Annotated in this window: 54 protein-coding genes and 1 pseudogene (2 of these 55 only partly in view); 28 read left to right on the top strand and 27 right to left on the bottom strand. The window is 70.6% G+C overall.

Annotated elements, in window-relative coordinates:
* From F784_RS22595 to F784_RS0107900, 6 genes are all read right to left on the bottom strand, one after another.
* A protein-coding gene (locus F784_RS22595; protein WP_019586189.1) for a glycoside hydrolase family 183 protein crosses the window boundary here: on the bottom strand, positions 1-21 show its start. It extends 1,119 nt beyond the left edge of the window; 21 of the gene's 1,140 nt are visible here — the first part of the coding sequence; its start codon is at positions 19-21; its stop codon lies off the left edge, out of view.
* Positions 18-899 carry a carbohydrate ABC transporter permease gene (locus tag F784_RS0107920; protein WP_019586188.1) on the bottom strand — a complete coding sequence of 294 codons (882 nt, stop codon included), beginning with the start codon at positions 897-899 and terminating at the stop codon, positions 18-20. Before F784_RS0107920 ends, F784_RS22595 begins: the two co-directional genes overlap by 4 nt.
* A complete protein-coding gene (locus tag F784_RS0107915; protein WP_019586187.1) occupies positions 896-1,798 on the bottom strand; it encodes a carbohydrate ABC transporter permease in 903 nt (300 codons plus the stop codon). Before F784_RS0107915 ends, F784_RS0107920 begins: the two co-directional genes overlap by 4 nt.
* Positions 1,799-1,813: 15 nt before the next feature.
* On the bottom strand, positions 1,814-3,052 hold the full coding sequence (locus F784_RS22590) for an ABC transporter substrate-binding protein (protein WP_019586186.1): 1,239 nt from the start codon (positions 3,050-3,052) through the stop codon (positions 1,814-1,816).
* 102 nt (positions 3,053-3,154) lie between these two features.
* Entirely contained in the window at positions 3,155-4,162 is a 1,008-nt protein-coding gene (locus F784_RS0107905; RefSeq protein ID WP_019586185.1) for a LacI family DNA-binding transcriptional regulator, read from the bottom strand.
* A gap of 340 nt (positions 4,163-4,502) precedes the next feature.
* On the bottom strand, positions 4,503-5,885 hold the full coding sequence (locus F784_RS0107900; protein WP_026332351.1) for an MATE family efflux transporter: 1,383 nt from the start codon (positions 5,883-5,885) through the stop codon (positions 4,503-4,505).
* Positions 5,886-6,085: 200 nt separating this feature from the next.
* Here F784_RS0107900 and F784_RS0107895 point away from each other — a divergent pair, with 200 nt between their 5' ends.
* Complete coding sequence (locus tag F784_RS0107895; RefSeq protein ID WP_019586183.1) at positions 6,086-7,069, top strand: NPCBM/NEW2 domain-containing protein; 984 nt, start codon at positions 6,086-6,088, stop codon at positions 7,067-7,069.
* 158 nt (positions 7,070-7,227) lie between these two features.
* Here the strand turns inward: F784_RS0107895 and F784_RS26055 are convergent, their stop codons facing one another.
* The 3 genes from F784_RS26055 to F784_RS0107880 all read right to left on the bottom strand — a co-directional run bounded on the left by F784_RS26055 (position 7,228) and on the right by F784_RS0107880 (position 9,091).
* A complete protein-coding gene (locus F784_RS26055) occupies positions 7,228-7,392 on the bottom strand; it encodes a hypothetical protein (protein ID WP_019586182.1) in 165 nt (54 codons plus the stop codon).
* 275 nt (positions 7,393-7,667) lie between these two features.
* On the bottom strand, positions 7,668-8,120 hold the full coding sequence (locus F784_RS0107885) for a MerR family transcriptional regulator (RefSeq protein WP_026332365.1): 453 nt from the start codon (positions 8,118-8,120) through the stop codon (positions 7,668-7,670).
* Positions 8,117-9,091: an NADPH:quinone oxidoreductase family protein gene (locus F784_RS0107880; RefSeq protein ID WP_019586180.1), complete on the bottom strand. Its 975-nt coding sequence runs from the start codon at positions 9,089-9,091 to the stop codon at positions 8,117-8,119. Before F784_RS0107880 ends, F784_RS0107885 begins: the two co-directional genes overlap by 4 nt.
* 159 nt (positions 9,092-9,250) lie before the next feature.
* Between F784_RS0107880 and F784_RS0107875 the strand changes: the two genes are divergently transcribed.
* The 9 genes from F784_RS0107875 to F784_RS0107835 all read left to right on the top strand — a co-directional run bounded on the left by F784_RS0107875 (position 9,251) and on the right by F784_RS0107835 (position 20,188).
* The gene (locus F784_RS0107875) at positions 9,251-10,201 is read left to right on the top strand and encodes an ABC transporter substrate-binding protein (protein WP_026332350.1); all 951 of its coding nucleotides are present in this window, start codon (positions 9,251-9,253) and stop codon (positions 10,199-10,201) included.
* Positions 10,202-10,226: 25 nt separating this feature from the next.
* A complete protein-coding gene (locus F784_RS0107870) occupies positions 10,227-11,168 on the top strand; it encodes a sucrase ferredoxin (protein ID WP_019586178.1) in 942 nt (313 codons plus the stop codon).
* Positions 11,165-12,142 carry a FecCD family ABC transporter permease gene (locus tag F784_RS0107865; RefSeq protein ID WP_019586177.1) on the top strand — a complete coding sequence of 326 codons (978 nt, stop codon included), beginning with the start codon at positions 11,165-11,167 and terminating at the stop codon, positions 12,140-12,142. Before F784_RS0107870 ends, F784_RS0107865 begins: the two co-directional genes overlap by 4 nt.
* A 202-nt stretch (positions 12,143-12,344) precedes the next feature.
* A complete protein-coding gene (locus F784_RS0107860; protein WP_019586176.1) occupies positions 12,345-13,268 on the top strand; it encodes an ABC transporter substrate-binding protein in 924 nt (307 codons plus the stop codon).
* A gap of 139 nt (positions 13,269-13,407) precedes the next feature.
* Positions 13,408-14,418 carry a FecCD family ABC transporter permease gene (locus tag F784_RS0107855; protein ID WP_019586175.1) on the top strand — a complete coding sequence of 337 codons (1,011 nt, stop codon included), beginning with the start codon at positions 13,408-13,410 and terminating at the stop codon, positions 14,416-14,418.
* Entirely contained in the window at positions 14,415-15,212 is a 798-nt protein-coding gene (locus F784_RS0107850) for an ABC transporter ATP-binding protein (RefSeq protein ID WP_019586174.1), read from the top strand. Before F784_RS0107855 ends, F784_RS0107850 begins: the two co-directional genes overlap by 4 nt.
* A 377-nt stretch (positions 15,213-15,589) precedes the next feature.
* Positions 15,590-17,386, top strand: coding sequence for an acyl-CoA dehydrogenase (locus F784_RS0107845; RefSeq protein ID WP_019586173.1), 1,797 nt, complete (start codon positions 15,590-15,592; stop codon positions 17,384-17,386).
* Positions 17,387-17,553: 167 nt separating this feature from the next.
* Positions 17,554-18,957, top strand: coding sequence for a DEAD/DEAH box helicase (locus tag F784_RS0107840; protein WP_019586172.1), 1,404 nt, complete (start codon positions 17,554-17,556; stop codon positions 18,955-18,957).
* Complete coding sequence (locus F784_RS0107835; RefSeq protein WP_019586171.1) at positions 18,944-20,188, top strand: DUF790 family protein; 1,245 nt, start codon at positions 18,944-18,946, stop codon at positions 20,186-20,188. The genes F784_RS0107840 and F784_RS0107835 overlap by 14 nt, the downstream gene beginning before the upstream one ends.
* A 232-nt stretch (positions 20,189-20,420) precedes the next feature.
* On the opposite strand, the gene F784_RS0107830 is transcribed toward F784_RS0107835, so the two are convergent.
* Positions 20,421-21,305 (bottom strand): C39 family peptidase, encoded by an 885-nt coding sequence (locus F784_RS0107830; protein ID WP_019586170.1) that lies wholly within the window; start codon positions 21,303-21,305, stop codon positions 20,421-20,423.
* A gap of 168 nt (positions 21,306-21,473) precedes the next feature.
* On the opposite strand from F784_RS0107830, the gene F784_RS0107825 reads away from it, so the two are divergent.
* The 12 genes from F784_RS0107825 to F784_RS0107770 all read left to right on the top strand — a co-directional run bounded on the left by F784_RS0107825 (position 21,474) and on the right by F784_RS0107770 (position 29,396).
* Positions 21,474-22,250: an SDR family oxidoreductase gene (locus F784_RS0107825; protein WP_019586169.1), complete on the top strand. Its 777-nt coding sequence runs from the start codon at positions 21,474-21,476 to the stop codon at positions 22,248-22,250.
* 76 nt (positions 22,251-22,326) lie between these two features.
* Positions 22,327-22,776, top strand: a complete 450-nt coding sequence (locus F784_RS0107820; protein ID WP_019586168.1) for a MaoC family dehydratase — start codon at positions 22,327-22,329, stop codon at positions 22,774-22,776.
* Positions 22,773-23,180 carry a nuclear transport factor 2 family protein gene (locus tag F784_RS0107815; protein ID WP_019586167.1) on the top strand — a complete coding sequence of 136 codons (408 nt, stop codon included), beginning with the start codon at positions 22,773-22,775 and terminating at the stop codon, positions 23,178-23,180. The genes F784_RS0107820 and F784_RS0107815 overlap by 4 nt, the downstream gene beginning before the upstream one ends.
* Entirely contained in the window at positions 23,177-23,626 is a 450-nt protein-coding gene (locus F784_RS0107810) for a PaaI family thioesterase (protein ID WP_019586166.1), read from the top strand. The genes F784_RS0107815 and F784_RS0107810 overlap by 4 nt, the downstream gene beginning before the upstream one ends.
* Entirely contained in the window at positions 23,623-24,711 is a 1,089-nt protein-coding gene (locus tag F784_RS0107805; protein WP_019586165.1) for an SMP-30/gluconolactonase/LRE family protein, read from the top strand. Before F784_RS0107810 ends, F784_RS0107805 begins: the two co-directional genes overlap by 4 nt.
* A complete protein-coding gene (locus F784_RS0107800; protein WP_245557780.1) occupies positions 24,708-25,154 on the top strand; it encodes a PaaI family thioesterase in 447 nt (148 codons plus the stop codon). Before F784_RS0107805 ends, F784_RS0107800 begins: the two co-directional genes overlap by 4 nt.
* Positions 25,151-25,495, top strand: a complete 345-nt coding sequence (locus tag F784_RS0107795; protein ID WP_020700646.1) for a hypothetical protein — start codon at positions 25,151-25,153, stop codon at positions 25,493-25,495. The genes F784_RS0107800 and F784_RS0107795 overlap by 4 nt, the downstream gene beginning before the upstream one ends.
* Entirely contained in the window at positions 25,492-26,730 is a 1,239-nt protein-coding gene (locus F784_RS0107790) for an acyl-CoA dehydrogenase family protein (protein WP_019586162.1), read from the top strand. Before F784_RS0107795 ends, F784_RS0107790 begins: the two co-directional genes overlap by 4 nt.
* A 29-nt stretch (positions 26,731-26,759) precedes the next feature.
* On the top strand, positions 26,760-27,104 hold the full coding sequence (locus tag F784_RS22585) for an AbrB/MazE/SpoVT family DNA-binding domain-containing protein (protein ID WP_019586161.1): 345 nt from the start codon (positions 26,760-26,762) through the stop codon (positions 27,102-27,104).
* Complete coding sequence (locus tag F784_RS0107780; RefSeq protein ID WP_019586160.1) at positions 27,101-27,511, top strand: type II toxin-antitoxin system VapC family toxin; 411 nt, start codon at positions 27,101-27,103, stop codon at positions 27,509-27,511. The genes F784_RS22585 and F784_RS0107780 overlap by 4 nt, the downstream gene beginning before the upstream one ends.
* Positions 27,512-27,522: 11 nt before the next feature.
* Positions 27,523-28,332 carry an SDR family NAD(P)-dependent oxidoreductase gene (locus tag F784_RS0107775; RefSeq protein ID WP_019586159.1) on the top strand — a complete coding sequence of 270 codons (810 nt, stop codon included), beginning with the start codon at positions 27,523-27,525 and terminating at the stop codon, positions 28,330-28,332.
* Positions 28,329-29,396, top strand: coding sequence for a phosphotransferase family protein (locus F784_RS0107770; protein WP_019586158.1), 1,068 nt, complete (start codon positions 28,329-28,331; stop codon positions 29,394-29,396). The genes F784_RS0107775 and F784_RS0107770 overlap by 4 nt, the downstream gene beginning before the upstream one ends.
* A gap of 55 nt (positions 29,397-29,451) precedes the next feature.
* On the opposite strand, the gene F784_RS0107765 is transcribed toward F784_RS0107770, so the two are convergent.
* Positions 29,452-31,293, bottom strand: a complete 1,842-nt coding sequence (locus F784_RS0107765) for a glycoside hydrolase family 2 protein (RefSeq protein ID WP_019586157.1) — start codon at positions 31,291-31,293, stop codon at positions 29,452-29,454.
* Between the two features lie 49 nt (positions 31,294-31,342).
* Positions 31,343-32,116 (bottom strand): alpha/beta hydrolase family protein, encoded by a 774-nt coding sequence (locus F784_RS0107760; protein WP_019586156.1) that lies wholly within the window; start codon positions 32,114-32,116, stop codon positions 31,343-31,345.
* A gap of 176 nt (positions 32,117-32,292) precedes the next feature.
* On the opposite strand from F784_RS0107760, the gene F784_RS0107755 reads away from it, so the two are divergent.
* From F784_RS0107755 to trxA, 3 genes are read left to right on the top strand one after another with little or no spacing between them, the layout of a single operon-like run.
* Positions 32,293-32,997, top strand: a complete 705-nt coding sequence (locus tag F784_RS0107755; protein WP_019586155.1) for a histidine phosphatase family protein — start codon at positions 32,293-32,295, stop codon at positions 32,995-32,997.
* A gap of 11 nt (positions 32,998-33,008) precedes the next feature.
* Positions 33,009-33,980, top strand: a complete 972-nt coding sequence (locus F784_RS0107750; protein WP_019586154.1) for an alpha/beta hydrolase — start codon at positions 33,009-33,011, stop codon at positions 33,978-33,980.
* Positions 33,973-34,398: a thioredoxin gene (gene trxA, locus F784_RS0107745; RefSeq protein WP_019586153.1), complete on the top strand. Its 426-nt coding sequence runs from the start codon at positions 33,973-33,975 to the stop codon at positions 34,396-34,398. The genes F784_RS0107750 and trxA overlap by 8 nt, the downstream gene beginning before the upstream one ends.
* A gap of 168 nt (positions 34,399-34,566) precedes the next feature.
* Here trxA and F784_RS0107740 read toward each other — a convergent pair whose 3' ends face one another.
* The 14 genes and pseudogenes from F784_RS0107740 to F784_RS27535 all read right to left on the bottom strand — a co-directional run bounded on the left by F784_RS0107740 (position 34,567) and on the right by F784_RS27535 (position 50,533).
* Complete coding sequence (locus F784_RS0107740) at positions 34,567-35,490, bottom strand: haloalkane dehalogenase (RefSeq protein ID WP_019586152.1); 924 nt, start codon at positions 35,488-35,490, stop codon at positions 34,567-34,569.
* A gap of 75 nt (positions 35,491-35,565) precedes the next feature.
* Positions 35,566-35,832, bottom strand: coding sequence for a UBP-type zinc finger domain-containing protein (locus tag F784_RS25215; RefSeq protein WP_083939171.1), 267 nt, complete (start codon positions 35,830-35,832; stop codon positions 35,566-35,568).
* Positions 35,833-36,061: 229 nt separating this feature from the next.
* Positions 36,062-37,039, bottom strand: a pseudogene (locus F784_RS27030) (low temperature requirement protein A); the annotation flags it as partial.
* A 22-nt stretch (positions 37,040-37,061) separates the two neighbouring features.
* Entirely contained in the window at positions 37,062-38,459 is a 1,398-nt protein-coding gene (locus tag F784_RS0107730; RefSeq protein WP_019586151.1) for a sensor histidine kinase, read from the bottom strand.
* The gene (locus tag F784_RS0107725) at positions 38,456-40,120 is read right to left on the bottom strand and encodes an NAD(P)/FAD-dependent oxidoreductase (protein WP_019586150.1); all 1,665 of its coding nucleotides are present in this window, start codon (positions 40,118-40,120) and stop codon (positions 38,456-38,458) included. The genes F784_RS0107730 and F784_RS0107725 overlap by 4 nt, the downstream gene beginning before the upstream one ends.
* 378 nt (positions 40,121-40,498) lie before the next feature.
* A complete protein-coding gene (locus F784_RS0107720) occupies positions 40,499-41,389 on the bottom strand; it encodes an MJ1477/TM1410 family putative glycoside hydrolase (protein WP_019586149.1) in 891 nt (296 codons plus the stop codon).
* A complete protein-coding gene (locus F784_RS0107715; RefSeq protein WP_245557779.1) occupies positions 41,389-42,153 on the bottom strand; it encodes a hypothetical protein in 765 nt (254 codons plus the stop codon). Before F784_RS0107715 ends, F784_RS0107720 begins: the two co-directional genes overlap by 1 nt.
* A gap of 69 nt (positions 42,154-42,222) precedes the next feature.
* Positions 42,223-44,430: an Agd3-related carbohydrate-binding protein gene (locus F784_RS0107710; RefSeq protein WP_019586147.1), complete on the bottom strand. Its 2,208-nt coding sequence runs from the start codon at positions 44,428-44,430 to the stop codon at positions 42,223-42,225.
* Positions 44,427-45,335 carry an NAD-dependent epimerase/dehydratase family protein gene (locus F784_RS22575; RefSeq protein ID WP_019586146.1) on the bottom strand — a complete coding sequence of 303 codons (909 nt, stop codon included), beginning with the start codon at positions 45,333-45,335 and terminating at the stop codon, positions 44,427-44,429. Before F784_RS22575 ends, F784_RS0107710 begins: the two co-directional genes overlap by 4 nt.
* 7 nt (positions 45,336-45,342) lie before the next feature.
* Entirely contained in the window at positions 45,343-46,089 is a 747-nt protein-coding gene (locus F784_RS0107700; RefSeq protein ID WP_019586145.1) for a nucleotidyltransferase family protein, read from the bottom strand.
* 59 nt (positions 46,090-46,148) lie between these two features.
* Positions 46,149-47,189 (bottom strand): NAD-dependent 4,6-dehydratase LegB, encoded by a 1,041-nt coding sequence (locus F784_RS0107695; protein ID WP_019586144.1) that lies wholly within the window; start codon positions 47,187-47,189, stop codon positions 46,149-46,151.
* Positions 47,186-48,490: a hypothetical protein gene (locus F784_RS0107690; RefSeq protein ID WP_169405660.1), complete on the bottom strand. Its 1,305-nt coding sequence runs from the start codon at positions 48,488-48,490 to the stop codon at positions 47,186-47,188. The genes F784_RS0107695 and F784_RS0107690 overlap by 4 nt, the downstream gene beginning before the upstream one ends.
* The gene (pelF, locus tag F784_RS0107685) at positions 48,487-49,974 is read right to left on the bottom strand and encodes a GT4 family glycosyltransferase PelF (protein WP_019586142.1); all 1,488 of its coding nucleotides are present in this window, start codon (positions 49,972-49,974) and stop codon (positions 48,487-48,489) included. The genes F784_RS0107690 and pelF overlap by 4 nt, the downstream gene beginning before the upstream one ends.
* Positions 49,975-50,206: 232 nt before the next feature.
* Positions 50,207-50,533: a response regulator transcription factor gene (locus tag F784_RS27535; protein ID WP_211211884.1), complete on the bottom strand. Its 327-nt coding sequence runs from the start codon at positions 50,531-50,533 to the stop codon at positions 50,207-50,209.
* 759 nt (positions 50,534-51,292) lie between these two features.
* Between F784_RS27535 and F784_RS0107680 the strand changes: the two genes are divergently transcribed.
* The 3 genes from F784_RS0107680 (at position 51,293) to F784_RS0107670 (ending at position 54,727) form a co-directional block, all read left to right on the top strand.
* Positions 51,293-51,670 carry an ArsR/SmtB family transcription factor gene (locus F784_RS0107680; protein ID WP_051086946.1) on the top strand — a complete coding sequence of 126 codons (378 nt, stop codon included), beginning with the start codon at positions 51,293-51,295 and terminating at the stop codon, positions 51,668-51,670.
* A 15-nt stretch (positions 51,671-51,685) separates the two neighbouring features.
* Positions 51,686-52,228 (top strand): SRPBCC domain-containing protein, encoded by a 543-nt coding sequence (locus F784_RS0107675; RefSeq protein WP_019586140.1) that lies wholly within the window; start codon positions 51,686-51,688, stop codon positions 52,226-52,228.
* A 312-nt stretch (positions 52,229-52,540) separates the two neighbouring features.
* Positions 52,541-54,727, top strand: coding sequence for a HelD family protein (locus F784_RS0107670; protein WP_019586139.1), 2,187 nt, complete (start codon positions 52,541-52,543; stop codon positions 54,725-54,727).
* Here F784_RS0107670 and F784_RS22570 read toward each other — a convergent pair.
* A protein-coding gene (locus F784_RS22570) for a low temperature requirement protein A (protein ID WP_019586138.1) crosses the window boundary here: on the bottom strand, positions 54,633-55,771 show its 3' portion. The gene runs 106 nt beyond the window's last position; 1,139 of the gene's 1,245 nt are visible here — the last part of the coding sequence; its start codon lies beyond the right edge, outside the window; it ends in the stop codon at positions 54,633-54,635. The two genes, F784_RS0107670 and F784_RS22570, sit on opposite strands and share 95 nt — an antisense overlap.

Raw genomic sequence — 55,771 nt, 5'->3', positions numbered from 1 at the left:
CCGCCCGCTGGCCCCCCTCACTTCAGCCCCGAGAGCTTGATGCCCTCGATGAGGTAGCGCTGCAGGAACAGGTACAGCAGCAGGCCTGGGATGGCGGCGACCGTCGCGCCCGCCATGATGAGCTGCCACTCGGTGGAATGTTCGCCCGAAAAGGCGGCGAGCGCGACCTGCGTGACCCGCATCTCGGGTTTTTGCGTGACGATCAGCGGCCACAGGTAGGCGTTCCAGTTCGCCAGGAAGAAGAAGGTGGCGAGCGTGGCGAGGATGGGGCGGCTCATCGGGAGCGCCACGTACCAGAAGATCTGGGCGGGCGTGGCCCCGTCGAGCCGCGCGGCCTCCTCCAGCTCGTCGGGCAGCGAGAGGTAGAACTGGCGCAGCAGGAAGATGCCAAAGGCGTTGGGAATGGCGGGGACGATCAGCGCCCAGTACGAGTCCAGCCAGCCCAGCGACCGTACGAGCAGGAAGGTGGGGATCAGGGTGATCGAGAAGGGGATCATCAACGTGGCGACGATGCCGAGAAAGAGCACCTCGCGCCCCCGGAAGCGCAGCCGGGCAAGGGCGTAGGCGCTCATCGCGTGGAAGAGGAGTGCCACCAGCGTCACGGTCGTCGCCACGAAGAAGGTGTTGAAGATGTACCGGGCGAAGGGCACCCGGGTGAACACCTCGACGTAGTTGTGCCAGACGAAGACGTGGGGCAGGAAGGTGGGCGGGTACTGCACCACCTCCTCGGGCCCCTTGAGCGACCCGAAGATCATCCACGCGAGCGGGATGAGGGTCAGGAGCGCGACGAGCAGGCACAGGGCGTAGACGAGGAGGTTGCCGAGCAGACGCCCGAGGTGACGCCCGGGACGGCGCCCGGATACGGCATGGGGGACTCGCACCGTTCGCACCGCGCTCACTCCCGCCTCCTCAGGAACCAGAACTGCGCGAGGCTGAACGCCAGGATGATCAGGAAGAGCGCGAAGGCGATGGCGCTCGCGTAGCCCAGGTTGAGGTACTGAAAGGCCTGCTTGTAGATGTAGATCACCGTGACCTGGGTGGCGTCCGCCGGGCCACCCTTGGTCATCACCCACACCTGGTCGAAGACCTGGAAGGCGCCGATCAGGCACACCACCACGACGAACAGGGAGGTGGGCCTCAGCAGCGGCAGGGTGATGCGCCAGAAGGTCTGCCAGCCGCTCGCCCCGTCGATGCGGGCCGCCTCGTAGTACTCGCGGGGGATGTCCTGAAGCCCCGCGAGGAAGATCGTCATGTAGTAGCCCATGTTGATCCAGACGCTCACGACGATGATCGCGGGCAGCGCGAGGTTCACGTCCCCCAGCCAGGCGCGCGGCTCCATTCCGACCAGGCTGAGCGCGTAGTTCAGCAGCCCCACCTGCTCGTCGAAGATGAAGCGCCACATCAGCCCCGTCACGACCAGGCTCAGCACGACGGGCACGAAGAAGATCGTGCGGAAGAGGCCGATCAGGGGCACGCGCTGGTTGGCGAGGACGGCCAGCCCCAGCGACACGGCGTACACCAGGGGCACGTACACGACCGTGTACACGGCGGTGACGCGCAGCGAGGACCAGAACTGGGGGTCGGCGAACAGCCGCTGGTAGTTCGCCAGGCCCACCCAGCTCGGCGCCCCCAGGGCGTTCCAGTTCGTGAAGCTGATCAGCAGCGCGGCGAGGATCGGCCCGACGACGAAGACGAGCAGGCCCAGCACGTCCGGCAGCAGGAAGCCGAAGGCGGTGAGCCGCTCACGCGCCTCGCGACGAGGGAGCCGGGAACGGGGAAGGGTCGCGAGGCGCGTCATGGAAAACCTCCGTTCTCAGCGAGCCAGGGTCTTGAGGTAGGGCTCAAGCTGGCGCTGGGCCTGGTCGGCGGCCTGCGCCCCGCCCGTGTTGCGGAACATGCTGGACTGGATGGCGTCCCCGACGATCTTCACCATCTCGGCGGGGTAGCGCGGCTCGGCCCTTGCCGTGGGGAGGATCAGGTCGCGGAAGTCGCGCAGGTAGGGCTGGTCGTAGTACGTCTTCCCGGCGGCGGTGACCGAGCGGCGCGGGCTGAACTTGCTGTTGGCCTTGGAGACCCACTCCAGCGGCCGCTCGGTGCCCTGCGCCCACATCCAAGCGGTGAAGCGCTTGGCGGCGTCCAGGTTCGGGCTCTTGGCGTTCACGACCTGCGTCCAGCCGCCGTACACGGTGACGGGATTCTTGCCCGTGGGCGTGGGCAGGTGGGTGATCCCGAAGCGCACATTCTTGGACCCGGTCTGAAGCTGTTGGATGGACCACATGCCGTCCACCGCGAAGGCAGCCTTGCCGCTGCCGAAGGCGGTCGCCACGATGTTGCAGGTGCAATCCGAGGCGGTGCGGGGGGCGTAGCCCTTCTGCACCAGGGTGCGCCACAGGTCCAGCGCCTGCCCGGTGCCCTTCGCATTGAAGGTGGCCTTGGTGAGGTTGGGGTCCGCCACGTTCGCCCCGGTCTGCCACAGGAAGGGGTACCACGTGAAGTTCTGGTAGGGGCCGGGGGCGGGCTCGATCACGATGGGGGTGATGCCCTGCTTTTTCAGCGTCTCGCTTGCTTTCAGGAGATCGGCCCAGCTCTTCGGGACGGCGACCTTCGCCTTGGCCAGCAGGTCCCTGTTGTAAAAGAGCGCGACGGGTTCCTGCTCGAAGGGCATCGCGTAGGGCTTGCCGTTCACGCTGACGGCCTGAAGCGCGGCGGGCAGCAGGTCCTTCCGCAGTTCCGGCGTGAAGATGCTGCTGAGGTCCGCGGCGATGCCGCTCGACACGTACTGGAGGAAGGTCCCGGGGGACGCCCAGAACACGTCCGGGCCACTGCCCGAGGCGAAGGCGGTGGTGAGGACCGGGCCCGTGTAGTCGTTGAAGGGAAAGAGCTTGAACTGCACCTGCGTGTCCGGGTTCTGCTTGTTCCAGTCGTTCACCCACTTCTGCAGCGTCTTGTTGGCCGTCTCCTCGGGCTGGCCGAACTTCCAGAATTGCAACGTGGCGGCCTGGGCGGGGGCGGCGAGGAACAGGGCGGTGAGGAGCAGCGCGCACTTTCGCATGGTGGTCTCCTGGGTCGGCGGGAGGGAAGGGACGACGGAACGTTCCTGACTGCGGGCACCTCCTTTCTGTAATCGTTTACATCGCCAGTGCGTTGGAAAGCCTCAGACCGAAAACGGCGGGGCCGTGGAGGAGCGGACGATCAGCTTGGGCTCCAGAACTTGCGGCGTGCTCGCAGAACCGCCCGCCAGCTGCTTGAAGAGCATTTCGGCGGCCAGGGCGGCCATCGCCTCGACCGGCTGGGCGACCACCGTGAGGGGGGGGTGGATGTACTGGGCCCAGCGGGCGTCGTCAAAGCCCACGAGGGAGAGTTGCCGGGGCACCTGCAGGCCGAGTTCGTGGATCACGGCGAGGGCCCCCGCCATCATCTCGTTGTTCGCCACGAACAGGGCGGTGGGGGGGGCGGGCAGCGCGAGGAGTCGGCGCATCGCCCGGGCCCCGGAGGCCTCCCGGAAGTCGCCGACCTCCAGGTACTCCCAGGGCAGGGTCTGCCCCGCGGCCTCCAAGGCCAGCCGGAATCCCTCCAGCCGGTCCCGACCTGTTGTGAGGTGCAGCGGCCCGGCGATGGTGGCGAGGCGGCGGTGTCCCAGGGCCAGGAGGTGTTCGGCGGCGAGCCTCGCCCCCAGGTTGTTGTCGACCAGAACGGCATAAGCCCCATCAATCCCGGAAGCGCGGTCAAGGTCAACGACCGGCACACCGCGGGCACGCAGTCGCTGCAAAGCTCCCCTGTCCTCCCCGATGGGGACGTGGATCAGACCGCTGACCTGATGCGCCGCCAGCAGGTGCAGGGCCTCGTCCGCCTTGGCCGCGTCCTCGTTGGCGTTGCAGACCAGGACGCTATAACCGTGCCCCCGGGCCACGTCCTCGACGGTCGCGGCGATGGCCGCGTAGAAGGGGTTGCGGATGTCGGACACCACCAGGCCGATGCTCCGGGAGCGGCCTTCGCGCAGGGAGCGCGCGATGGCATCGGGTTGATAGCCATGCAGGGCGACCGCATCCAGCACCCGGCGCCGGGTGCTGTCCGCCACCGTCTCGGGGCGGTTGATGGCCCGCGACACGGTGGCCGTGCTGAGCTGAAGTTCCTGCGCGAGTTCCTGTAACGTGATCGCCATCGCCCCTCCCCGGAGCCGACACCCGCACTTCGCCCCGCTGGGGAAGCAATGTAATCGTTTACGATAAGGTGATCTTACTTACAAGCAGAGGCTGAGTCAAGCCTGCCCGGCGAGGAGTTGGGAAGCAGGAGGTATTCCCGACGCTCGACCGTCTGGGGCAGAGAAACCGCCCCACACCGGGAAAGGCCGGGGAGCGCCGTGCCCGGAAGGGTCTGCTCCCCTGGGTTCTGGTTCAAGCGTCAGCGCCGTTCAGGGCAGCACTTGGTGCAGCCAGTCCCGGCCGCCGGTGGCAGGGGTGAGCTGTACCCGCTCGCCTGCGCCTACGAATTCGAGCCAAGTCTCATTCGGCCCCTGCCAGCTCCGTTCGCCCGGGTCCGGTCCGGTGCAGGAAGCGCGTCAGCAGGGCCGCCGCCGCCGTGACCAGCCCCGCCGTGAGGCCAAACCACAGCCCGCGCGGCCCCACGTTCAACACGAAGGCAAGGAGCAGGCCGGTGCCCAGCCCGACCACCCAGTACGCGCCGAGCGAGATCAGCAGCGGCCAGCGGGTATCGTGCAGCCCACGCAGGGCGGCATTGGCGGTGACCTGCACCCCGTCCACCGTCTGAAACAGGGCGGCGATGGCCAGCAGCGTGGTCGCCGTGGCGATCAGCGCCGCGTTCCCCGGGTCCCCCACGTTCACGAACACGCCCAGCACCGCACGCGGGGCGAGCAGTTCCAGGGCGGCGAAGGTCAGCATCACGCCCGCCGCGACCGCGATGCCGGTCAGGCCTGCCCGCCGTGCCCCAGCCCGGTTCCCGGCCCCCGCCGCGTGCGCCACCCGGATGCCGGTCGCGGTCGCCAGCCCCAGCGGGATCATGAACACCGCGGTGATGACCTGAAGCGCGACGTTATGGGCTGCCAGGGCCTCACTCCCGAAGCGGGCCATCAGCAGGGCCGTCACGCTGAACATGCCCCCCTCGGCCCCCAGCGTCAGACCGATGGGCCAGCCGAGGGAGAGCAGGGCCCGGACCTCGGCGCGCAGGGAGGTGGGGGCCAGGCCGGGGACCGGCGGGGCGCGGCGCAGGGCGACCGGCAGCAGCGTCAGCGCCGTCGCCCAGGCCGTCAGCGCGCTCGCCGAGGCCGCTCCTGCCAGCCCCAGCGCGGGCAGCGGCCCCCAGCCGAAGGCGAGCGCCGGGCTCAGGAGTGCCACCCCGCCCACCCCGCCCAGCGCCACGGCCGTGACCGTTCGGGGCCGCCCGGTGCCCTCCAGCGCGCCGCGCAGGGCCGTGAACGCCAGCACGGGCAGCATACCCAGCGCGTAGAGGCGCAGATAGGTCGCGGCCAGGTCCGCCCGGATACCCCGTGGGGCGAGGGCCGGAAGCGCGGCCGCCACGCCCCACATCAGCGGCAGGGCGAGGGCGGCCAGGCCCAGCGCGAGCCACAGCCCACCCCGCAGGGCGCGGGACACGCCCGCCGCGTCCCCGGCCCCGTGCGCCTGCGCGACGCGGGGCCCAACCGAGAGCATCACGCCCAGCAGCACCATGAAGACCAGGTAGTAGGTGGCGTTCGCGTACGCCGCCGCCGCGAGCTGCGCCTCGCCCAGCCGCCCGATCACCGCCGTGCTCACCAGGGTCAGCGCGTTCGACGCGAACTGCGACACGATGACCGGCACCGCCAGCCCCAGCAGGGCGGCCAGTTCCGCCCGGGGGGCCGGGCGCGAGAGGGGGGTGGGCTTGGTCGTCACACCCGCGAGTGTACGCGCCCAGGCCCGTGCCCGCCGGGGCAACCCTGCCTCAGAACGCCGCTCGCTCAGGCGCGTTAATGAAGAACCCCTAACTGAAGGAGAGAAAGATGAGCTTTCTGCGATGTTGAGATAGGGAAGGCACTCCCCGCAGCAATCCACGGGGGCATTGCGAGCGCGGGCTGGAGCGTCCAGGAGCTTGTATGCGAAGAGGTCAGCTCGGCTCATTTCTCGTCCCGGGCCTTTCGTTCCTGCTGTTCGCCTGCGGTCAGGGTCCCGATTCCGCAGCCACGGACCCTTACGCGGGGAACACGTCGTATCCCTGGAGCTACGCGGCCCCCGCGGGCAACCTCACCGCGCAGCGCCTCACCCCCGGCTGGAACAACCTCTATTACGAGCCCATCCTGGCCGCCCGCAACAGTTGGGGACCCGTCGAGTTGAACCGCAGCAACGGCGAGCAGGCGGCCGGGGACGGCCGGACACTCACCCTGAACGGCAGGACCTACGCCCGGGGCTACGGCACCCACGCGAGCAGCGAGCTGCGCTTCCGTCTGGGGGGAACGAACGCGGCCCAGTGCACGCGCTTCACGGCGGACATCGGGGTGGACGACGAGGTGGGGTCCAGAGGCAGCGTGGTCTTCCAGGTGTATCTGGACGGCCAGAAGGCCTACGACTCGGGCACGATGACCGGGGCGAGCGCGACGAAGCGGGTGGACCTGGACATTACGGGCAAGGGGGAGTTGCGCCTGGTCGTGACAGATGCCGGGAATGGCATCTCCTACGACCACGCCGACTGGGCCGGGCCCATGGTCTTTTGCGAGCGCCGCGAGTCCTTCTACCGATTCCACTTCGAGCCGCAGCGGGTCAGCGCCCGCGACGGCGAGACGGTGACGGCCACGCTGATCGTGACGGACGAGGACATCTCGGGGGAGGGGCGCCCGCCGAGCGGTCCCATCTCCTTCCGGCTGAGGATCTTCAACAAGAGTGGGGGCGGCACGGCACTCGTCGAGCCTGAACGTCTCTACACCGCCAGCACCTTCCCGGCCCGTTTCCCCGTCCGCCTCTACCTCAACGTGGACCATCCGGAATTCACCGACCAGAGGATCGCCTTCTACGCGCTCCTGGAGGGGTACGACTTCGGGCTGCTCGACCGCCGCTTCGACCTCTTCTGGACCATCCTGCCCTGAGGGGCCTTCGGGGGTGAAGGCCCCCGCAACCTGGCGGCCAGCCGAGCACCGGGTTGGGCGCGCCGCTGCTGATCCGGCCCGGTGCTCGGCTGGCCAGGTGCAGCCCTTGAAGATGCAGGACCTGCGCCCGCCCGGGTCCTTCCGTGGGGTGGGGGGCGTCACTCGCCACCGATCAGGATTTCGGCCTCAGGCCCCACCCGCACCGGCTCCCCCAGGGTGTAGGGGTCGTCGCCGCACCAGTCATACAGCCGGAATTCGACCAGCCGCCAGGCGTTCCCACCCGGCCAGGCCCGCGCCTCAGCGTCAGGACCCGCGACCGTCACCGCTTGCCGCAGATCGGCGGGGCTGACCGGCTCACGCGTCAGCTCCTCCAGCGTGCTGATGACGGCCCCAGAGTACCCGGGTCCACGCGGCTCGCCTCGCCCCGCGCGAGCGCTGAGACCGTGCGCTCGCTGATCCGTCCCCTGGCCGCCTGGGCAAGCCGTTAGGCGCCGAGGCCGTGAGCGTTCAGGTCCTTCCTCAGGGTGAGTTGAAGGGCTCGCATGGCGGCAACGTCCTACCAGGGTTGCCTCAGCCCACCGTTGTCCAGGGGCGGGATTCAGTCCTCCCCTACCTCCAGCGGCGCCACGTCCCCGCCGGTAAAGCGCTTCGTCAGCCAGCGGTCGAAGCGGGCGAGGCCCTCGGCCTGGCGGGCGTAGGCCTCCTGCAGCAGGCGCAGCCGGGCGTGGATGATTCGCAGCTGCTCGTCGCCCAGGGGAATGTCCTCGCGCGTCCAGTCGCGGCGATAGGTGCCGCCTACGGTGTGGGTCGCCCGGCGCAGGATCACCATGTCGCGCACCTCGTCGAGCGGGACGCCCAGGGCGCGCAGGTCCATCACGTCGCGCAGCAGCCGCAGCGCGTAGGGGCCGTAGAGCGCCCGGCCCGAGGCGGTGACCTGATCGGGTGTCAGCAGGCCGAGTTCGGCGTAGTGCATCACCGTGCGCCGGGTCACGCCCGCCTCCCGCGCGAGTTCGGCGGTCGTGTAGAAGGTGACGGGGGTCGGGGAGGTCAGGGCGTCACCACCACCTTTCCGGTCACGCGCCGCTCCAGCAGGGCGCGCAGGGCGTCCGGCGTGCGTTCCAGGAGGTAGCGCTCGCTGACGAGCGGACGGATCGTCCCGTCCGCCACCCAACCGAGCAGCCGGGCGAGGTTGCGGGCATTGGCACGCGAATCGCGCCGGGCGAACTCGCCCCAGAACACGCCGACGAGCGAGGCGCCCTTGAGCAGCGGGAGGTTCAGCGGGAGTTTCGGAATGCCGCCCCCCGCGAAGCCCACGACGAGGTAGCGCCCGCCCCAGCCCATGGAGCGAAAGGCGGGCTCGGCGAGGTCACCGCCCACCGGGTCGTAGATCACGTCCGGCCCCTTGCCGTCCGTCAGGGTCTTGATCTGCTCGCGCAAGTCCCCGGTGCTGTAATTCAGCGTCTCGTCCGCCCCGTGTTCGCGGCAGAGCGCCAGCTTCTCCTCGCTGCTCGCCGCCGCGATCACCCGCGCGCCCAGCGCCTTGCCGATCATGACCGCCGCGAGGCCCACCCCGCCCGCCGCGCCGAGGACGAGCAGCGTCTCACCTCCTTTCAACTGTGCCCGGTCCACCAGCGCATGCATGGAGGTGCCGAAGGCGAGCGGCAGTCCCGCCGCCACGTCCGAGGGGACCCCGTCCGGCAGCGGCATCACGCTCGTCGCGGGGGCCAGGAGCTGTTCGGCAAAGGCGCCCGTCCCCGTGAAGGCCGCCACCCGCTGGCCCACCCGCAGGTGCGTCACGCCCTCACCGACCGCCGAAATCACTCCCGCCGCCTCCGCGCCCGGCGTGAAGGGGAGGGGAGGTTTGACCTGATACTGCCCCATCACCATCAGCGCGTCGGGGTAGTTCACGCCCGCCGCCTCCACCCTCAGGACCACCTCGCCGGGGCCGGGGGTGGGGTCGGGGACGGTCTGGACGGTGAGGGCTTCGGGTTGGTCAAAAGCAGAGCAGATCAGGGCGCGCATGGCAGGACCTCCTGAAGGTCGGGTGACGAGGAATGCCCCATCTTACGGGCCTGCCCGCCCAGTGTGAACGCCCACGTTCAAAGTGGACGTGGACGGACACTTGGCGAAATCTAACTCTTTAACTTGACCAACCTACTCGGATTAGTGCAGTATCCCCTCGTGAAAGCCTCGTTGCTCGCCCTCGCCCTCCTTTCCCTCGCCCCCGCCTCGGCGCAGACCCTCACCGTCCGGCACGATGAGGGGACCACCCAGGTTCAGCGTGATCCCAAGCGGGTGGTCGTGCTGGATGAAGAAGCGCTGGGCTGGATGTACGCCCTGGGTCTCGGCGACCGCGTGGTCGGCCTGGGCAGCGCGACGATCACCCCCGCCCAGCTCACGGCGAGCGGGTCCATCAAGCCCGAGGTGCTGAAGGGCGGCTTCCTGGCGCGCGGCAAGCTCAACACCCCCCGTTTCGTGGGAAGCTGGACCGCACCCAACCTGGAGACGATCCTGGCGCTGAGGCCCGACCTGATCGTGCGCCTGACCTGGGAGGGGAACGGGAACTACGCCAACCTGGTCAAGATCGCCCCTACCGTCGGCTACCGCGAGGACGCCCCCGGTTTCTGGAAAAAGGGGCTGAGGGACCTCGCCCGCGTCTTCGGGCGGCAGGAGCAGGCCGAGCGGGTGATCAAGCAGGTGGCGGATACCAGCCGCGCCAACGCGCGCAAGCTGCTCGCGGCGGGCGTGTTCCGCAAGTACCCCAAGGCCGTCGTGATCTCGCCCTTCGCGGGGGGCAGCACCTGGATCTACACGAAGGTGCGCCTGATCGACGACCTGCGTGCCCTGGGCTTTAGGGACGGGCTGAAGGCGGGCACGACCACCCTGGGCATCGGCGCCCAGATCAGCGACGAGGCGCTGCTGAACCTCGACAAGCAGACGCTGGTGGTCATCATGCCGCCCGGCGGGCAGTACGACGGTGCCGACGCCTTCCTGAAGTCGCCGGTCGGCCAGCGCCTCAAGGGGCAGAGCGTGGTCTACAACCTGGAGGCGAACAGCCCCTGGTCCGGCCCCCTGGTATCCCTCCGCAACAGCAACGAGGTGACCCGGCTGATCCTGGAGGCGGTGAAGTGAGGGGGGTGTCGGGCCGTTGAGCCACATGCCTGCCCCCCCCGCCCGCCTTCCCCTGTGCGCGGACGCCTCCCGCGCGTCCGGGGAGGACCCCATCGCCACCGCCCCCCACTGGCAGGAGGTCACGGTGCTGGAGCTGGACGTGCCCGTGTGGGCGGCGCTCCGCGACGTGGACCGCTGGACCACTGAGCAGCGCGGCGTCTTCGAGGCGCTGCGGGGCCGGGTGGAGGCGAGCGGCGCGGGCTTCGGTCTGCTGATGTCGGCGCCCGAGCAGCCGGGCCCGCCGCTGCGGGTTCGCCACTACACGCGCGGGGCGGGCGGTTTCACGCGGCGCGACTACCAGTCCGCCCTGCCCCAGACCGAGTGGGCGCGCGGCCTGAGCGCCACCCTGCTGCGCTCCGGGGAGCTGGGCGACTGGGCGGAGGTCCCCGTGCCCACCGGCCCCGACTATCACGTCTGCACCCACGGGACGGTGGATGCCTCTTGCGGCAAGTACGGCATTCCGGCGTTCCACGGCCTGCGGGCAGCCGGGCACCGCGCCTGGCGTACGGGCCACTTCGGCGGCCACCGCTTCGCCGCGACCGCGGTGGAACTCCCCAGTGGGCTGCTGTGGGCGCACCTGACGCCGGAACTGGCGGCCCGCGTCGCCCGGCGGGCCGTCCACCCCTCCGAGGTGCGCGGCCACCTGCGCGGCTTCGCGGGCTTGCCCCCCCTCGCGCAGCTGCTGGACCGGGAACTGCTCGTGCGTTACGGCTGGGACTGGCTGGGCGCCGAGCGGACGGCTCAGGTGGAGGCGGAGAGCGACGGGCGCGCCCGGGTCACCCTGGACTTCCACTGGAACGGGCAGGCCGGCCGCGCAACCGCCCTCGTCCGGGACGGGGTGCCCCTGCACCTCCCCGGCTCCAGCCACAAGGCCGACCTCGGCCGGATGCGGCAGTACGTGGTCGAGGAGATGCGGGTCAGCCTTTGAAGCGTCCCTTCCTCCTCCTGCTCGCCGCCGGGCTGCTGCTGCTCGCCCTGCTCGCCTCGCTGGCGCTGGGGGCGAGCGACATCGCGCCCGGCCAGGTGACCCGGCTGCTGCTGTGGCCGGACGAGAGCACCGAAAGCCTGGTGATCCATACGCTGCGGCTGCCACGCACGGTGGTAGCGGCGCTGGCAGGGGCGGGGCTGGGTGTGTCGGGCCTGCTGCTCCAGGGGGTGACGCGCAATCCGCTCGCCGACCCTGGCATCTTGGGGGTAGAGGCGGGCGGGGCGCTGGCGATCCTGGTCATGGTCGTCTTCTTCCCGGCGGCCCCGGCAGCGCTGTTCGTGCCCGCCGCCTTCCTGGGGGGGGCGCTCGCGGCGGCGCTCGCCTACGGGGTGGCGCGGCGGGTGGGCGTGACGCCGCTGCGGCTGGCGCTGGCGGGCGTGGCGGTGGCGAGCCTGGTGGGGGCCGCGACCCGGACCGTCCAACTGCTGTTCGAGGAACGGGCCCAGGGCGCGCTGTTCGCCCTTTCCGGCTCGGTGGCGGGCCGCACCTGGGAGCAGGCCGCGCAGGTGGCCCCCTGGATGGGGCTGGGGCTCGCCCTCGCCCTGCTCCTCACCCCCCGCGTGAACGTGCTGGCCCTGGGCGAGGACGTGGCCCGGGGCCTGGGTGCCCGCACCGAACGGGACTCCTTCCTGGTCACCGCGCTGGGCGTGCTGCTTGCCGCCGCGTCCGTCAGCGTGGTCGGGCCGGTGGGCTTCGTGGGCCTGATCATCCCTCACGCCGCCCGCGCGCTGATGGGGCCGGACCACCGCTTCAGCCTCCCGCTCGCGGCCCTGCTGGGAGCGGCCTTCCTGACCGCGGCGGACATCCTGGCCCGGTTGATCGACAAACCCGCCGAAACGCCCGTGGGCATCCTGGTCGCCGCCGCCGGGGCACCGTTTTTCGTGGCGCTCGCGCGGCGGATCGGTCGGCGGTGATGTGGGAGCAAGCCCAGCGGCAATACGTTGTTCTCCCTCTCCCACCAGGGGAGAGGGCCGGGGTGAGGGGGCCACGGGCAAGTGCCTCCGCGAGCACGATGCCCTGCCTCCTCCCCTGCAAGCAGCTCCGTGAGTCCCAGCCTCCCCCCTCAAGGGGGAAGAGCAAAGAGCAACCCCCATCCAAATTAAGGAGAACCCTTCCATGCCAAAAAATCTGCTGACCCTGACCGCCCTCGCTCTCGTCACGACCGCTGCTGCCGTCACTGTGGCGCACGAGCGGGGCACACTGACCCTCGACAAACTGGCCCGGCGCGTCGTCGCGCTGGAATACTCCTTCGTGGATACCCTCGTCGCGCTGGGGGTTCCGCCCGTTGGCGCCACGCTGGGCACCCAAGGTGGGGACCGGGGCACGCCGCCCTACCTGCAACCGCGGGTGAAGGGGGTGGCCGTCACCGGCAGCCGCGCCCAGCCCAGCCTGGAGACGATGGCGGCGCTGCGGCCCGACCTCATCCTGGCGGACGCCTTCGTTCACGGGGACGTGTACCCGCAGCTCTCGCGGCTGGCGCCGACCGCTGCCCTCCAGAGCCGCCGGGGCAGCCTGGACGACCTGAACGCTCAGACCCTCGCCATCGGCAAGCTCGTGGGGCGCGAGACCGCCGCCCGGCAACTCCTCGCCGACCAGAAGGCGCTGCTGAACAAGGCGCGCGTGTTTGCGAAGAAGGGCGCCCCTCCCTTCGTCGCCGCCGTCGTCACGCCCAAAAGCCTCACCGTCCACACCAGCGGGAGCTTCGTGGGAAGCTTCCTGGAGGATGTGGGGCGCAAGAACCTGCTCCCGGTAAAAGGCGATCAGACCCAGTACGAGATTTCGCTGGAGGGCCTCCTCGCGCTGAACCCCTCCACCCTGGTGCTGTTCACCGCTCCCGACGAGACGCCGATCACCGCGGCGTGGAAGACGAACCCCCTGTGGCAGCGGCTGAGCGCGGTGCAGCGGGGCCGGGTGTACGAGTTCAACCGCGACAACTGGACGCGCGGGCGCGGCCCCCTCGCCCTGAAACTGATGGTGGCGCAGACCATCGCCAGCCGCTTCCTTCAGGACGCCGCGCCCCCGGCGGAGTTCCGGTACTAGTGGTCCGGGTCCCGCTCCATTTCGGACCTCCCGGGAGGGCGCCGGAAGGTCCTTCATTTCACGGAACCCGTCCTCTCTCCTGCTCCTTTCAGTCGGGAACTGGCCGTGAACAGATACGGCCAGTTCCGGAGAGCGGGTGATGGTCAGCCCCTACACCTCCCGCCGGGCCGTGCTGATCGGGCTGGGGCTGGCGGGCGTGACGCTGCTCGTCTCGGTGCTCGCGCTGGGCCTGGGGGCGGTGCGGACCCCCGCGCCGGACGTGCTGCGGGTCCTGACGGGCAGCGGCGACGACCTGACGCGCCAGCTCGTGCTGGAGTTGCGGGCGCCGCGCGTGCTCGTGTCGCTGCTGTGCGGGGCGATGTTCGCCGCGTCCGGCGCGGTGATGCAGGGGGTGATCCGCAACCCGCTCGCCTCGCCCGACCTCATCGGGGTGGGGGCGGGGGCGGGGCTGGCGGTCACGTTCTTCCTGCTGGCCTGGCCCGGGGCGCCGGTCGGCGGGCTCCCCTGGGCGGCGCTGGCGGGCGCGTGGGGGGGCTTCGGGCTGGTGCTGCTCCTCGCGCGGGAGTGGGGCGGCGTGAGTTTGAACAGCCTGCATCCCGTGCGCCTCGCCCTCGTCGGCGTGGCCGTGGCGGCGGCGCTGGGGGCCGTTCAGCAACTCGTGCTCGTGCGGGCGCCCGACGGGCTGGGCACGGCGCTGACTTTCCTGATAGGCACGGTGTACGGGGCGGACGCGACGAGGGTGGCGCGGGTGCTTCCCTGGGCGCTCGCCTTGCTGCCTGCCGCGCTGCTGCTCTCGCGCACGCTGGACGTGCTGAACCTGGGCGAAGACCTCGCCACCAACCTGGGCACCCGGGTGAACCCGGCGCGGCTGCTCGCCCTGGGGGTGGGGGTCGCGCTCGCCGCCGCCGCTGTGACGGGCGCGGGTATCCTGGGCTTCGTGGGGTTGCTCGCGCCGCACCTCGCGCGGCTGCTCGTGGGCGCGCGGCACGCCCGGCTGCTGCCCGTCTCCCTGCTCGTGGGGGCGCTGCTCGTCCTCGCCGCCGATACACTGGGACGCTCACTGCTGCCGCCCATTGAGGTCCCGGCAGGCATCTTCACCACCCTGGTGGGGGCCCCTTATTTCCTGTATCTGTTGAGGCGCACCGCATGACCCAGATTCCCTCCCCCCTCTCCACCGAGAAATTACGGCTCGCCTACGGGCAGACCGTCATCGTTCCCGGGCTGGACCTGCGCGTAGCAGGTGGTCAGGTCACCAGCATCATCGGGCCGAACGGCTGCGGCAAGAGCACCCTGCTGCGCGCCCTCGCCCGGCTGCTGCCCGCCGGGGGCGGCGAGATTCAGCTCTACGGCCAGGCGCTGCACGCCCTGCCCTCCCGCGAGGTGGCCCGCCGCCTGGCGATCCTGCCCCAGGGCCCCACTGCCCCCGAGGGCCTGAGTGTGGAGGAACTCGTGTGGTTCGGCCGCCACCCCCACCAGGGCCGCTTCCCCGTGCGCCGCGAGGAGGACCGCGAGGCCGTGGCGTGGGCACTCGCCCAGACGGGCATGACAGTTTTCGCGGGCCGCCCACTGGAGGCGCTCTCGGGTGGGCAGCGCCAGCGCGCCTGGATCGCCATGAGCCTCGCCCAGCAGACCGATATTTTGCTGCTCGACGAGCCGACGACCTACCTGGACCTCTCGCACCAGCTGGAGGTGCTGCACCTCGCCGGGCGCCTGAACCGCGAGGGGGGCAAGACGGTCGTGATGGTCCTGCACGACCTCAACCAGGCCGTGCGCTACAGCGACGAGCTGGTCGCCATGAAGGACGGGCAGGTCTACGCCCAGGGCCGCCCCGAGGACATCATGACGGCCGAGCTGCTGCGCGACGTGTTCGGCCTGAAGGCCCACATCCTCGCGGACCCCGACACCGGCAAGCCGCACGTGATCCCATACGCGCTGACAAGGTGAATCTTTTTTCACCCTCTCCCCTGGTGGGAGAGGGCCGGGGTGGGGGGGCGAGGGGGCAAGCGCCTCCGCGAGCACGATGCCCTGCCTCCTCCTCTGCAAGCAGCTCCGCGAGTCCCGGCCTCCCCCCTCAAGGGGGAGGGGTTTTCTGACCTCCCTCCGACTGTTTCTCTGCCGTGAGGCAGTTGCCCCCACCACTTGCGTGCGTCGGTCAAGTTTGCGTGGTCCAGTTCCAGAACCAGCACGCCTGCGCTGAGCCCCAACACCGGGTCGACCTGATGCTCCGATGTCCCCGCCTCATATGAACGCGAGCGTTCAAAATTGACGTTCACGGACACTCCGGCCTAAGCTGGCCGCAAGTCCACCCCCAAGGAGTCGCTATGGCCCCCTTCCTCTCCCGCCGTGACCTGCAATTCCAGCTTTACGAGGTGCTGGACACCGCCTCGCTGCCCGGGCGCCCCCGCTTCGCCGAACACTCGCGCGAAGTGTACGACGACGTGCTGGGCCTCGCCTACAACGTTGCCGACCGCTACTTCGCCAACCACGCCCGCGAGGCGGACCTGAACGAGCCGCATGTGGTGGAGGGTAGAGTTCAGCTCGTTCCCGCCGCCGCCCAGGCGATGAAGGCGTTTCGTGACGCAGGCTTTTTCAGCGCCCACGCCGACGAGGAACTGGGCGGCCTGCAACTGCCCAATGTGGTCGCGCAGGCCATGCACGCGCACTTCAAGGCCGCGAACATTGGCACGAGCAGCTATCCCTTCCTGACCATCGGGAACGCGAACCTGCAACGGGTGTTCGCCTCGCCCGAGCAGCAGCGCAGATACATGCTGCCCCTGCTCGAAGGCCGCTGGTTCGGCACGATGGCCCTCTCCGAGCCGCACGCGGGGTCGGGGCTGGCCGATATCACGACGAGCGCCACGCCGAGGAAGGACGGCACCTACGCCATCTCCGGCACCAAGATGTGGATCTCAGCGGGCGAGCATGAGCTGTCCGAGAACATCATTCACCTCGTCCTGGCGCGGATCAAAGGCGCTCCGGCGGGCGTGAAGGGCATCTCGCTCTTCATCGTGCCGAGATACCGGGTCAACGAGGACGGCAGCGTCGGGGAATCCAACAACGTCGTCCTGGCGGGCCTGAATCACAAGATGGGCTACCGGGGCACCACGAACACGCTGCTCAACTTTGGTGAGGGCGGCGAGACGGTCGGCGAACTCATCGGCGAGCCCGGCCAGGGCCTGCGCTACATGTTCCACATGATGAACGGCGCCCGCATCGGCGTCGGCATGGGCGCGGTCATGCTGGGCTACGCGGGCTACCTCGCCAGCCTGGAGTACGCACGGGACCGGCGGCAGGGACGGCACGCGAGCAACAAGGACGCGGCCAGTCAGCCCGTGCGGATCATCGAGCACGCCGATGTGCGCCGGTTGTTGCTGCGGCAGAAGAGCTTGGTCGAGGGCGGCCTTGCGCTGGGCCTCTACGCCGCCCACCTGGAGGACGAGATCGAGACCGGGCCGGAGGAAGGGCGGCGGGACAACGAACTCCTCCTCGATCTGCTGACGCCCATCGTGAAGAGCTGGCCGAGCAAGTACAGCCAGGAGGCGCTCAGCGACGCGATTCAGGTCATGGGCGGCGCCGGGTACACCCGCGACTATCCGGTCGAGATGTACTACCGCGACAACCGCCTCAACCCCATCCACGAGGGCACCGAGGGCATCCAGGGCAACGACCTGCTGGGCCGCAAGGTGACGCAGGCGGGGGGGCGCGGGCTGCAAGTCCTCCTCGAACGGATTCAGGCGGACCTGGGGGCGTCCGAGGGGCTGGAAGGACTGGACGAGATTCGCGTGGCCGTCGTCAAGGCGCTCAACCAGAGCGGCGCGGCCCTCCAGACCATCCTCGGCAAGTCGTCCGAACTCGGCCCCGACCTGTTTCTCGCCAACGCGAACAGCGCCCTGGAGATGATGGGACACACGGTCATCGGCTGGATGTGGCTGCGGCAGGCGGTCGCGGCGGCACAACGACTGCCGGGGGCACGCGGCGACGACGCCGACTTCTACCGGGGCAAACTCCAGGCCGCCCGCTTCTTCGCCACGCACGAGCTGCCGAGGGTGAAGGCGCACGCCGACCTGCTGGCGAGTGCCGACCGGACGACCTTCGATATGCAGGACACCTGGTTCTGAGCCCACCGGGAGCGGCTGGGGTGTAGAAGCTTTGTCGTTCAGGGGAACAGAGTGGCGACCAGGCGGGGAAAGCCTCCTCCACCCCCGTGCCTGATCCGACGGCCCCGTCAGCAAACGTCATATCGGGAAGGATGAGCCTGATCTTCTCCCGATAGCATAGCCTTGCAATGGCTTACGCCCTACGGCTCGACCGGGGCACCCTCGTGATGTACGAGGTTCCCGAGGCTGTGGCGGGTTTCTTCGTCTGGGACGCCCGCAGCCAGTCCTGGCGTGCGCCCGGCAAGGCGTACCGGGACGTGGTGGAGCGTCTGCGGGAGGCGGGTGTTCCCGTGCGCGACGAGGCCGCGACGTTTCAGAAGCTCGAACTCGGGTATGCCCGCGAGGTCACCCCCTACCCCCACCAGCAACTCGCCCTGAATGCCTGGAAGAAGGCGGGGCGGCGCGGCGTGGTCGTCCTCCCCACCGGGGCGGGCAAGACCCTCGTCGCCCAGCTCGCCATGCGCGACACCCCCCGCAGCACCCTGATCTGCGTGCCGACCCTCGACCTGCTGCACCAGTGGTATTCCGGCCTGCTCGCGGCCTTTCCCGACGCGGGGATTGGCCTCCTCGGCGGCGGGAGCCGGGACGAGACCCCCATCCTGATCAGCACCTACGACTCCGCCGCCATCCACGCCGAGCAGTTGGCGGGGAGGTACGCCCTCCAGATCTTCGACGAGGCCCACCACCTCCCCAGTGACTTCCACCGCTCGGTGGCCGAACTCGGCCTGGCCCCCTACCGGCTGGCCCTCACCGCGACGCCCAAGCGCGGCGACGGGCGGGAGGTCCACCTCGACGACCTCGTCGGCCCCGTGGTGTACCAGTGCGCGCCGGAGGACCTGGCCGGGGACACCTTGGCGGACTACCGCGAGGTGATTATCAAGGTGCGGCTGAGCCCCGCCGAGCAGCGCCACTACGACGATCTGATCCGGCAGCGCAACGACTTTCTGCGGCGCAACAACATCCGCCTGGGTAGCCTGGAGGGGTGGCAGCAGTTCATCCTGAGCACCGGCACGCCGCAGGGCAAGGCCGCCATGCGCGCCCACCGGGAGGCCCGCAGCATGGCCTACGGCACGGAGGGCAAGCTGCGCGTCCTGGAGGAACTGCTGGCGAACCACCCCTCCGAGCGGACGCTGATCTTCACCGACGACAACGCGACGGTCTACCGGATCAGCCACGACTTCCTGATTCCCGCCATCACCCACCAGACCCCGGTGCGCGAGCGCCACACCCTGCTGGAGCGGTTCAGGAGCGGGGCCTACCGGGTCCTGGTGACCAGCCGGGTGCTCAACGAGGGGGTGGACGTGCCGGAGGCGAGCGTGGCGGTGGTCCTCTCCGGTACCGCGACGGAGCGCGAGCACATCCAGCGTCTGGGCCGGATTCTGCGGAAGGCAGAGGGCAAGAACGCCGTGCTTTATGAGGTGATCACCGAGGGCACCAGCGAGGAGCGGGTCAGCCAGCAGCGCCGCGGCCAGTGGTCGTCCGGCCAGGCCGCCTTCACCCCAACCTGGGAGGACCTGAATGCTCCCCACTGACCTGCTCATGTTCCGCGTGAAAGCGGGTCTGGTGGAGCCCCGGCGGCTCAAGGCCACGACGAACAACCTCCGGCTGGCCGAGCAGGCAATCGCCGCTTTCGAGGCGAACGTCGGCAAGCGCCGCCTGGACCTGGACGAGGACCTCAAGGCGCTGGAGGCGGGGCGGCAGGACTTCAAGGTGCTGCGCGGGATGGCGCACCTGCTGACGACCGGCGCCGCCACCTTCGAGACCGGGGGAGACGTGGAACCGGGAGTGGTGCGGGCGAAGGTCTTCGAGCTGGCCCAGGCTCACCCGCCAAGCCGGCATCGCCGGACGTTGGTGTTGGAACAGGCGGCGGCCGCCCTCTCCGGGGAAACCCGGCTGCGCGCGAAGGACGTCTCGGAGCTGCTGTACGCCGACCTGCCGGACCAGCAGCGGCTCGTCTCCTTCGACCCGCCCGAGCCGCGGGAGTTGATGGAGCGCTTCAACCTCGCGCAGGCCCAGGGAGTGCTCTACCGGGCCTACAGCCTGGTGATCACCGCCCGGCGCAACGAGCCCGCCCGTTACAAGCAGATGCTGAAGTACACGAAATTCTTCGGACTGATGGTGACCGTGGAGGGGGACGCGAACTACGGCTTCACGCTGACGATGGACGGGCCGACCTCCCTCTTCGGGGGCACGACGCGCTACGGCCTGGCGCTGGCGAAATTCCTGCCGGCCCTGCTCCACGTCACGAAGTGGGACCTGACGGCGGCCCTCAAGCCCCGCAAGGACCTCGCCTGGGTGGACCCGGGGGACGAGGAGTGGTCCTTCCAACTGACCAGCGAGGACGGCTACGTGAGCCACTACAAGCCGCCCGAGGAGCACGACAGCGCCCTGGAGGCGGGGTTCAGCGACCGCTTCGCCAAACTGGACACCCCGTGGGAGCTGGAGCGCGAGGTGGACCTCGTTCCGGTGCCCGGCGGGGTCATTATCCCCGACTTCCGGCTGGTCCACCCGGATGGCCGCAGTGTGCTGGTGGAGATCGTGGGCTACTGGCGCCCAGAGTACCTGCGAAAGAAGTTCGAGCTGCTGAGAAAATCGGGGCGCCGGGACGTGATCGTGTGCGTCTCCGAACGCCTGAACCTGGAGCGGGCGGGAGTGGACCCCAGCGACTTCGACGAGCGCCTGATCTGGTTCAAGGGGGTCCTCCCACCCAAGGACGTGCTGTCGGTGGCCGAACGGCTCCTGGGTTCGGCGACGGCTGCGTGAAGGGGAGAACCGTCCGGGCTGGACTGGCGGTGGCGCTATGTCGCGTTTCAGAAGCCTCCTGCTCGTGCCGGGCGACAGGACAGGCTTCGATCAGGGCGAGGCTCCCAGAATCTGTCCCCCTGAACGGGGCGAAGGGTCCGAAAACTTGGGGATGCTTCGTTCGCGCTCAGCAACACGACACTTTTGAGCCCCGCCCCGACTGTTCCCCATCTGGCGGAGGTGGGCCACCCTGCTACCCACCCAGAGCATCCCGGGCCAGGTTGCGAAACCTCAGCAGTTCCTTGCTCTGCGGGTCGATTCTCAGCGCAAGCTGGGTGTATTTCAGCGTCTTGTCGTGGTCGCCCGAGCGAGTCCAGGCCTCGAAGGCTTCCTGGCGGTACAGGTAATAGATGGTGGGCACGCCCAACTGGGCGGCCCGCGCGAAGTTCTCGGCAGCCGCGCTGACCAGACCCAGGCGCAGGTTCGCCTTGCCCAGTCCCCACCAGTTGTAGGGGTCGCCCGGCCTGGCCTTGACGTTGCTCTCGCCAATCCGCTTGAGGGTGCGCCAGTTCGCCGCCGCGCTGAAGTCCTCGCCCAGCGCGGCCCGGACCTCACCCTCCTTGTTCGGCGGATAGGACACCATGTATTCGCCGTTGTAGTAGTGCCACAGGTCGGTCAACTCGGCCTCGCTCAGCCACAGCCGGGCGCCGCGCAGAGGGTCGGAGGTCAGGAAGCGGCCCCGCTCGTAGCCGTACACCGTGCGGAAGTGCGCCACGTTGCTCCCGGGCTGGAGGCGCTGCTGCACCACGACGGGCAGCCCCCGGGACACGAGGTCGCGCAGCAGCTCCGGCGTGCCCGCGTACCGGATCACGCTCCGCAGCCCGAAGCGGCCCAGGTAGTCGGCGAGTTCCAGACTCGTGACCTGCGGGTCGCGCGCCGAGTCCTTGAGGGCGTTCGCGGCCCGCGCCTGGGTAACTCGCGTGCCGTAGTAACCCGCGATGGTGAGCGCCGTGACGGGACCGCAGTTGTCCGGCCCCTGATGCTCATAGGGAAGGTTTTTCAGGGTCACGCTGGCAGGAAGGGCGGAGGCGATTCCCAGGGTGGCGCAGGCAAGGAGGAGGAGCAGACGGCGCGACATTCCTCAGCTTGGTGGGTGCCGTGTTCCCGGTCACGTGCTTTCCACACAGTTTTGCTGAGCGTGAACGGCTCCCAAATATCCCTGTACGTTTAAAATTGACGCGTACGTACATTTTTCCTATGGTGGGGTGACCGTTTCCACCCGGCACAACCTAGCGGAGGCATCCCCATGGCACTCAAAGAACTCTTCGACCTGACCGGCAAAGTCGCCCTCATCACCGGGGGCTCGCGCGGCCTCGGCCTGCAAATCGCGGAGGGGCTGGGCGAGTACGGCGCGACCGTCGTCCTGACCGCCCGCAAGCAGAACGAGCTGGACGAGGCCAAAGCCCACCTGGAGGGATTGGGCATCGCCGCGCACGTCTATCAGAACGACCTCTCGCAGTTCGAGACCATCGAGCCTCTGGTCGAGCGCATCGTGGCCGAGGTCGGGCCCATTCACATCCTGGTGAACAACGCCGGGGCCACCTGGGGCGCACCCGCCGAGGAGCACCCCTTCGAGGCGTGGCTGAAGGTCATCAACCTGAACGTGAACGGGCTGTTCCTGCTCACGCAGGCGGTGGGCAAGCGCTGCATGATTCCCGCCCAGGCGGGCCGCGTGGTGAACGTCGCCTCGGTCGCCGGGCTCAAGGGCAACAGCCCGCGCATGGCCGGAACCGTGGCCTACAACACCTCCAAGGGCGCGGTCGTGAACTTCACCCGCGCGCTCGCCTCCGAGTGGGCGAAGTACGGCATCACCGTCAACTCCATCTGCCCCGGCTATTTCCCCACCAAAATGACGAAGGGCACCATCGCCTACGGGGAGGAGACCATCCTGGGCGCCACGCCCCTGGGTCGTCTGGGCGGCCCGGAAGACCTCAAGGGCCTCGCCCTGCTGCTCTCCAGCGACGCCTCGGCGTACATGACCGGGCAGAACATCGCGGTGGACGGCGGCGTGACGGCGATTTAGGAGCGGTCGGGCGATCAGCCGTCAGCAGAAGCCCAGAAACGGATGGCTGGCGGCAGATCGTTCAAAAGGAGGACCCATGCACCTTGAAGACCTCCGCGCCCGCGTGGGCCAGGAAATCGCCCTCTCCGAGTGGGTCGACGTGACGCAGGAGATGGTGAACCAGTTTGCGGACGCGACCGGCGACCACCAGTTCATTCACGTCGACCCCGAGCGGGCCGCGCAGACGCCCTTCGGCCGCCCCATCGCGCACGGCTTCCTGACGCTCTCGCTGCTGGCGGGGCACTTCATGACGGCGGGCGGCGCTCCCCAGCTCTCGGGGGCCCGCATGGTGGTGAACTATGGCCTCAACCGCGTGCGTTTCATCGCCCCGGTCCCGGTCGGCAGCCGCCTGAGAAACCGCGCCGTGCTGCTGAACGTCGAGGACGGCGCCGGATACGCCCAACTGACCGTGGGCAACACCATCGAGATCGAGGGGGCGCCGAAACCCGCCGCGACTGCCGAGACGGTGATGCGGGTGTACGTATGACGACCGCCGAGGAACCGGAACGGCTGATCCTGGACTTCGCCGCCGCGGCCGTCGCCGGGCACGCTGCCGAGTTCTTCGACCGGGTGGCCCATCCCCTCTACGTGTTCGTCGGGGCTGACGGGCGCCGCGAGCGCAGGCAGCCCCACTTGGAGGCCTGGCGCGACCTGCAGGCGGTTCGGCGGTACAGCGCGGTCACCCCAACTGACCTGACCCTCAGTGTGGTGGGCGGGAGTGCCGTCGCCACCTTTTATGAGCGCGTTCAGGGAGAACACGCGGGAAGGCCGTTCGACCGGACGTTTCTGTGGTCGGCGCATTTCGTTCAGGATGAGGGCCGCTGGCAGCTTCTGGCCGAACACGCTGCCCTCGTCCCGGGCCGAACCGTCCGGCAGGGGGAGGACCCATGACCCAGCCCAGGAGTGAAGCCCAGGCCGTCGCCTTCGCCCAGAGCGTCCTCGACTCGCAGCCCTTCAGCGTGCTCGTCGGCGCCCGGGTGGAGGAGATGTCGCCCTCGGGCGTGGTCGTGCGGGTGCCCTTCCTCCGCGACCTCACCCAGCACCACGGTTTCGCGCACGGGGGCGTGCAGGCCACGCTGGCCGACATCGCCCTCACCTTCATGGGGGCGGCGGCGCTGGGGCCGAGCGTGCTCACCTCAGAGTTCAAGATCAACTTCGTTCGGCCCGCGGTGGGCGAGGCGCTCGTCGCTCGGGGCAGCGTTATTACTACCGGAAAACGGCAGGCGGTGACCCGCTGCGACATCTTCGCCGTGCAGGAGGGAGAGGAAAAGCTGGTCGCCACGGCGCTGGGCACCATCGTGACGGCGGACGTGCCCCCGGCGGGAGGGGCCCCATGAGGCTCCGCACCCTCCTCGGCCTGACCCTCGGCGCGGGCGTGAGCTGGCTGCTGCTCGCACCCACACGGGTTCGCCCGGTGGCGTGGGAGGGACCGGGTCTCGTTCCCTCACGCACGGGCGGTCCTTATGCCGACAACGGGCGGTTGAACACCGCCGAACTGTTCGCCCCCGTGCCGGGCAAAGCCGCGCCTGAATCCGTGGCCGTGGACACCCAGGGCCGCCTCTACAGCGGCTTCGAGGGCGGGACCATCGTGCGCTTCCACCCGGACGGCACTTCTCCGGAAGTCTTCGCCGACACGGGCGGGCGGCCCCTCGGCCTGCGTTTCCACCCCGATGGCTCTCTCCTGATCGCCGATGCCCTGCGCGGCCTGCTGCGGGTGGACCCGGAGGGGGGAGAGGTGCGGGTGCTTGCCACCGGGGCCGAGGGCGTGCCCTTCCGCTTCACCGACGATCTGGACGTGGACCGGGCGGGCCGCCACGTGTACTTCACCGACGCGTCGAGCCAGTACCCCTGGCCGCACGAACTCCTCGACCTGCTGGAACACCGCGGGCACGGGCGGGTGCTGCGGCACGACCTCCAGACGGGGGAGACGACCGTGCTGGCAAGAAACCTGAACTTCCCCAACGGCGTGACCCTCGGCCCCGGTGAGGCTTACCTCCTCGTGACCGAGACGGGCACGGCGCGGGTTCACCGCCTGTGGCTGGTCGGCGAGCGGGCCGGAACGCTGGAGGTCTTCGCGGACAACCTTCCTGGCTACCCCGACAACGTTCGCTACGACGGCGCGGGCACGTTCTGGGTGGCCCTCCCCAGCCGCCGCTCGCCGCTGCTGGATGCGACGGCGCGGAGGCCCTGGCTGCGGCTGGTCATTGCCCGCCTTGCCGAACGGGTCAAACTGCCCCTTCCCGAGGAGTCCATGCTCGTCGCGCTCGACCTGAATGGCCGCCCAACGGCCTTCGCCCAGGGCACGGGTCCAGCCAGCTACGGTTACCTTACCCAGGTCCTTCCGGTCGGGGATGATCTGATCCTCAGCTCACTGCACGCGCAGACGCTCGCCCGCGTGTCCGTCTCCCAGGTGCGCCCATGACGGCCCCGGACATGACCGCCGCCCGCGAACGGCTCCGGCTCGCGGCGGAGACGAGCGGCTTCACGCGCTTCATGGGCACGCGCCTCACCCGGCTGGAGGCGGGGCTCGCGGAGATCGAGCTCGACCTGCGGCCCGACCTGACCCAGCATCACGGCGTCGCACATGGGGCGGTGCTCGGTTACCTCGCTGACACGGTGAGCGCCTGGGCCGCCTCCACCCTCGCCGGGGACGTGGTGACTTCCGAGTACAAGCTCAACCTGCTGGCCCCCGCGAGGGGCGAGGTGCTGTGGGCACGCGGGGAAGTGCTGCGCGCCGGGCGCCGTCAGGTCGTCGTCCGCGCCGAGGTGTATGCCCGCAGCGGGGGAGAGGACACCCTCGTCGCGGCGTCGCTGGCGAGCATCGCGCCCGTGGGGGGGCGCCCCTCCAGGGAGACCGGGACATGAGGCCGGGCACCGTGTACACCCTGGAGCGGGGCGGGGAGACCCTGGGCCGCCTCACCGTCACGGACAGCGAGATGTTCGCCGTCCACTGCGATTTCGAGCCGACCCCCGCCTTCGAGCCCTACCGCGCCCTTTTCGAGGAGGACGCCGCCCTGGCCGGGCGCGTCGCCGACGACGATGACCCGGCGCTGCTGGAGGAGGCCGAGGCCGTGCTGGACCGGGTGCTGGCCCTCGGGCTGGTGCTGCGCCGCGAGGGGGGCGGCGTGTACCGGGACGCCCTGATCAGCATCGAAGGAGACCGCGCTGGCTTTCGCCCCCTGAATCCCGAGGAGGAACCCCTATGACCCTGTTCGACACGTCCCCCCGCACCGCCGACCTGCGCGCCCGCCTGGCCGCCTTCATGGACGAGTACATCTACCCCAACGAGGCCGAATTTCACCGCCAGGTGAACGAGGGCAACCGCTGGGAGCACGTCCAGCTCATTGAGGACCTGAAGCCGAGCGCGCGCGAGCAGGGGCTGTGGAACCTCTTCCTGCCGCCCGCCAGCGACCCGGATGGAAAGTTCGGCGCGGGTCTGACCAACCTCGAATACGCCCCGCTGTGCGAGATCATGGGCCGGGTCTGGTGGGCCCCCGAGGTCTTCAACTGCAACGCGCCCGACACCGGCAACATGGAGGTGCTGGCCCGCTACGGCACCCCCGAGCAGCAGGAGCAGTGGCTGGTGCCCCTCCTGAATGGCGAGATTCGCTCCGCCTTCTCCATGACCGAGCCGGAGGTGGCGAGCAGCGACGCCACGAATATCCAGGCGAGCATCGTGCAGGACGGCGACGAGTACGTCATCAACGCCCGCAAGTGGTGGACGAGCGGGGCGGGCGATCCCCGCTGCGCGGTCAGCATCTTCATGGGCAAGACGGACCCGCAGGCCGAGCGGCACCTCCAGCAGTCCATGATCCTGGTGCCCATGAACACGCCCGGGGTGACCATTGACCGGATGCTGACCGTGTTCGGCTACGACGACGCCCCGCACGGCCACGCCGAGATGACCTTCGAGAATGTGCGCGTGCCCGCCTCCAATATCCTGCTGGGCGAGGGCCGTGGCTTCGAGATCGCGCAGGGCCGCCTGGGGCCGGGCCGTATACATCACTGCATGCGCCTGATCGGGCAGGCCGAGCGGGCGCTGGAACTGATGGTGGAGCGGGCCGCCAACCGCGTCGCCTTCGGCAAGCCACTCGCGGCGCACCAGCATGTCCGCGAAGCCATCGCCCACAGCCGGATGGAGATCGACCAGGCCCGGCTGCTGACCCTCCAGGCCGCGCACATGATGGACACGGTGGGGAACAAGGCGGCGCGCGGGCAGATCGCGGCGATCAAGGTGGTCGCGCCAAACGTCGCCCTGCGCGTGATCGACCGCGCCATCCAGACCTTCGGGGGCGCGGGCGTCAGCCAGGACACGCCACTGGCGAACATGTACGCCCAGGCGCGCACCCTGCGCCTCGCCGACGGCCCCGACATCGTTCATACCGAGACGGTGGCGAAGGAGGAACTGCGGCGGCAGGGCGTGGATCTGCGGCGGCGGTGATACGCTGCTGGTAAGGAGACGGGTAAGGAATGACCACGAAGCCAGCGGAGGACGAGGTCTATTACGCGACGGTGACCAGTAAGGGCCAGATCACCCTGCCCAAGGATTTGCGTGAGGCCCTTCATCTGGAGGCGGGCAGCCGGGTGAAGTTCGTCAGGAGTGGCGAGACGGTGACGGTCGTTCCTGCCACCCGTCGTCGCCGTGATTTTCGAGAAGCGATAGGAACCCTGACCCTCCCGCAGGGCATGACGGTGGACGAGTACATCAGCGACATGCGGCATGATCCGGGTGACCGGGAAATCCTGCAAAGTGGGCCGGGCGTGGGAAAGATCACTTATGTCGAGGACCTCTTGCGGGAGCGCCAGAAAGAGTGAATTTTCCGCCGCAACTTTGCCTGGACACCAACGTCTTGCTGACCCTGCTGGTGCGGGAATCGAAGGCCGAGGCTGTCTCGGAGTTTTTGAACGAGGCTCAGGGACTGCTGGTGTGTGGTCCGGTCGTGGCGGAACTCAGGCCCTCCCAGCCCGACCCTGAGGATTGGCTGCGTGAGTACGGCATCGAGGTGGACTGGGTGATGGGGCGCGCTGTCTGGCAGCGTGTGGGGGAAGCTCACGCGGGGTACGTCGCCCACCGCCGCGCCTCCGGGGGTGGGCTCTCCAGGCGCATTTTGACCGACTACCTCATCGCTGCCCACGCAGAGGTCAGCGGTCTGCCCCTCTTCACATTAAATCCGGCGGACTACACCTCATTTCCCGGTTTGGAAGTATTAACGCTCAAGTAAGGAGCCCTGGAATGGACTTTCAAAACAAAATCATCGTCGTCACCGGCGCCGCCTCCGGCATCGGCCTCGCCCTCGCCACGCGCTTTGCTCAGGAGGGCGCGACCGTGATCGCCTCCGACCGCAATGAGGACATGGGCGCGCAGAAGGCCGCCGAGATCGGGGCGCGGTTCGTCCCGGCGGACGTCTCGCGCGAGGAGGGTGTTTCTGCCCTGATCGCGGACGTGCTGGGGCGGGAGGGCCGCATCGACCTCTTCTGCTCGAATGCGGGAATCGCCATCGGCGCGGGGCCGGAGACGCCCGACAAGGACTGGGACCTCATCCACCGGATCAACGTGATGAGCCACGTCTGGGCCGCCCGGCACCTCCTCCCGCACTACCTGGAGCGGGGCGAGGGGTATTTCCTGAACACGGCGTCGGCGGCGGGGCTGCTGACCGAGCTGCATTCCGCACCCTATGCGGTCACAAAGCACGGGGCGCTCGCCTTCGCCGAATGGCTGGCGATCACTTACGCTGACCGGGGGGTCAAGGTCAGTTGCCTCTGCCCCGAGGGCGTGTGGACGCCCATGATCCAGAACGCGCCCATCCTCCAGCAGACGGCGATCACGACCGACGAGCTGGTGGAGAAGACGCTGGAGGTGCTGCGGCGGGACGGTTTTCTCATCACCACGCACCCCACCACCCTCCAGTCCTTCCAGAACAAGGCGAACGATTACGACGGCTGGATCGGGAAGATGCGGCGCCTGCGCCAGAAGGCGATGGCGCTCCTGGCGGGTGGGCAGGCGTTCCAGGGGGACGCGCCCCGCACCGAGGGTCACCCGTGAATCGTCCCGACACCGCGCCTGTCCGTCCCGGCGAGGAACTGCCGCTGGACGCCTTGAGGGAGGCGCTGCGCGGGCGGGTGGAAGGCGACGCGGACCGACTCGCCGTCGAGCAGTTCCCCGGCGGTTTTTCCAACCTGACCTACCTCGTACGGCTGGGGGATCAGGAGTACGTCCTGCGCCGCGCGCCCCTCGGTCCGGTGGCGGCGAAGGCGCACGACATGCCCCGCGAGTACCGGCTGCTGGAACGGGTGCATCCGGTGCTGCCCGTCGCGCCCCGGCCCCTCCTGCTCGTCGAGGACGCGGACGTGATCGGCGCCCCCTTCTACCTGATGGAGCGGCGGCGCGGCACGGTGGTCCGCACCAAACTGCCGCCCGAGTACGCCGCGCTGCCCGACGCTCCCCGGCAGCTCTCGGAGGCGCTGGTGGATACCCTGGCCGACCTCCATGCCGTCGATATCGATGCGGCGGGGTTACGTGACCTCGGCAAGCCCGAGGGCTTCAACACCCGCCAGGTCGAGGGCTGGGCGTCCCGCTGGCGCCGCGCCCGCACGGATGACCTGCCCCCGCCCGAGGACCTGCACGACGAGGACGTGATCGCCTGGCTGCTGGCGCACACGCCCGCCGAATCGGTCCACACCCTCGTCCACAACGACTTCAAGCTCGACAACCTGATGCTCGACCCCGCCAACCCCTCGCGCGTGGTGGCCCTGCTCGACTGGGAGATGACCACCGTGGGCGACCCCCTGGTGGACCTGGGCCTCACCCTGACCTACTGGACGATGCCGGAGCAGCCCGGAGGCGCGTCCAACCGGGTGGGGGCGAACGCCCCGGGCTTCCTGAGCCGCGAGGAATTCCTGGCGCGGTATGCCGAGCGTAGCGGTCGTGACGTGAGGGGCGTGGCGTGGTACGAGGTGCTGGGGCACTTCAAACTCGCCGTGATCGTCGGGCAGATTTACGCCCGCTACCGCGCCGGGCAGACGAGGGACCCCCGCTTCGCGCCGCTGGGAGAGCAGGCGCAGTGGCTCATCGGGGAGGCGTGGCGGCGAATCGGCGAGGCGGGCTAGGCCTGCATCCCTGGACCCGTCCTCTTCCAAGAATGCGGGTCCAGGGGATGGGGCCCTACCGCGGCACCTCGTCGTCCCGGCTCTCGGCGGCGAGGTGCGTCTCGATCAGGAATTCGGCGGGCATGGAGCGGGGGTAGCCGCTGTTGATCGCGCGCAGCCGGGCGGGGTTCATCTTCGGGCGGCGGTCGGCGTGCAGCAGGCCGTTGCTCTCCTGCTCGGTGTCGGTGAGCTGGGTGTAGCAGAAGCCCGCGACGCCCTCGCAGTCCAGCACCGCGCCCACGAGTTCGGCGTACTTGGTCAGGAAGGCCTCCTCGTCCTGAACGGTGCCGTACCCCCACCAGCGTTCGCCCTGCGACGGCGCGAAGCTGATGCCGCCGAACTCGGTGAGCATGACGGGCTCCCCGGCCCGCACCCGCGCTGCGGGCAGCAGAGGGTAGTGGCCGGGCTGGACAGCGGTGAGGGTGCGCTCCACCGCCTCGCGGGTGCCGTAGCGCTCCAGCAGCGCCCTGCCCTCCGGCGTGTAGTCGTGGATGCCCAGGATGTCCCCCGCCACGAGCTGCCACCCGTCGTTGCCGATGGCGGGCCGGGAGGGGTCGAGGGCCTTGGTGAGGTGGTACATGGCCTTCACGTAGTCGCGTTGTGCCGGGTCGCGCTCCAAGTTGGGCACACCCCACGACTCGTTCAGCGGCACCCACGTCACGATGCAGGGGTGGTTGTGGTCGCGGCGCAGCACCTCCAGCCACTCGCGTGTGAGCCGTTCCTGCGCGTCCGGCGTGAAGGTGTAGGCGTTCGCCGCCTCGCCCCACACGAGGACCCCGAGAACATCGCACCAGTACAGGAAGCGCGGGTCCTCGACCTTCTGGTGAATCCGCACCCCGTTGAAGCCGAGTTCCTTGACGAGTTCGACCTCGCGGCGCAGGGCGTCGGCGCTGGGCGCGGCGAGGTGGCTTTCCGGCCAATAGTTCTGCGCCAGCACGAGCTTGGGGTAGAAGGGCGAGTGGTTGAGCAGGAAGTGCCCGTCGCGGATCAGGGCGCTGCGGAGCCCGGTGTACGAGCGCACGTCGTCCAGGACCTCCTCGCCGCGCAGGAGGGTGACTTCGACATCCACCAGGTTGGGGTGGCGCGGGGACCACAGAATCTCCCGGTGGTCGCGCACCAGCCGCCCCTGATCGAGGGCCACGGAGCGGCTCACCTCCGCCCCGTTCAGCTCGTAGAGGTCCGAGGCAAGCCGCTCGCCCCTCAGAAGGAGGCGCACCCGCACGGTCAGCTCCTCGCGTGGCGGTTCGTTGAGGGAAACCTGAACCTCCAGCGCCGAGCGGTCGAGGTCGGGGGTCAGCCGCAGCGACCGGATGTACGTCTCCGGCACCCGCTCCAGCCACACGGGCTGCCAGATGCCCGTGGTGCGGTGGTACCAGATCGCGTGCGGCCCGGGCTTCCAGCCCTGCTTGCCGCGCGGCTGCGCGAGGTCGCGGGGATCGTCCTCGGCGCGGACAGTGACGATCTGCTCCTCACCCTCGGCCAGGACGGAGGTGAGGTCGGCCGTAAAAGGAGTGTGCCCGCCCTCGTGCCGCGCGACGAGCTGGCCGTTCACCCAGACCTGCGCGCGGTAGTCCACCGCCCCGAAGTGGAGCAGGAGCCTCCCGGCCCGGTCCTCCGGTGTGACCGTGAAGGTGCGGCGATACCACACGGTGGGGTGGTAGGCAGGGTCGCCAATCCCGCTCGCGGCCGACTCGGGCGGAAAGGGCACGGTGATCTCGCGGTCAAAGGGCTCGGCGCGGGAGAACCAGCGTTCCTCCGCGCCGCGGTTCTCGTCGTCATAGGCGAACTGCCAGGTGCCGCACAGGTCGGTCCAGGACGTGCGGGTGAGTTGCGGGCGGGGGTGCAGGGGTTGGGTCATGGGCCTCCTCCGGGAGGCTCACTCTAGAGCGGTGGCCGGTGTCCCGCCCTCATCCCACCTGGCCGGACGCCCCCACACCCAGGTGGCGGGTCAGCCAGTCCGCCGCGTCCTCGATGGCGGCGGTGGGCAGGCTGTGCCCGGCGTTCCACCAGCGCAGCTCCTTGGGCTCGCGCGCGGCGGCGTAGAGCCGCTCGGCCTGGTCGGGCCGGATCACCGGGTCGTGGCGGCCATGCACCATCAGCAGCGGACGGCCGCCGAGTTGCCGCACCGCCCGGATGGGGTCCAGGGCGGTGCGGGCAAGGGTGGTCAGCGGCGTGCCGAGCGGCAGGTCACCCCCCGCGGCGAGCACGAGCGCGCCCACCTCACGGTGGCGCGCGGCGAGGGCCGTCGCCAGGAAGGACCCCAGCGAGTACCCCACCACGGCCACCCGCCCGGGGTCCACGGCGGGGTGGGTCCGCAGGAACTCCACCGCGACTCCCGCCTCCCGCAGCGCGAGGCGCCACAGCCGGGCGGCCTCCAGCGGATTTCGCAGCGAGTCCAGACCCAGCGGGTGGCCGCGCGAGCCGTGCAGGGGCAGGTCGGGGGCGAGGGACGCGACGCCCCGCCGCAGCAGCACCCGCCCCACCGAGTCCGTCATCACCTCCCCGCGCGAGGTCAGGCCGTGCAGGAGCAGCGCGGCGGGCACCCGCACGCCCGGCTCCACCTCCGGCAGCAGGAGGACAGCGGGCACGGGATCCCCCTCCACCCGCCACTCCAGGCGCACACGGGTGCCGCCAGGAATGGCCTGCTCGGCGTGGATGACGGGAGGGGAGACCGGCGGCATTCGGGCAGGGTAGGGCCGCCCGGCCTCCCCGTTCGTGACGGCATCGCCGAACGGTGCGTGAGGAGAGGCTACAGCCCATTTTTCTTCCGGGCGCCGTCCCGGTACGGTACCCTTGTCGGCGTGCCACACCGCCGAACCCAATTCCGGAGAGCCCGGCGCCGCTCTTTCCTGTCCCCATGAGCACCCTCATCCTCGTCCGTCATGGGCAGGCCACCCCCTTCGAGGCCGACACCGACCGCCTCTCGGCACTCGGTGAGGCGCAGGCGCGGGCGGTGGGGGCGTATCTGGCGGAGATTGGGCTGGAGCCGACGGACGTGATCTCGGGTTCCCTCGTCCGGCAACGCGAGAGCGCCCGTCTGGCCTGCGAGGCGGCGGGAGGCGGCTGGCCCGACCCCGTCACCGACCCCCGCCTCGCCGAGTACGACGGGGACGGCCTGACGCGGACCCTCGCGCCGCTGCTCGCCGCCCGCGACCCGAACTTCGACGCCCTCGTCCGTGCCTACGAGCGGGAGCGGCACGGCCCGGAGCGCAACCGGCACCTCCAGCGGATGCTCGAACCCCTGGCCGCCGCCTACCTGCGGGGCGAGGTGACGCACGCCGACGTGGAGGCGTGGGCCGATTTCCGTGCTCGCGTCCACGCCTTCCTGAAGGAACTGCTCGCCGAACCCTCGGGGCGCACCGTCCTGGCCTTTTCCTCGGGCGGCGTGATCGGCGTAACGGTCGCCGCCGTGCTGCGCGCCCCCGACGAGAGCGCCCTGACCCTCAACTGGCGTGTCCGCAACGGCAGCCTCACCCGGCTGACCTACGGCGGGGGCCGCTCAAGCCTCGACTCCTTCAACGAGACCGCCCACCTCACCGAAGAACTCTCGTCCTGGCGTTAAAGGAGACCCTCATGGCCCTCGATCCCCACCTGAAAGAAGTCCTGCTCCAGATGGCTGCCGCCCCCCAGCCGGGCAGCCTGGAGGAGATGCGCGCCGCCGTGATCGCCAATTCCGCCCGCAGCCCGAAGCGGTCGGTCAGCATCGCGGGAACGCGCGACCTGACGATCCCCGGCCCCGCCTCCGAGTTGCCCGCCCGGCTCTACACGGCGCAGGGTGAGGGGCCACACCCGCTGACCGTCTACTTTCACGGCGGCGGCTTCGTCGCTTACTCCATCGAGACGCACGACAGCGTGTGCCGCGAGCTGTGCGCGGGGGCGAACAGTGCCGTCCTGAGCGTGGAGTACCGCCTCGCGCCCGAGCACCGCTTTCCCGCGGGGGTGGAGGACGCTTACGCCGCCCTGCTCTGGGCCGCCGCGCACGGGGAGGAGCTGGGTGCCGACCCCTCCCGCCTCGCGGTCGCCGGGGACAGCGCCGGGGCGAGCCTCGCCATCGCCTGCACCCTGCGCGCCCGCGACGAGGGCGGCCCCCGCATCCGCGCCCAACTGCTGATCTACCCCGCCGCCGACTTCGTGAACACCGAGCGCTACCCCAGCCGCCGCGAGAACGGCGAGGGGTTCTTCCTGACCGAGGAGCGGATGCGCTTCTTCGCCCAGATGTACCTCGCCGACCCCGCGCACGGCGTTCACCCGCACGTCTCGCCGCTGCACGCCGCCCAGCTTCACGACCTGCCCCCCGCCCTGGTCATGACCGCCGAATTCGACCCCCTGCGCGACGAGGGGGCGGCCTACGCCGAAGCGTTGCAGGCAGCGGGTGTGCGCGCTGGCCACCTCCCCGGCCCCGGCATGATCCACGGCTTCGCCAACATGACGGCCTTCTCGCCCGCCGCCGCCGGGCTGCTCGACCGGGCGGCAACGTGGCTGGGGGCGGAGCTGAGCGGGGCGGGTGAGACGGGAAAGACGAGGCAGGAGAGCGCCCATGAGTGACGTGGCTGTCTGTGTGAACTGCGGGGCGAAGAACCGCCTGGGCGCCCCTCCCGCCGGGCAGGTGCCGGTCTGCGGGCGCTGCGGTCACGCCCTTCCGTGGCTGCTCAGCGCCTCGGACGCGACGTTTAACGCCGAGGTCACGGCCTCCGTCCCGGTGCTCGTGGACTTCTGGGCGGACTGGTGCGGCCCCTGCCGCGTGGTCGCGCCCGTGCTGGAAGACCTCGCGCGCGAGCACGCCGGGAAACTCAAGGTGGTCAAGCTGGACGTGGACCGCAACCCGGACGCGCCTGGGCGGTACGGGGTCCGCAGCATCCCCACCCTGATCCTCTTCGAGAAGGGCCGCCCGGCCGAGACGTGGGTGGGCGCGCTGCCCAGGGGGACGCTGGACGCCCAGCTGGCGCCGTACCTGCGGACGTAGCTGGGCGATGAGGCCGGGCGGGCGACCCCTCAGTGGGCTTCGCTGACGGCTCCCCTGAGAGGTGAGCCCGAGGTGGTGGCCCGCAGGGCCGGACTCGCAGAGCTGCGGAGCAGAGGGGTTTTGGTGGTGTCCACCTTGCAACCCGGCGGTGGCCCTGCCTCCAATCCGTCAGGCTGACCCACCCTTGCCCGAGTCGTAGAGCCCAAACGCCTGGAGGGCGCTCATGGCGATGGTGTCCCCCGCGTCCTCGGGCACGAAGTGGCCGCCGTGCGGGATGTCGAGGGGCGGCGGGCATCCCCGGATGACCGAGCGGAGGGAGCTCATCGCGGGCGGCCCCAGCACCGGGTCCTGCACGCCGACGGCCATGAAGCTCTGCCCGGCCCACGCCGAGCGCCACCACTCGCGCGCCCGGCGGGACAGCTCGGCCCCCGGGGCGTCCGGGCGATCAGGAACGAGGTTGGGAAAGGCGCGGCTCCCCGCCTTGTACCGCGTGTCCGGGAAGGGGGCGCCGTACGCCGCGGCCTCCCCGTCCGAGATCTGCGGGCACGACCGTTTGAACAGGGCGGGCACGTCGAGGTCGGGATGGGCGTTCGCATAGGCGCGCCACGCGAGGAAGCCCGGTCCCAGCGGAATGTCCCCGGTTGCCAGCGCCGTGTTCATGACGAGGAGGCGCGAGACTCGCCCCGACAGGTCGAGCGGCAGCGTGAGGCCCAGCAGCCCGCCCCAGTCCTGCACGACGAGGGTGATGTCCCGCAGGTTCAGGCGTTCGACGAGCCGCAGCAGCGAAGCGCGGTGAAAGTCGAAGGAGTACGCTCCCTCGTCGGCGGGCTTGTCGGACTTGCCGAAGCCGTAGAGGTCGGGGGCGACCGCGCGGAAACCTGCCTCCACGAACACCGGAATCATCTTGCGGTACAGGTAGCTCCACGACGGCTCACCGTGCAGGCACAGGAAGACGGGCGCGTCCCGGGAGCCCTCGTCGAGGAAGTGCAGTCGCAGGCCCTCGGAGCCGGGCAGGTCATCCAGGTAGTGCGGGGCGAAGGGGTAACCGGGGAGGTCGCGGAAGGCTTCGTCGGGGGTGCGGAGGATGGTCATGGGGTCCTTTCTGGCACGGTGGATGGAGGATTGGGCCGCTGGCGGGATTAGACTCCGCCTTCTTCACGTCCAGTCTCAAGCCGGGGCGCCCTCCACCTCGACCCCAGGATCGACGTAGCGCTGGTCAACGTAGCACCACGCCCAGCGCTCGCCCGGCTCAAAGGAGCGCATGACCGGGTGTCCCTCCGCATGGAAGTGTGCGGTCGCGTGGCGGTTCTTGCTGGAGTCGCAGCAGCCCACGTAGCCACAGGTCAGGCAGACGCGCAACTCGACCCAGGGGTCGCTCAGGCGGCGGCAGTCCTCGCAGCCCTCCGAGAGGGCGACGACCGGATCGCCCGTCATGACGTGGGCGCAGCGGCCGAACCGGGTCTCCTCCTCGGTGGGGAAGGCGGCGCCCGCCTCCTCCGGCCCGCCCAGCCGGTTCGCCGCCCGCGCCTCCAGGACGACGAGTCCGGCGAGCAGGGCCAGGGTTCCAGCGACCCAGGGAACCGGGGGCACGCCCAGCCCCAGCCAGACGAGGAGCGCGGCGATCACCCCACCACGCACCCACAGCAGGCGGTGCCCCCCCCGCCGAGAGCCGCAGCGCCGTCATGGCGAGCAGCGCGAGGGCCGAGCCGCCCGCAAGCAGGAGGCGGGCCTCGGGCGGCAGCGTCGCCTCCTCCGCCTCCAGGATCGCGTGTTCGGCGCCCACGCCCACGAGCACCAGGCCCAGCGCGAGCGGCAGGTGACTGTAGATGTACTCCTGGGTCCGCCACGACCAGCCGCCGCGGGCACCCCCCGTCTCCGTGAAGTCGAAGTACAGCCACCACAGCGAGGCGGCCAGGCCGAAGCACAGCGCGCCCACAAGCACCGCCCGCACGCCCCACTCCTCCCCGGCGATGCCGCCCGTGACGGCCAGCACCGCCTCGCCCAGCACCAGGATCACGAAGAGGCCGAAGCGTTCGGGGATGTGCTCGCTGTCGAAGGGCAGCGCGCGAAGCTGCCCGTTGCGGACCCACAGGGACGTCGCCTCGACCACAAATCCCACGGCCCACAGCCAGGGCCGCAGCGAATCCGGAACGAACAGGGAGGACAGCCAGAAAGTCGCTCCGGCCCCGGAGGCCAGCAGGAAGCGGTCGGCAAAGGCGCGGGCCACCGGCACCTGCACCCGCGCCCGCAGGTACAGCAGCAGCAGGAAGGCGCGCACCGCCAGGAAGGACCACACGAAGGGAACCGCCCCGCCGTCCAGGGCGTGCGGCGCGCTCACCGCCAGCGCCGCCATGCCGAACATGCCTGAGAACATGGTCAGGCGGTAGAACAGGTCGTCGGACTCGAAGAAGTCCGCGTAGAAGGTGTAACCCAGCCACGACCACCACACCAGCGTGAACAGCGCCGCGAACTGCGCCAGGGCCGCCGGGGTGAGGTCGCCGCCCAGCAGATGGGCGACCTGCGAGACGGCGACCACGAAGACCAGGTCGAAGAACAGTTCCAGCCAGCTCGCGTGCCGCCCCGTCTCGGGCTGCTGGAGGGGCCGCAGCCGGGCCGGTGGGCCGAACAGGCCCCGCCACACGCGCCCGAACACGTCGCTCCCCTCACCTTATCGGCAGGCGGACCTGAAAGCGGGTCTCGCCGGGCCGCGAGGTCACGCGGATCTCCCCCCGGTGCCCCCGGACGATCCGCCCCGAGATGTCCAGGCCCAGCCCGCTCCCCGCCCCGACCCCCTTGGTGGTGAAGAAGGGCTCGAAGATGTGCGGCTGGACGTCCGGCGGGATGCCGGGGCCGTCGTCCACGATCTCGACGAGGAGGTGGTCGCCCTCGCGCCCGGCCCGCACGAGCAGGTGGCCCCGCCCCTTCATCGCGTCGATGGCGTTGTCGATCAGGTTGGTCCAGACCTGGTTGAGTTCGCCCGCGTTCGCCTCGACTGTGGGCACGTCCGGGGCATAGTCGCGCTCGACCCGCACGCCCCCGCGCAGCTTGTGCCCCAGGATGGTGAGGGTGCTGTCCAGCCCCCGGCGCACGTCCACCGGCCCGCGCGGCGCCCGGTCGAGGTGGGTGTGCTCCTTGATCGCGCCGACCAGCTCCGAGATGCGCCCCGTGCTGTCCTCCACCTCGCGGGTGAGGGCCTCGACGGCCAGGGTGGCGGTCAGGTGCCGCACGGCGTCGCCCAGGGCGGCCTCGGGGATGAGCTTCGCCAGCCCCTCCAGCTCGCCGGGCTCGACGCCCGCCTCGACCAGCCCGGGGGCGAGGTCCCAGGCACCGGGCACCCCGCGGTCCTCCAGCCAGCCCGCCAGCTCGTCCTCGCGGTCGCCCCGGTCGAGGGGGGAGAGGGCGGGGCGCGGGCGGTCCCCGGCGGCGCGGCGCTCGAAGGCCCCGAGGGCCGCCCGGGCCTCCCGCTCCAGGCAGTGCCCCTCCAGCCGCTCCCCGGCCCCGGACAGTTCCGCCAGGGCGCCTCTCAAACTGGCCGCGGCCCGCTTTCCCGCCGCAGCCGGGTTGTTGAGTTCATGCGCCAGCCCGGCCGAGAGGCGGCCCAGGGCGAGGAGCTGCTCCCGCTGGGATTCCCCCTGGGTGGCGTCGCGGATGCGGTCGGCCATCACGGCGACCAGGCGCGGGCCAAGCGTGGGCATCCGGGCCAGCATCTCGGGAAAGGCACTCTCGGGAAGGCGCAGCAGCCAGGTCGGCGCGAGCGTGCGTGAGGTCGAGGGAAAGTTGGTCAGGCGTGAGTACGGCAGTTTGCCGCTCACCTCGTCGGGCTCACCCGCCCGGGCGATGTAGCGGCGCCCGACCAGCCCCTCCTCCTCGCGCCGGGCCTCCACACCGCCCTCCAGAAAGATCAGCATGTGGTCGGCGGGGGCGCCCTGCCGGTTCACCACCTCGCCCTCCGCGTAGCGCGCCTCGCGGCCCTGAGCGGCCAGCCACGCCAGATCCTCCTCGGGCAGATCTTGGAAGACCCGCACCCGGCGCAGGGCGGCGACGAGGTCGGTCCCGCTCATACGTTTGCCAGGTACTGGTGGACGAAGGAGATCGCCACCGAGCCCTCGCCCACCCCCGAGGCCACGCGCTTGACCGAGCCCTTGCGAACATCGCCCACCACGAACACGCCGGGCACGCTCGTCTCCAGCAATCCCGGGTCGCGGTCAAGCGGCCAGCCGGGGGGTCGCTGCCCATCCCGCATCAGGTCCGGCCCCGAGAGGACGAACCCGCGCCCGTCGCGCTCAACGCTGCCCGCGAGCCAGTCGGTGCCCGGCTCGGCCCCGATGAAGATGAAGAGGGAGGTGGCGGGCAGGCTCTGCGTCTCCCCGCTCTGGGAGCAGAACACGTCGATGGCGGTCAGACGCTCCCCGCCGTGGACGTCAACCACGCTCGAATTCAGCTCCACCCGGATATTGGGCGTCTCCTCGATCTGCTCGATGAGGTACTGCGACATCGTGGCGGTGAGACTCGGGCCGCGCACCAGCATCACCACCTCCTGGGCGAAGCGCGAGAAGTTCATCGCCGCCTGCCCCGCCGAATTCGCCCCGCCGATGATGTACACCGTCTCGTCCCGGCAGGCCAGGGCCTCCGTGGTCCCCGCCCCGTAGTACACGCCCGCGCCCTGAAGGCGGTCCATCCCCGGCATGTCCAGCTTGCGCCACTGCACCCCGGTGGCGATGACCACGGCGTGGCTGCTCACCTCCGAACCGTCCGCGAGTTCCAGCACCCGGTAGGGGCCGTCGGCGCGCAGGCCGGTGACGGTCTGGGCGACGATCTCCACCCCGAATCTCCTGGCCTGGGTGACCGCCTCCTGCGCCAGGCGGCTGCCCGAGATGCCGGTCGAGAAGCCCAGGTAGTTCTCGATCCGCGAACTCAGCCCCGCCTGCCCACCCGGCGCCTCGCGCTCGACGAGCAGGGTCCTCAGCCCCTCCGAGGCCCCGTACACCGCCGCCGCCAGCCCCGCCGGTCCGCCCCCCACGATGACCAGGTCGTAGAAGTCCCCCTCGGCCCGGGTCCGCAGGCCGACGTGCCCGCTCAATTCGGCGGGGGTGGGCGACTCCAGCCGCGTGCCGTCCGGCAGCACCACGAGCGGCAGGACGGGGGATTCGTCCAGCGTCCCCGCCAGTCGGCGCACCTCGGGGTCGCGCTCCTGGGCCTCGATGTCCAGCCAGCGGTAGGGCACGTGGTTGCGCGCCAGGAATTCCCGCAGCTCATAGGCGCGCGGGGACCAGCGGCTCCCCAGCACCCGCACCCCCTCGAAGGCGGGGCGGTAGGCCGCCTGCCACTCGGCGAGCAGATCGTCGAGCGCCGGGTACAGCCCCTCCTCGGGCGGGTCCCAGGGCTTGAGGAGGTAGCGGTCCACCCCCGCCTGGTTGATCGCCCGGATCGCGGCGTCGGTGTCGGCATAGGCGGTGAGCAGCACCCGCTTGGTCTCGGGAAAGAGCTTCCCTGACTCCCGCAGGAACTCCACCCCGTCCATCTCGGGCATCCGGTGGTCGGACACGATCAGGGCGACCGGGGCGCCGCGTTCCTCCAGTTCGCGCAGGGCCGCCAGGGCCTCGGCCCCCGAGGAGGCGCGCAGGATGCGGTAGCCCTCGCGGTAGCGGGCGCGCAGGTCCCGCTCCACCGCCCGCAACACCTGCGGGTCGTCGTCGACGGTGAGCAGCACGGGCCGGGCCATAGGGTTCCTCCTGGGGATGGGGGAGGGGTGGAGGCGGGGCAAGCTTCCGGTCAAGCTGCCAGGCGGTCTGGCCCGATTCTAGCCAGCCTCATCCGTGGTGCCATGAGCTTGGGTTGCCTTTTGAGCGGGAAGGGGAACGGCGCAGCCCGGATCCGTCCTCCCGGCCAGGCGGCCACCAGGAAGTCACTCATAGAAGAGAGAAGCTGTGTGGGCCGCCAAAAAAGTCCCTCCCCCTTGAGGGGGAGGCTGGGTGGGGGTGAACGGGCCGGGCGTCCGGGGCCAGTGGGAAGGCCCAGGCCCCCTTGTGGGGGGGGCAAGTGGCGCGGGTCACAGGCCTCCCTCCCCGGCCCTCTCCCGCAGGGGGAGAAAAAACTCAGGTCAGCGCCCGGGTGTCAGCCTGTCCAGCCCCACGCCCGTGACATAGGGCACCAGCCCCGAGGTCCGCGCCCGCTCGTACGTCGTCCGCACGAGGGCCGGGTCCGTGGCGTAATCCAGGGTCAGGACCGGCTTGCCCGCCGCCCTCCACAACCGGTAGAGCGCGAGTTGCCCCGCCTGACGTTCCGCGTCCGTGGGGTGATCCGTGGCGTAGACGAAGGTCTCCTCCTGCCCGGTCGCGTCCACGCAGGCGGCGTAGCGCGGGTCACGGATAAGGTCGGCGGCGTTTTGCGGAATGATCAGGAACTCGGGGTCGCGGGCGTGGGCGTGGGCGGCGGCGCGGCAGACCCACTCCACCATCTCGGCAGGGGCGCCGGGCCGGGCCGGGTGAAGCTCGTAGGCGTCGATCAGGTCGAGGTACGCGCCGTGGAAGCCCTGGTCGATCACCCGGTCGAGTTCACGCAGGGCGAGGGCCTGCCACGCGGGGTCCCAGTACGCCACGTCGTAGTTGCCGGGCCAGTCGGGATCGGCGCGCAGGAGCCACGCGGGTTGACCGATCCGCCACCCCGGCTGCCAGTACGCGCGGAAATTCTCGGCGGCCCCCAGGCTGAGGTAGGCGATCAGCAGGCGCCCGTGTGCGGCCTCCCGCACCTCCGCCGGGGTCCAGTCGCCCCCGTCCCCCCAGCGGCTGGGGTCGACGACGACGAGATCGAACGAGGAGTCCCGCACGCCACGCAGCCCCGCGTCCCCGTACCCGGTGAGCTGGACACCCCAGGTGCGGACGGCGGCGAGCTGGGCGTGACGGGTGGGGGCGGGGTCCGTACGGCTGGAATTGCCGTCGGCGGCGGCACATCCACACAGCAGGGCAGTGAGCAGGAGGGCGGGGCGGAACATCAGGGGTGGCCTCCGGGAAGGGAGAGGGCGCGGTCGGTCACGAAGGTAGGCACGTCCCACCGGGCAGCGTGAACGCGGGCGAGGTCCGCGAGCGCGGAAGTATCGGCGTAGTCGAGGGCGAGCACTTCCAGGCCAGACGTGCGGCAGGCGGCGAGCCAGTGGGTGGTGTAGTCGAGGCCCATTCGATCATGGAGCGCGTACCGGGGCGTGTGGGTGGTCCCGAACGCCTCGATGAGCACGCCGTCCACCAGGGCAGCCAGGCCGGGCAGCAGGGAAAAGCCCCGGTTGGCGAGCAGCCATGCGCCCGGCCACGCCTCCCGCACGTCGCGCACCCGGCCCAGCGTGGCGTCCCCCTCGGCACTGCACAGCGTGTCGAGGAGCAGGCCGTCCGTGTGGGCGAGGGCTTCGGCGGCACGTTCAAGCAGCACTTCGCGCCAGCCGGGATGCGCCGCGTCCACAGCCACGCTCCCCCAGTGCGCGTTCACCGCCCGGTGGTAGGGCTGGCTCCCCGGCACGCAGGCCCGGTCGCCGAGCGGGTGGTCCTCGCCCACGCTGAGGTAACCCAGGACGCGGGTGCCTCCCTCCCGCAGGGCGCGCAGGTCGGCGGGGCGGTAGAGGCCCGGCTGCACGACCACCATGCCGAACCTCCCCAGCGTTCGCAGCGCCTCCGCCCCACCCGGGCCGTAGTAGACGGCGTGAGAGCCCCTCAGGCCGACTTGCTCCGATTCCAGAACTTCCAGCCAGGACACCGCAAGTCCTTCCATCTCCGCAAGCCGGTCTTCACTTGCTGCTCCCTTCGGTCGGGCTCGTCTTCGACTCACCGCAAGCCCGGATCAGCGCGGGGTGACGGTGACGGTGGTGCCGCCCGTGCCGACGGGGAAGAGGGCGATGGAGCGCCCGCCGTAGGTCTCGACACTCGCGCCCGAGGGACCCGCCGTGCCCGTCATGAAGATGCGGGGGGTGCCCGAGGGGCCGCTGACCCGCACGGTATTCGTCGAGCGGTCCCACACGGCCGTAAGGCTGTCCTTGGCGCCCTCGTAGCGGGTGCGGGCTTCCACGTAGGCGCCCAGGTCGTTCCAGCGCAGCGTGTTCAGGGGCAGGGTGCTCGCGGCGGCGTACTTCGTCAGCACGGCCCGCACCCAGTCGGTCGCCAGGCTGCGGCCCGGGGCGTACTGGTTCAGGTTCGTCTGGTGCATGTAGTGGGGCCACGCGGCGCCCGAGAGCACGTGCTGGAAGCCCAGGTCGCTCTCCCGGTCCAGGAACTGGCCATAGGTGAGGTTGCTCGGCCAGTAGGGGGCGGTGCCGCCGGGGCCGTACACCGCGTTGTAGCTCGTGACGGCCTCGTCGGGGGTGGTCGCGTAGTAGTAGACGTTGACCGGCCAGCGCGGCACGAGCAGGATGCTGGAGTTCATGGGGTGGAAGATGCCGCAGCTCGGGCAGTTCGCGTTCCACTGGCTCGCCACGCTGCGGTTGGAGGCGAGGTAGCGCACGCCGCTGGCCTGCGCCGCCTGGAGCATCGCCGGGTTGCTCGCCCCCAGGCCGTAGTCCTGCTTGGGCTGGCCGTCGGCGGGCTCCTTGTAGCCCAGCCCGCTCATCTCGCCCGTCACCAGGCTCTTCTCGCTGAGCTTCAGGCCCATGAAGAGGCCGATCAGGGTGTTCTGGAAGATCTGGTCGAAGCTGTCCTGCCGGTTCATGACGTCCATCAGCGGGTGGTCGCGGGTGTGGTTGACCCAGTCGAAATCGGCACGCAGGCACTTGCTGACCGCGCTGAGGGGGTCCTTGACATTGCTCCCGGGCGTGCAGGTGCGCGGCGCGAGCACGTCGGCGCCCAGGCCGTTGTACATGATCGCGTAGCGGAAGTTCGCAGCGACCGGGAAGTCGCGCCGCACCGTCTCCTGCTGGGTCTTGGTCGCCAGGGCGTCGGAGACCCCCAGGCGGTAGCTGTCGGTGGCGAGGGTGCGCGTGACGGCGTCGTAGCGGTCGTCGGCGGCGAACCAGTCGTCGATGTCCACCCCCAGGAAGCGCCGGTACTCGCCCAGGAAGACGCCGCGCGTGAGCCACCCGATCAGCCCCGGCCCGAGAAGCTGGGTGTGGTTCATGTACTCGTTCTCGGCCACGGTCAGCAGCAGCCGCTCGCGCCCGTCGGCGGCGGTGCTCGTGACCGCCAAGACGTTTCCGGCCCCATCTTGCAGCAGGGGCTGGGTGCTCACGCCGGGCACGCTCTCCAGGCGGCTGGGGTAGGTGTAGGCCAGCCGCACGGGCACCGCCTGGTTCGTCAGGTCGCTGAACACCCCGCGCCCGCTGGCGGTAAGGCTGGCGTCGGTGTTCGCCGTCTCGGTGCCCGGCACCGCGCGCAGGCCGTAGTCCTCGGGGGTCACGCCGGGGTAACCGAAGAGGGCGAGCTGGCGCACCTTGAACGCCGCCTCGTATCCGAACAGGGTGGCCCATTCGGCATCATCCAGCGCGCTCGTGTACACGCCGGGCGAACTCTCGGCCGTCAGGGCATTGCTCGCCAGGATGACGCCCGAGTAGCGGCCCACCCCGTCGGGGCCGACCAGCCGGTCGGGGGTCAGTGCCTGGGTGGTCGCGTCGAGGGTGTCGAAGGGGATGCCATGCTGGCGCAGCAGTGCCCGGGCCGAGCCGAGGCCGAAGTCCCCCGCACCCGCGTGTAGCACCAGGATCTTCAGCGCGACCTTGTTCGTCTGCGCGTTCGCAGGCAGAGCCTGGGACCGCAGGGCCCCCGAATGGGGAACCGTGGCGGGACCGAGCCGGGCGGCGCTCAGGTCGGGGCGTCCGGCCCTTCCCAGGCCCTGCGGACCCACGACGCCGGGAGGGGCACCGGGGACGGCCCCGGCGGGGGTCACGGGGTGGTGGTGGCCCGCATGGAGCGGCTCGCCGTAGCGGGCGATCTCGCTGAGCTTGACGCCATTCTCGCCCACGACCTCGCCGCTCGGATCAGGGCTCGGCGTCGTGGGGCCGCCTCCACAGGCAGTCAGGGCGAGGAGAAGCGTCAGGGGCAGGAGGGGGGAGAGGGTTTTCATGGGGCTCCTTGCAGGGTCGGGGAGGCAGGCAGGGCCGCGAGCAGCTCGGCCAGGGCGTCTTCGAGGGTGTGGAGGGGCGTGAATCCGGAGGCTTGCAGGCGCGTGAGGTCGGCCCGCTGGTAGGGCACGTCGCCGCTGCGGGGGCTGCCGGGGACGTCCTCGTGCCACCCGCCCCTGAAGCCGCACAACCGGGCGAGGACGGTCACGAGGTCGCGCACGGGCCGGGCCTCGCCGCTGCCGACGTTCACCACGCCGCGCAGTTCGGCGCCGGGCTGGCCGGGCAGGACGTGGAGGACGGCGCGGGTCACGTCGCGGACGCTCACGAAGTCGCGTCTGGCACCCAGGGGGCCGAAGCGAAGGGGGGTTTGTCCATCTGCCGCCCGCAACTCCCGCGCGGCGCGGCCCGGCAGCGTGCCCGCGTTCATGCCGGCCCCGACCGGGTTGGTCAGGCGCAGGGCCACCGCGTCCACCCGGCCCGCGCGGGCGGCCTCGTCCAGCAGCAGCGTCCCGGCAAGCTTCGTCGCGCCGTAGGGCGAGACGGGGCGGGTGGGGTCGTCCTCGCGCGAGGCGTGCCCCTCGGGGACTGGACCGTACTCGGCGGCGGAGGCGAGGTGAATCACCCGGGCACCCGTGCGCGCCGCGCCGTCCAGCACCCGGGCGGGGAGGAGCACGTTCGCCCGCGTCAGCGTCGGAAGGTCTCCCTCCGTGCGCCCCGCCGCGTTCACGATCACAGCCGCGCCTTCGAGCAGGGCGTCCCATTCGGCCTCCGGCAGCGCCGTCAGGTCGGTGTGGGCGGGGGGCAGGCGCACGTCCAGCCCGGCCTCCCCCAGTGCGCGGTGAAGGTGCCCGCCGAGAAAGCCGTTTGCGCCGAGCAGCAAGGCGGTGGGGGGGGAAGCGGGCGTCATCCGGGCCTCAGTCCGCCGCGCTGCCCTGCACGAGGTCGGGCAGCAGCACGGGCGCCATGCTCAGCCACTGGGCGTTTGCGGTGTCGTAGTCCTCGGGGCGCCCGATGTCGAGCCAGTAGCCGCCGAAGAGGTCGCTGCCCGGGTGTTCCCCGGCGGCGAGCAGGTCGAGCATCAGGGTGTCGAAGCCGAGGACCTGCCCGGGCGCATAGCGCCGCAGCGTCTCGCGGGTCATCGCGTACACGCCCATGCTGACCTGGAACTGCACGGTAGGTTTTTCCCGGAAGGCCACGATGCTGCCCTCACCGCCTTCCCCGTCCACGTCGAGCACCCCGAACTCGCTGCGAATCTCGCGGCGGTAGGTGGCGACGGTCACGGGCCGCCCGCTGCGGGTGTGGCGGCGCAGGAAGGCCCCGTAGTCGAGGTCGGTCAGCACGTCCCCGTTCATGATCAGGAAGTGCCCCGGCAGGGTGTCGAGCACGTTCAGGACCGGTCCAATGGTCCCCAGCGGCGTCTCCTCGTCGGTGTAGTTCACGGTCAGGCCGTAGCGGCTGCCGTCGCCCACGAAGGCGCGGATCAGGTGCCCCATGTGCCCGATCGCCAGGGTGACGCCCGTGAAGCCCGAGCGCCGCAGCTGCATCAGCACGATCTCCAGGATCGAGTAGGTGTCCCCGATGGGCACCAGGGGCTTGGGAACGCAGGTGGTGTACGGGCGCAGGCGGGTCCCTTTACCTCCGGCGAGAATCACTGCGTGCATGGTTTCGCTCCTTTCGCTTTCCCGGCGGGCCGGGAGTGGACATTCAGGCGGATTCCAGCTCAGACGGTGTACTCGCCCACCCGGTAGCGGGCGAGGTGGGCGGGGTTCGTGAACCACTCGGCGGTGCGGCGCAGGCCCTCCTCCAGGGAGACCTGGGGCGCCCACCCGGTCAGCTCGCGCAGGGCCGAGGCGTCGGCGAGCAGGCGCATGACTTCACTCCCCTCCGGGCGCAGGCGGATGTCCTCCTGCACGACCTCCACCTCGCGGCCCATGACCTGCGCGATCAGCCGCACCGTGTCCCCCACGCTGATCTCGCGGCCCGACCCGGCGTTGAGCACCCGGCCCAGCACCTCGTCCCCGGCCTCGCCCACCGCGCGGAAGGCGCGGGCGGTGTCGGCCACGAAGTTGAAGTCGCGGGTGGGGCGCAGGTCGCCCAGGCGGATCTCGGTGCGGCCCGCCGCGATCTGGCTGATCACGGTGGGAATGACGGCGCGGGCGGACTGCCGGGGGCCGTAGGTGTTGAAGGGGCGCAGGGTCACGACGGGCAGCCCGAAGCTGAGGTGGTAGCTCTCGGCGAGCTTGTCCGCCCCGATCTTGGTGGCCGAGTACGGCGACTGCCCCTGGAGGGGGTGCGACTCGTGGATGGGCACGGTGCGGGCGGTGCCGTACACCTCGCTCGTGCTCGTGTGGACGACCCGCCCGGTGCCGAGGTCGCGCGCCGCCTCCAGCACGTTCAGGGTGCCGGTGACGTTCGTCTCCACGTACGAGCGCGGCGCCACGTACGAGTACGGAATGGCAATCAGCGCGGCGAGGTGGTACACCGTGTGCGCTCCCAGCATCAGCGCCCGCACGCTCCCCGCGTCGCGCACGTCACCGAGCTGCACGTCGACGTGCTCCAGAACCTCGGGCGCCAGCGTGTCGAGCCAGCCGTACGACCCCTGCGAGTTGTAGATCGCCATCGCGCGGACGCGGTAGCCCGCCCGGACGAGTTCCTCGGTCAGGTGCGACCCGATAAAGCCGTCCGCGCCGGTCACGGCGACGAGCGGGCGCCCGGAGGAGGAGTGGGAGGAGGTGGGGAGGGAGGCGGCAGTGTGCGTCATCGGTAACTCCGGGGGTCTTGCAGGGCGGACAGCGTCGGCACCAGCAGCGAGAGGGCGAGCAGGGGCAGCAGCAGCGTGGGGGACAGGGAGGTGCAGGTCAGGAGCAGCGCGGCGCCCGTCCAGAGGGCCAGGAGCAGGGGCGCGCGGCCGTGGTTGGCGAGCCAGGCGCTCAGCAGCAGCGCCGCGCCGGAGGCCGGGATCACGGTGGGGAGGTCCGGGGACAGGCCAGGCCCCCCCAGCGCCGGGTCGCCCAGGAGCCGCACCCCCAGCGCGAGGACCAGCGCGTACCCGGCGGCGACGAGCATCACGGTGAGCCGCCCCCGCCCCCGCAGCGCTCCCAGGTCGCGTGCCTCGCGGGCCGCGTGTTGCAGGCGTTCCTGGGCGTGCCACACACCCGCTTCCAGCCCACCGGCGCTCAGCACGAGGGGAAGCAGCGCCCCCGCGCCCAGCCGCGTGCCCAGCGCCACGAAGGCGGTGGCGAGCGCCCAGCCGTACGCCGCCAGCCGCAACCCCGGCGCGAAGGTGGTCCAGGAGATGGGAAGCGTGCCGGGCACCCGGGTCACGCTCCAGGCCGCGTAGGTCGGCATTGCCGCCAGCAGGCCGAGCGCCGCCAGGGCCGCCGGGAGGGACGGCTGGGTCAGGGCCACCCCCGCGGCGAGCAGCGGCGCGGCAAAGGCCACGGTGAAAACCCCCATCCTTCCAAAGGCGAGCAGCACCCCCGCCGCCCCGCTCGCTAGCGCGACCACTCCGCCGACGAGGGCGCCCAGGGCGAGCTGCCCCGGCCCCGCCAGTCCCGCCGCCGTGAGCGCGCCCCCCAGCACGCCCACGAGCGTTCCCCCCACCAGCGCGGCCCGCAGCGCCCGGCCCGGCACCCCCAGCGGCTCGGCGTAGCGCAGCGCGGCGAGGAGCATGACGTGGCCCCACCCGAAGGCCGCCGCGAACACGAAGGCCGCCGTCGCGCCCGGCCCGAGCGTCCCCGTCACCAGCAGGCCCGTGACGCCCGGCAGCAGGTACAGCGGGCCGCGCAGCAGGGTTCGCCACGGGAAGGCGGGCGCGGGCCGCCGCACCCGGCGGTTCAGGGCCTGCCCCGAGCCGCGCTGGGCGTACAGCAGCTCGGCCGCCTGAAAGAGCCCCTGCGCCCCGTAGCGGTCGCGCAGTTGCTCGTCGCTCAGGCCGTCCGCCTCCAGGTACGCCGCGATCTCCAGGGCGTCGACGGCCCCGGCGCGTTCGGGCGCCAGGCGCAGGTCCACCTCGCGCAACCGGCCGGGCAGCCCGGGCATGGGCGGGACGGAGCCGGTCATCCCTGGCCCCCGGCCAAAGCGGCGGGGTAAGCGCGGCGGTAGGCGTCCAGGCAGCCGTCCAGCGTGAAGAGGTCGAGCACCCGGTCCCGGGCGGCCTGTCCCAGCCGGGCGCGCAACTCCGCGTCCCCCAGCAGGCGGGTCAGGGCGCTCGCCACCCCCATCGCGTCGCGCGGGCGCACGATCAGCCCGGCCTCGCCGACCGCCTCGGGCACCCCGCCGACCCGGGTGGCGACCGGGGGGCGGCCCATCGCCATCGCCTCAATGACGGTGTAGGGAAAGCCCTCGCTTACGCTCGTAAGCGCCACGACCTGCCCCGCCCGGTACGCCTCGGTGATGTCGGGCACCCGGCCCTCGAAGGTGACGTGGCCCCCCAGGTCCAGGTCGGCGGTGAGCGCGCGGCAGTGCCGCTCGTAGCCCTCGTTCCCGGCGGGCGTGCCGCCGAAGAGCCGCAGCCGCGCCCCCGGGGTCTGCCGCCGCACCAGCGCGAAGGCCCGGATCAGCGTCTCCAGGTCCTTGAGGGGGTCCACCCGTCCGACCCAGCTCACGACCGGCCCCTCTGGCTCGGTCCCCGCCGGGGGGAACACGCCGGGGTCAATCCCGTTGTACACGCAGCGGATACGCGCGGGGTCCGCGCCCAGCCGCTCCTCCCAGCGGCGGTTGTAGTGCGAGCCGGGAAGCACCAGCGCCGCCTCCCGGTAGGCCAGGCTGCACAGCAGGCGGTAAAAGCGCAGCAGCAGCGCCTTGAACCCGGGACTCAGCGCCGTGTGCCGGAACTCCAGGTAGCGCTCGCGCAGGTACACCCCGTGTTCGGTGAGCAGGAAGGGCGTGCCCTGCTGCCAGCGCCCGTGCAGGGCGAGCAGCGCCGCGAAGCCGTTGCTGACCGCGTGGCCCACGTCCGCCCCGGCGGGCACGGTTGCCAGCGGGCGCAGGCTGTGTTCCAGCCAGACCTGCACGTCCAGCGCGTCGGACACCGAGGGGAGGGGCAGCCGGGCGCGGCCGGGCGCACGGTCCCCGGCCTGCCGCCGGGCGTGCCCCTGCCACACCTCCAACGTCAGCCGGGCGGCCCGCTCCCCCTCCAGCACCCCCGTCAGGCTGCCCGCCTGGCCCAGGTCGCTCAGGCCCCGCAGGGCCGCGCCGAAGCCGTCCAGGTCGAGCAGGCAAAGGGCGTCCAGCAGCGCCGCGTAGGTCTCCAGCACCGCCGCCGTCCGCGCCGAACCGGGCCGCGGGCCGCGCACCGGGGCGTCCCACAGCGGCACCTGCCGCACCATGACGTTGGCGGGCAGGTCGAGGGCGGGCCGCGCGAAGGTCGTGCCCGTGATCGCCTCCACCGCGAAGTGGTGTTCACCCAGGCCGCGCACGAGCTGATCGACCCACACGCTCACGCCGCCGTGGGCCTGCGGGTAGGTGCCCTCGGTGTACAGGGCCACCCGCAGATCCCCGGGCGGCGGGGTCAGGGAAAAGGAGTTGGAGGGGGAATGTGTCATGGAGTCACTCATGGAACTCACAAAGAAAAGGGCGGGAGAGCTTCCGCACTCCGCCCACTGGGGGCCACGATTGCGGGGAGGGCCCCCCGACCCTGAGGAAAAATCTACATTTCCAATCTCGAAATGTGAAGAAACCCACCCCGAAGTATGAGAGAGTCCCCCCATCGGACGTCCGGCGTCCCCCCGGGGTTGGGGAACGGCTGGGCTCAGTGCATGTGGCGAAAGGACCCTGTCATGCTGAGCCTTTTGCTGCATTGGGGGTAAATTCCGCGAAGCATCCCCGGGCGTCAGGTGTGGACCCTTCACTCGCGCTCAGGGTGACCCCTCTTCTTTTGTCGAACGCTCTACGTGAGGCCGGTCTCCCGCGGCAGTAATCCCAACTCGGCGGCCCGGCCACCGCCTCGGCGCGCGAGAGGCTGTCCAGGCTCGCCAGGATGTTGCCCATGTGCATCTCCACGGTGCGCGGGCTGAGCCGCAGCTCCCGGGCGATGGCCTTGTCGGTGCGCCCGCGCGCGACGAGGAGCAGCACTTCGAGCTGGCGCCGGGTGAGCCAGGCCACGGCGCCACTCCGGGATGGGCGGGTCCCGCGTTCCCCCACCGCCTCGCCCAGGCCCTCCAGCGTCCGGGCGGCGTTCCGGGCGAGCAGGACGGCATTGAGGCCCCGCGCGGCCCGGATGCTGGTCGAGCGCCGCCTCGCGCTGCCCCAGGGCCGCCAGAACCTGACCGGCGCGCAGCCGCGTGGACGCCTCCTCGAAGGGCGTGTCGGTGTCGTGCAGGAGCCCAGCGGCGACCCCGAACTGATTCGCGGCGGCCTCCGGCTGGCCCTCGAACCACGCGAGTTCCCCCAGGGAGTGTGCCAGCGCCGAGAACGCGACCGGCCCGCCGTTCCGGTCGGCGGCGCGGCTCAGGACGCCAGCGACGCCGCAGGTCCTCCCCCGCGCCCAGCCCGGAGAAAAAGCATAATGAACGCGCGATTTTCCTCCCCCTCCCTGTGCGGGAGAATCGCAGGGCTGCTTGCAGAGGGTCGGGGGGAGGGGTGGCAGGGGCCAGCTTGCCCTGCTGCCCAGATTCAAAGAAGAGTGCTTGGACGCACCAACTGGCCTCCGGCCGCCATGCCCGTACACCCCCACCCAGCCTCCTCCCTCCAGGGGGAGGAGCTTTTTTGGCGTCTCATCCCAATTTCCTCTTTGGTCTAGGTTCTCTGCCGATGACCCAGCCGTGCCCATCCTCTTCCAACCCATGATTCCTTGACAGGAATATTCCTGACGTAGCATAATAGGGCGACACAAGAAGCACGACCTGTGGAAAGGAGGCCTGACTGAACACGGCGACCTTCAGCGCTCTGGCCGAACCGCACCGGCTGCAAATCGTCGAGTTGCTGATCGAGCAGCCCCTCACGGTGGGTGAGATTGCCGCCCGTCTCCAGCTTCGCCAGCCCCAGGCGTCCAAGCATCTGCGCGTCCTCAGCGAGGCGGGTCTGATCGAGGTCGAGGCGGCCGCCAACCGGCGCATCTGCGCGCTGCGGGCCGAGCCTTTTCGAGAACTGGACGAGTGGCTGGGCAGCTACCGGCAGCTCTGGGAAGGCCGCTTCGACCGGCTCGACATGTATTTGCAGCAGCTTCAGAAGGGCAAGGACCCTGCGGCAACTCAGGCTGACCCGCCCGCCAACTCCGAAGACCCGCCGGATCACACCTGACCAGGAGGTTTTTCCATGACCAGCACTACAACGTCCCCCATCAGTTCGAGCGTCGCTGGGAAAGTCCTCGTCCTTGAGCGCGTCTTTGGCGCACCCCGCGAGCTGGTCTTCGACGCCTTCACCCAGGCCGAGCATCTGCGCCAGTGGTGGGGTCCCCGCGGCTGGGACGTCCCTTTTTGCACCGTGGATCTGCGCCCGGGCGGCCGATGGCATTACTGCATGAAATGCGTCGACAAGAATCAGGGCGAGTTCTACGGCATGGAATCGTGGGGCCTGGGCATCTACCGGGAGATCGAAGCTCCGGGGCGCCTCGTCTACACGGACTATTTCTCGGACGCCGAGGGCAGGATCAACGAGAGCCTGCCGTCAACCCTCTCGACGCTGACCTTTGAGGAGGTCGAGGGCGGGACGAGGGTCATCACCCGCGCCGCCTACGAGTCGGAGGAGGCGCTGAAGACGGTCATGGACATGGGCATGTTGCAGGGCGTAACCGAAACGTGGGACCGCCTAGCCGAGTATCTGGAGGCGCGGCGGAACGCGGCGTGTGGGGCTGGCTGAAGGGCGGACCTCCCCCGTCACCTGCATTAAGCATTGACCAATGGAGCGGCGTCACCCCGTGGATGGCACGTCACCTCCGGGCCGGGCACACTGGAGGGACCCGGTTCCGAGCCCGCCGCGCGCGTGGGTCACGCAGGGAACCAGCCTGGGGCCAGCACGGGGGGCCGCAGGTGGACGGGTGGGAGAAGGACCGTAGAACCTGATCCCGCCCCCCCGACCACCGCTGCCCGCACCACCCGGCCTGCGCCGCGTCACGCCCGGAGTTCCCCACAGTCTTGCCCCCCGCGGCCCATCCGCCCCTACCCTGTGCGGGTGACCGTCACCGCGCCCCATCCCCCTCATCCCGAGTTCCCCGCCGAGGAGCAGCACCTCGCCGGAACGATCGCGGCCTTCCTCCGGCAGATCGAGGCCTGGGAGGACCGCGAGAAGAACGTCGGCGCCGACCTGGAAACCAGCCTGACCCTCGCGGACACGGCCGAGGAACTGGCCGCCATGCTCTCGGTCCACGTTCCCGCCCCCTACTTCGGCAGCCTGCGGGTGCGGGTGGGGGGGCGCGAACAGACCCTCTACATCGGCAAGCACGCCTTCCGCGACCTGAAGGGGCCGCACACGGTCGTCTCCTGGGAGTCGGACGTGGGCAGCCTCTTTTACAGCGACGCCCTGTCCTGGGAGGCCAGAAAAGGCCTGAGGGGCACCGTCCGGCGCCGCCGTCAGCTCGACGTTCAGGGGAAAAAGCTCCACCGCCTCACCGACCTGTACGACGACGAGGCGGGGGGCGACACGGGGGGCCGTGAGCGGGTGCTGCTCGGGCGGCTTTCGGAAGCCTCGACCGCGGCCATGCGGGACGTCGTCGAGACGCTCCAGCCCGAGCAGAACGAGGCGATGCGCGCCCCGGCGGGCGTAAACACCCTAATCCAGGGGGCGGCCGGGTCGGGCAAGACGACCATCGGTTTTCACCGCCTCGCCTGGCTCACCCACTCGGACCGAGGGGCGCACCGAGGGGCCCCGGACGCGATGCTCGTCCTGATGCCCAACCGGGTCCTGGCCGCCTACGCCGCGCGGGTCCTGCCCGGCCTGAACCTGCAGGGGGTGACCGTCACCACGCCGGAAGCCTGGGCCACCTCCTTCCTGGGACTGGAGAAGATGGAAGTCACCGACCGCACCCTGCACCTCCTGCTGACCGACCGGGACAACGAGCGGCGCAAGGCGGCGTGGCGCCGGGCCAAGGCGCTCGGGGACCTGAGAATGTTCCGGGTCGTGCAAAACCATCTGGCCGGGAAGCTGCGCGCCAACCTGGGGACGCTGACCTTCCAGGTGACGGTGGGGGTGAGGGGGGAGGACCGCCCGCTCGTCCTGGACAACCCCGTGTTGCACGGGCTCCTCGATGACGTGCTGGGCCGCGTTCCCCTGGAGGGCTACCGGGCGGCCTTCCGCCAGGCCCTCGAAGCTGAACTCCTCGCCCGGCTCAACCTGCCCGGCCCGGACGAGGAAACCGCGGTCCTGCGAGTCCTTGCCGCCGACCTCACCCGGCTGTCCGGCAAGGTCTTTGCGGGCCTTCTCCCGGTGAGCGAGGGGCGCCGGATCGTGAGCGACGAGGGGACGCTCCGGAATGCGGCTCAGGGCGTGCTCGATGAGCGGACCATCCGCGTGCTTCTCAGTGACCCGCTCGCGGCCATTCCCAAGCCCCGCCGCTCCCACGCGGACGTGACCGAATTGCCCCTCATGCTGGCGGTGGCGGCCCTGCTCGACGGGGTGGGGCGCCGCATAGGCCGAACCCTGGAGCCCTACGACCACATCGCGCTCGACGAGGCGCAGGATTACTCGCCGCTGCTGTACGCCCTGCTGGCCCGGGCTGCGCGCCCCGGCCACCTGACCGCGTTGGGGGACCTGAACCAGGGGCTGCACGGGTACAAGGGGCCGAACAATTGGGCGGACGTGCAGGCCGCGCTGGGGGGCGAGGCGAGGACCCGGCTGATGACCCTGGGCCGCACGTACCGCTCCACCCGTCAGATCACCGAGCTGGGGGCTGGGATCGCCGCGACCTACAACCGGGCCGGGGGCGTGGTCGGCGTGGACCGCGACGGGGGAGAGGTGCTGCGCCTGACCGGGGATGACCTCGCCGCGCTCATCGCCCGGGCCGTGAAGACGATGCAGGCCGAGGGGCACCGCAACATCGCCATCGTGACCCGCCGGGTGACGGACGCCGAGGCGCTCGTCTCGGGGCTCCAGCGGCAGGACGTGGACGCGCAGCCCATCCTCTCCGAGCAGGCGCGCTACACGGGCGGCGTGGTGATCCTGCCGGTGAACCTCGCCAAGGGGCTGGAGTTCGACGGGTGCATCGTCGCGGGCGCGGACGCCGGAAACTACGATCCGGAAACGCAGTTCGAGTCCAGGCTCCTGTACGTCAGCGCATCTCGCGGCCTGCATCGGCTGGCGCTGGTGGCCGAGCGGGAGCTGCATCCCCTCCTGCATCCGGAGCACGTTCCTCCCGCAGGCTGAGGTGTTCGTACACCACCAGGGCCAGGATCAGGATGGTGAGCAGCAGCAGCGCCGCCAGCGCGGGCAGCTCACCTCCAAGGACGGCCAGCAGCATCACCAGGCCGCCCGTCAGCGCGCGGACGCCCAGAATCCGGCCGGGTAGCCGACACGGCCCAGCCCACTGCACCACGCTCACCGCCGCGAGGAAGAGCGCCAGCCCGCCGCACAGCAGCAGCCGGGTGGGGCCGCCCAGGTGCGCGTGCGTCACGTCCTCGAAGGCACGTTCCAGCCCAATTGAGGCCGCCACGATGCTGGCGAAGACCAGCAGGTGCGTGTAGCCGTACACGAAGCTCAGGAACAGCGCCCGGGTTCCGCCGCGGATCGCCCGGTTGATCACGCTGTCGTCGGCGTAGTCGAAGTACAGCCACCACACGGCAAAGGCGAGGGTCAGGCCACAGGCGGCCACGACGGCGCTGGGCCACCCCTGAACGTGCTCGCCGCCCGTCGCCACCGCCAGCACCGACTCCCCCAGCACGATGATGGTGAACAGGCCGAACCGCTCGTCCATGTGCGAGACCTGCCGCGGCAGTTCCCGGGTGCTGACGTACGCCCAGATCGTCGCGGCGATCTCCAGGGCGAGCGCCACGCCCCACACGACGTACCGCTCGGGCAGGGGCAGGAGCAGCGACATGATCCACAGCGTGGTGCCCAGGGCGAAACTCAGGGTGTACTTCGCGTCGAGTTCCTGACCCTCGGGCAGGGCGAGCCACGACCAGAGGTACAGTAGCGTCAGCGTGAGGCGCATCCCGATGTACGACCCGGCGAACAGGGCGGGCTCGCCCTCCACCACGCGCGGCAGCCCGACGGCCAGCCCCAGGGACAGCACGAGCTGGCCGAACATCAGCAGCCGCCCGGCGACCTCGGGCAGCTCGAACTGGTCGACCCAGTAGCTGATGCCGATCCAGGCCCACCACACCGGCACGAAGAGGCCGAGAAAGGTCAGCACGCCGCCCGGGCTGGGGTTCTCCAGCAGCAGCCGTCCCAGGTTGCCCACCGCGACGACGA

The organism is Deinococcus apachensis DSM 19763, from assembly GCF_000381345.1.
Classification (GTDB): Bacteria; Deinococcota; Deinococci; order Deinococcales; family Deinococcaceae; genus Deinococcus; species Deinococcus apachensis.
Note: the sequence above shows the minus strand (reverse complement) of the source record. Positions and strands in the feature narration are given on the sequence as shown.

What these genes read in the sequence shown, in the direction of transcription:
- F784_RS0107915 (WP_019586187.1), bottom strand. Translation starts at nt 1,798, where the DNA reads ATGACGCGCCTCGCGACCCTTCCCCGTTCCCGGCTCCCTCGTCGCGAG.
- F784_RS22590 (WP_019586186.1), bottom strand. Translation starts at nt 3,052, where the DNA reads ATGCGAAAGTGCGCGCTGCTCCTCACCGCCCTGTTCCTCGCCGCCCCC.
- F784_RS0107905 (WP_019586185.1), bottom strand. Translation starts at nt 4,162, where the DNA reads ATGGCGATCACGTTACAGGAACTCGCGCAGGAACTTCAGCTCAGCACG.
- F784_RS0107895 (WP_019586183.1), top strand. Translation starts at nt 6,086, where the DNA reads ATGCGAAGAGGTCAGCTCGGCTCATTTCTCGTCCCGGGCCTTTCGTTC.
- F784_RS0107880 (WP_019586180.1), bottom strand. Translation starts at nt 9,091, where the DNA reads ATGCGCGCCCTGATCTGCTCTGCTTTTGACCAACCCGAAGCCCTCACC.
- F784_RS0107870 (WP_019586178.1), top strand. Translation starts at nt 10,227, where the DNA reads ATGCCTGCCCCCCCCGCCCGCCTTCCCCTGTGCGCGGACGCCTCCCGC.
- F784_RS0107860 (WP_019586176.1), top strand. Translation starts at nt 12,345, where the DNA reads ATGCCAAAAAATCTGCTGACCCTGACCGCCCTCGCTCTCGTCACGACC.
- F784_RS0107855 (WP_019586175.1), top strand. Translation starts at nt 13,408, where the DNA reads ATGGTCAGCCCCTACACCTCCCGCCGGGCCGTGCTGATCGGGCTGGGG.
- F784_RS0107850 (WP_019586174.1), top strand. Translation starts at nt 14,415, where the DNA reads ATGACCCAGATTCCCTCCCCCCTCTCCACCGAGAAATTACGGCTCGCC.
- F784_RS0107845 (WP_019586173.1), top strand. Translation starts at nt 15,590, where the DNA reads ATGGCCCCCTTCCTCTCCCGCCGTGACCTGCAATTCCAGCTTTACGAG.
- F784_RS0107840 (WP_019586172.1), top strand. Translation starts at nt 17,554, where the DNA reads ATGGCTTACGCCCTACGGCTCGACCGGGGCACCCTCGTGATGTACGAG.
- F784_RS0107835 (WP_019586171.1), top strand. Translation starts at nt 18,944, where the DNA reads ATGCTCCCCACTGACCTGCTCATGTTCCGCGTGAAAGCGGGTCTGGTG.
- F784_RS0107830 (WP_019586170.1), bottom strand. Translation starts at nt 21,305, where the DNA reads ATGTCGCGCCGTCTGCTCCTCCTCCTTGCCTGCGCCACCCTGGGAATC.
- F784_RS0107825 (WP_019586169.1), top strand. Translation starts at nt 21,474, where the DNA reads ATGGCACTCAAAGAACTCTTCGACCTGACCGGCAAAGTCGCCCTCATC.
- F784_RS0107820 (WP_019586168.1), top strand. Translation starts at nt 22,327, where the DNA reads ATGCACCTTGAAGACCTCCGCGCCCGCGTGGGCCAGGAAATCGCCCTC.
- F784_RS0107815 (WP_019586167.1), top strand. Translation starts at nt 22,773, where the DNA reads ATGACGACCGCCGAGGAACCGGAACGGCTGATCCTGGACTTCGCCGCC.
- F784_RS0107810 (WP_019586166.1), top strand. Translation starts at nt 23,177, where the DNA reads ATGACCCAGCCCAGGAGTGAAGCCCAGGCCGTCGCCTTCGCCCAGAGC.
- F784_RS0107805 (WP_019586165.1), top strand. Translation starts at nt 23,623, where the DNA reads ATGAGGCTCCGCACCCTCCTCGGCCTGACCCTCGGCGCGGGCGTGAGC.
- F784_RS0107800 (WP_245557780.1), top strand. Translation starts at nt 24,708, where the DNA reads ATGACGGCCCCGGACATGACCGCCGCCCGCGAACGGCTCCGGCTCGCG.
- F784_RS0107795 (WP_020700646.1), top strand. Translation starts at nt 25,151, where the DNA reads ATGAGGCCGGGCACCGTGTACACCCTGGAGCGGGGCGGGGAGACCCTG.
- F784_RS0107790 (WP_019586162.1), top strand. Translation starts at nt 25,492, where the DNA reads ATGACCCTGTTCGACACGTCCCCCCGCACCGCCGACCTGCGCGCCCGC.
- F784_RS22585 (WP_019586161.1), top strand. Translation starts at nt 26,760, where the DNA reads ATGACCACGAAGCCAGCGGAGGACGAGGTCTATTACGCGACGGTGACC.
- F784_RS0107775 (WP_019586159.1), top strand. Translation starts at nt 27,523, where the DNA reads ATGGACTTTCAAAACAAAATCATCGTCGTCACCGGCGCCGCCTCCGGC.
- F784_RS0107765 (WP_019586157.1), bottom strand. Translation starts at nt 31,293, where the DNA reads ATGACCCAACCCCTGCACCCCCGCCCGCAACTCACCCGCACGTCCTGG.
- F784_RS0107760 (WP_019586156.1), bottom strand. Translation starts at nt 32,116, where the DNA reads ATGCCGCCGGTCTCCCCTCCCGTCATCCACGCCGAGCAGGCCATTCCT.
- F784_RS0107755 (WP_019586155.1), top strand. Translation starts at nt 32,293, where the DNA reads ATGAGCACCCTCATCCTCGTCCGTCATGGGCAGGCCACCCCCTTCGAG.
- F784_RS0107750 (WP_019586154.1), top strand. Translation starts at nt 33,009, where the DNA reads ATGGCCCTCGATCCCCACCTGAAAGAAGTCCTGCTCCAGATGGCTGCC.
- trxA (WP_019586153.1), top strand. Translation starts at nt 33,973, where the DNA reads ATGAGTGACGTGGCTGTCTGTGTGAACTGCGGGGCGAAGAACCGCCTG.
- F784_RS0107740 (WP_019586152.1), bottom strand. Translation starts at nt 35,490, where the DNA reads ATGACCATCCTCCGCACCCCCGACGAAGCCTTCCGCGACCTCCCCGGT.
- F784_RS25215 (WP_083939171.1), bottom strand. Translation starts at nt 35,832, where the DNA reads ATGACGGGCGATCCGGTCGTCGCCCTCTCGGAGGGCTGCGAGGACTGC.
- F784_RS0107730 (WP_019586151.1), bottom strand. Translation starts at nt 38,459, where the DNA reads ATGAGCGGGACCGACCTCGTCGCCGCCCTGCGCCGGGTGCGGGTCTTC.
- F784_RS0107725 (WP_019586150.1), bottom strand. Translation starts at nt 40,120, where the DNA reads ATGGCCCGGCCCGTGCTGCTCACCGTCGACGACGACCCGCAGGTGTTG.
- F784_RS0107720 (WP_019586149.1), bottom strand. Translation starts at nt 41,389, where the DNA reads ATGTTCCGCCCCGCCCTCCTGCTCACTGCCCTGCTGTGTGGATGTGCC.
- F784_RS0107715 (WP_245557779.1), bottom strand. Translation starts at nt 42,153, where the DNA reads ATGGAAGGACTTGCGGTGTCCTGGCTGGAAGTTCTGGAATCGGAGCAA.
- F784_RS0107710 (WP_019586147.1), bottom strand. Translation starts at nt 44,430, where the DNA reads ATGAAAACCCTCTCCCCCCTCCTGCCCCTGACGCTTCTCCTCGCCCTG.
- F784_RS22575 (WP_019586146.1), bottom strand. Translation starts at nt 45,335, where the DNA reads ATGACGCCCGCTTCCCCCCCCACCGCCTTGCTGCTCGGCGCAAACGGC.
- F784_RS0107700 (WP_019586145.1), bottom strand. Translation starts at nt 46,089, where the DNA reads ATGCACGCAGTGATTCTCGCCGGAGGTAAAGGGACCCGCCTGCGCCCG.
- F784_RS0107695 (WP_019586144.1), bottom strand. Translation starts at nt 47,189, where the DNA reads ATGACGCACACTGCCGCCTCCCTCCCCACCTCCTCCCACTCCTCCTCC.
- F784_RS0107690 (WP_169405660.1), bottom strand. Translation starts at nt 48,490, where the DNA reads ATGACCGGCTCCGTCCCGCCCATGCCCGGGCTGCCCGGCCGGTTGCGC.
- pelF (WP_019586142.1), bottom strand. Translation starts at nt 49,974, where the DNA reads ATGACACATTCCCCCTCCAACTCCTTTTCCCTGACCCCGCCGCCCGGG.
- F784_RS0107675 (WP_019586140.1), top strand. Translation starts at nt 51,686, where the DNA reads ATGACCAGCACTACAACGTCCCCCATCAGTTCGAGCGTCGCTGGGAAA.